This window comes from Arthrobacter sp. 10T416, from assembly GCF_056394165.1.
On sequence record NZ_JBFTHI010000006.1, the window covers coordinates 1 to 57,671 of the forward strand.

46 protein-coding genes (1 of these 46 running past the window's edge) are annotated in these 57,671 nt (G+C 63.9%); 17 read left to right on the top strand and 29 right to left on the bottom strand.

What is annotated here, in order from left to right; all coding sequences use genetic code 11:
• The 5 genes from AC1DBE_RS08415 to pdhA all read right to left on the bottom strand — a co-directional run.
• On the bottom strand, nt 1–710 hold a 710-nt coding region (locus tag AC1DBE_RS08415; RefSeq protein WP_476970224.1), incomplete at its 3' end, for an MBL fold metallo-hydrolase.
• Between the two features lie 197 nt (nt 711–907).
• Nucleotides 908–3,094 (bottom strand): acyltransferase family protein, encoded by a 2,187-nt coding sequence (locus AC1DBE_RS08420; RefSeq protein ID WP_476970225.1) that lies wholly within the window; start codon nt 3,092–3,094, stop codon nt 908–910.
• A gap of 224 nt (nt 3,095–3,318) precedes the next feature.
• The gene (locus AC1DBE_RS08425) at nt 3,319–4,707 is read right to left on the bottom strand and encodes a dihydrolipoamide acetyltransferase family protein (RefSeq protein WP_476970226.1); all 1,389 of its coding nucleotides are present in this window, start codon (nt 4,705–4,707) and stop codon (nt 3,319–3,321) included.
• 2 nt (nt 4,708–4,709) lie between these two features.
• Nucleotides 4,710–5,822, bottom strand: a complete 1,113-nt coding sequence (locus AC1DBE_RS08430) for an alpha-ketoacid dehydrogenase subunit beta (RefSeq protein WP_476903147.1) — start codon at nt 5,820–5,822, stop codon at nt 4,710–4,712.
• Nucleotides 5,819–7,084, bottom strand: coding sequence for a pyruvate dehydrogenase (acetyl-transferring) E1 component subunit alpha (pdhA, locus tag AC1DBE_RS08435; protein WP_476970227.1), 1,266 nt, complete (start codon nt 7,082–7,084; stop codon nt 5,819–5,821). Before pdhA ends, AC1DBE_RS08430 begins: the two co-directional genes overlap by 4 nt.
• A gap of 159 nt (nt 7,085–7,243) precedes the next feature.
• On the opposite strand from pdhA, the gene AC1DBE_RS08440 reads away from it, so the two are divergent.
• Nucleotides 7,244–7,705: an Lrp/AsnC family transcriptional regulator gene (locus AC1DBE_RS08440; RefSeq protein WP_441416883.1), complete on the top strand. Its 462-nt coding sequence runs from the start codon at nt 7,244–7,246 to the stop codon at nt 7,703–7,705.
• A 52-nt stretch (nt 7,706–7,757) separates the two neighbouring features.
• Here AC1DBE_RS08440 and AC1DBE_RS08445 read toward each other — a convergent pair whose 3' ends face one another.
• The 10 genes from AC1DBE_RS08445 to rfbA all read right to left on the bottom strand — a co-directional run bounded on the left by AC1DBE_RS08445 (nt 7,758) and on the right by rfbA (nt 21,468).
• Nucleotides 7,758–8,882 carry a DUF1972 domain-containing protein gene (locus tag AC1DBE_RS08445; protein ID WP_476970228.1) on the bottom strand — a complete coding sequence of 375 codons (1,125 nt, stop codon included), beginning with the start codon at nt 8,880–8,882 and terminating at the stop codon, nt 7,758–7,760.
• A 95-nt stretch (nt 8,883–8,977) separates the two neighbouring features.
• Nucleotides 8,978–12,121: a CBM96 family carbohydrate-binding protein gene (locus AC1DBE_RS08450; RefSeq protein WP_476970229.1), complete on the bottom strand. Its 3,144-nt coding sequence runs from the start codon at nt 12,119–12,121 to the stop codon at nt 8,978–8,980.
• Between the two features lie 389 nt (nt 12,122–12,510).
• The gene (locus tag AC1DBE_RS08455; RefSeq protein ID WP_476970230.1) at nt 12,511–13,716 is read right to left on the bottom strand and encodes a hypothetical protein; all 1,206 of its coding nucleotides are present in this window, start codon (nt 13,714–13,716) and stop codon (nt 12,511–12,513) included.
• An 11-nt stretch (nt 13,717–13,727) separates the two neighbouring features.
• Nucleotides 13,728–15,047, bottom strand: a complete 1,320-nt coding sequence (locus AC1DBE_RS08460) for a rhamnosyltransferase WsaF family glycosyltransferase (protein ID WP_476970231.1) — start codon at nt 15,045–15,047, stop codon at nt 13,728–13,730.
• Complete coding sequence (locus AC1DBE_RS08465; protein WP_476970232.1) at nt 15,019–16,110, bottom strand: glycosyltransferase family protein; 1,092 nt, start codon at nt 16,108–16,110, stop codon at nt 15,019–15,021. The genes AC1DBE_RS08460 and AC1DBE_RS08465 overlap by 29 nt, the downstream gene beginning before the upstream one ends.
• Nucleotides 16,111–16,114: 4 nt before the next feature.
• The gene (locus AC1DBE_RS08470; RefSeq protein WP_476970233.1) at nt 16,115–16,978 is read right to left on the bottom strand and encodes a glycosyltransferase family 2 protein; all 864 of its coding nucleotides are present in this window, start codon (nt 16,976–16,978) and stop codon (nt 16,115–16,117) included.
• A 7-nt stretch (nt 16,979–16,985) separates the two neighbouring features.
• Complete coding sequence (locus AC1DBE_RS08475) at nt 16,986–17,948, bottom strand: WcbI family polysaccharide biosynthesis putative acetyltransferase (RefSeq protein ID WP_476970337.1); 963 nt, start codon at nt 17,946–17,948, stop codon at nt 16,986–16,988.
• Between the two features lies 1 nt (nt 17,949).
• On the bottom strand, nt 17,950–19,068 hold the full coding sequence (locus tag AC1DBE_RS08480; RefSeq protein ID WP_476970234.1) for a glycosyltransferase family 4 protein: 1,119 nt from the start codon (nt 19,066–19,068) through the stop codon (nt 17,950–17,952).
• Nucleotides 19,052–20,428: an O-antigen ligase family protein gene (locus AC1DBE_RS08485; protein WP_476970235.1), complete on the bottom strand. Its 1,377-nt coding sequence runs from the start codon at nt 20,426–20,428 to the stop codon at nt 19,052–19,054. Before AC1DBE_RS08485 ends, AC1DBE_RS08480 begins: the two co-directional genes overlap by 17 nt.
• A gap of 179 nt (nt 20,429–20,607) precedes the next feature.
• Nucleotides 20,608–21,468, bottom strand: a complete 861-nt coding sequence (gene rfbA / locus AC1DBE_RS08490; RefSeq protein ID WP_476970236.1) for a glucose-1-phosphate thymidylyltransferase RfbA — start codon at nt 21,466–21,468, stop codon at nt 20,608–20,610.
• 68 nt (nt 21,469–21,536) lie between these two features.
• Between rfbA and rfbB the strand changes: the two genes are divergently transcribed.
• From rfbB to AC1DBE_RS08505, 3 genes are all read left to right on the top strand, one after another.
• Entirely contained in the window at nt 21,537–22,535 is a 999-nt protein-coding gene (gene rfbB, locus AC1DBE_RS08495; protein WP_476970237.1) for a dTDP-glucose 4,6-dehydratase, read from the top strand.
• A gap of 3 nt (nt 22,536–22,538) precedes the next feature.
• On the top strand, nt 22,539–23,966 hold the full coding sequence (locus tag AC1DBE_RS08500) for a sugar nucleotide-binding protein (protein WP_476970238.1): 1,428 nt from the start codon (nt 22,539–22,541) through the stop codon (nt 23,964–23,966).
• Between the two features lie 129 nt (nt 23,967–24,095).
• Complete coding sequence (locus AC1DBE_RS08505) at nt 24,096–25,409, top strand: UDP-glucose dehydrogenase family protein (protein ID WP_476970239.1); 1,314 nt, start codon at nt 24,096–24,098, stop codon at nt 25,407–25,409.
• Nucleotides 25,410–25,512: 103 nt separating this feature from the next.
• Here AC1DBE_RS08505 and galU read toward each other — a convergent pair whose 3' ends face one another.
• Genes galU through paaA form a run of 7 tightly spaced genes read right to left on the bottom strand, consistent with a single transcriptional unit; the run spans nt 25,513 to nt 31,337 of the window.
• Entirely contained in the window at nt 25,513–26,403 is an 891-nt protein-coding gene (galU, locus tag AC1DBE_RS08510; protein WP_476970240.1) for a UTP--glucose-1-phosphate uridylyltransferase GalU, read from the bottom strand.
• 9 nt (nt 26,404–26,412) lie between these two features.
• Nucleotides 26,413–27,198 (bottom strand): enoyl-CoA hydratase/isomerase family protein, encoded by a 786-nt coding sequence (locus AC1DBE_RS08515; protein WP_476970241.1) that lies wholly within the window; start codon nt 27,196–27,198, stop codon nt 26,413–26,415.
• A 35-nt stretch (nt 27,199–27,233) separates the two neighbouring features.
• Nucleotides 27,234–28,460: a 1,2-phenylacetyl-CoA epoxidase subunit PaaE gene (gene paaE, locus AC1DBE_RS08520; RefSeq protein WP_476878609.1), complete on the bottom strand. Its 1,227-nt coding sequence runs from the start codon at nt 28,458–28,460 to the stop codon at nt 27,234–27,236.
• A 15-nt stretch (nt 28,461–28,475) separates the two neighbouring features.
• A complete protein-coding gene (gene paaD / locus AC1DBE_RS08525; RefSeq protein ID WP_476970242.1) occupies nt 28,476–29,051 on the bottom strand; it encodes a 1,2-phenylacetyl-CoA epoxidase subunit PaaD in 576 nt (191 codons plus the stop codon).
• Nucleotides 29,052–29,053: 2 nt separating this feature from the next.
• Entirely contained in the window at nt 29,054–29,980 is a 927-nt protein-coding gene (gene paaC, locus AC1DBE_RS08530) for a 1,2-phenylacetyl-CoA epoxidase subunit PaaC (RefSeq protein ID WP_476970243.1), read from the bottom strand.
• Entirely contained in the window at nt 29,977–30,297 is a 321-nt protein-coding gene (paaB, locus tag AC1DBE_RS08535) for a 1,2-phenylacetyl-CoA epoxidase subunit PaaB (RefSeq protein WP_476878612.1), read from the bottom strand. Before paaB ends, paaC begins: the two co-directional genes overlap by 4 nt.
• Nucleotides 30,294–31,337: a 1,2-phenylacetyl-CoA epoxidase subunit PaaA gene (paaA, locus tag AC1DBE_RS08540; protein WP_476970244.1), complete on the bottom strand. Its 1,044-nt coding sequence runs from the start codon at nt 31,335–31,337 to the stop codon at nt 30,294–30,296. Before paaA ends, paaB begins: the two co-directional genes overlap by 4 nt.
• 301 nt (nt 31,338–31,638) lie before the next feature.
• Here paaA and AC1DBE_RS08545 point away from each other — a divergent pair, with 301 nt between their 5' ends.
• The gene (locus AC1DBE_RS08545) at nt 31,639–33,030 is read left to right on the top strand and encodes a sugar transferase (protein WP_476970245.1); all 1,392 of its coding nucleotides are present in this window, start codon (nt 31,639–31,641) and stop codon (nt 33,028–33,030) included.
• Between the two features lie 13 nt (nt 33,031–33,043).
• Here AC1DBE_RS08545 and AC1DBE_RS08550 read toward each other — a convergent pair whose 3' ends face one another.
• Together AC1DBE_RS08550 and AC1DBE_RS08555 are read right to left on the bottom strand one after the other, a co-directional pair.
• Nucleotides 33,044–34,474, bottom strand: a complete 1,431-nt coding sequence (locus AC1DBE_RS08550; protein ID WP_476970246.1) for a BNR repeat-containing protein — start codon at nt 34,472–34,474, stop codon at nt 33,044–33,046.
• A 372-nt stretch (nt 34,475–34,846) separates the two neighbouring features.
• Nucleotides 34,847–36,475, bottom strand: coding sequence for a tyrosine-protein kinase domain-containing protein (locus AC1DBE_RS08555; protein ID WP_476970247.1), 1,629 nt, complete (start codon nt 36,473–36,475; stop codon nt 34,847–34,849).
• 299 nt (nt 36,476–36,774) lie between these two features.
• Here AC1DBE_RS08555 and AC1DBE_RS08560 point away from each other — a divergent pair, with 299 nt between their 5' ends.
• The 7 genes from AC1DBE_RS08560 (at nt 36,775) to AC1DBE_RS08590 (ending at nt 46,644) form a co-directional block, all read left to right on the top strand.
• Nucleotides 36,775–37,848, top strand: a complete 1,074-nt coding sequence (locus tag AC1DBE_RS08560) for an LCP family protein (RefSeq protein ID WP_476970248.1) — start codon at nt 36,775–36,777, stop codon at nt 37,846–37,848.
• Between the two features lie 77 nt (nt 37,849–37,925).
• Nucleotides 37,926–38,516, top strand: a complete 591-nt coding sequence (locus tag AC1DBE_RS08565) for an arsenate reductase/protein-tyrosine-phosphatase family protein (RefSeq protein ID WP_476970249.1) — start codon at nt 37,926–37,928, stop codon at nt 38,514–38,516.
• A 141-nt stretch (nt 38,517–38,657) separates the two neighbouring features.
• Nucleotides 38,658–39,725, top strand: a complete 1,068-nt coding sequence (locus AC1DBE_RS08570; protein WP_476970250.1) for an LCP family protein — start codon at nt 38,658–38,660, stop codon at nt 39,723–39,725.
• 52 nt (nt 39,726–39,777) lie between these two features.
• Entirely contained in the window at nt 39,778–40,848 is a 1,071-nt protein-coding gene (locus AC1DBE_RS08575; protein WP_476970251.1) for an LCP family protein, read from the top strand.
• Nucleotides 40,849–40,872: 24 nt separating this feature from the next.
• Nucleotides 40,873–43,089, top strand: a complete 2,217-nt coding sequence (locus AC1DBE_RS08580) for a S9 family peptidase (RefSeq protein WP_476970252.1) — start codon at nt 40,873–40,875, stop codon at nt 43,087–43,089.
• A gap of 215 nt (nt 43,090–43,304) precedes the next feature.
• Nucleotides 43,305–44,063, top strand: coding sequence for a peptidoglycan-binding protein (locus AC1DBE_RS08585; protein WP_476970253.1), 759 nt, complete (start codon nt 43,305–43,307; stop codon nt 44,061–44,063).
• A gap of 226 nt (nt 44,064–44,289) precedes the next feature.
• On the top strand, nt 44,290–46,644 hold the full coding sequence (locus AC1DBE_RS08590; RefSeq protein ID WP_476970254.1) for a hypothetical protein: 2,355 nt from the start codon (nt 44,290–44,292) through the stop codon (nt 46,642–46,644).
• Nucleotides 46,645–47,063: 419 nt separating this feature from the next.
• On the opposite strand, the gene AC1DBE_RS08595 is transcribed toward AC1DBE_RS08590, so the two are convergent.
• The 3 genes from AC1DBE_RS08595 to pta are packed head-to-tail and all read right to left on the bottom strand — an operon-like array spanning nt 47,064 to nt 51,015.
• Nucleotides 47,064–47,663: a GNAT family N-acetyltransferase gene (locus tag AC1DBE_RS08595; RefSeq protein ID WP_476970255.1), complete on the bottom strand. Its 600-nt coding sequence runs from the start codon at nt 47,661–47,663 to the stop codon at nt 47,064–47,066.
• Nucleotides 47,664–47,722: 59 nt separating this feature from the next.
• Nucleotides 47,723–48,892 (bottom strand): acetate kinase, encoded by a 1,170-nt coding sequence (locus AC1DBE_RS08600; RefSeq protein WP_476970256.1) that lies wholly within the window; start codon nt 48,890–48,892, stop codon nt 47,723–47,725.
• Between the two features lie 8 nt (nt 48,893–48,900).
• On the bottom strand, nt 48,901–51,015 hold the full coding sequence (gene pta, locus AC1DBE_RS08605) for a phosphate acetyltransferase (RefSeq protein ID WP_476970257.1): 2,115 nt from the start codon (nt 51,013–51,015) through the stop codon (nt 48,901–48,903).
• A 91-nt stretch (nt 51,016–51,106) separates the two neighbouring features.
• Between pta and AC1DBE_RS08610 the strand changes: the two genes are divergently transcribed.
• From AC1DBE_RS08610 to AC1DBE_RS08625, 4 genes are all read left to right on the top strand, one after another.
• Nucleotides 51,107–51,625: a hotdog fold thioesterase gene (locus tag AC1DBE_RS08610; protein WP_476970258.1), complete on the top strand. Its 519-nt coding sequence runs from the start codon at nt 51,107–51,109 to the stop codon at nt 51,623–51,625.
• A gap of 15 nt (nt 51,626–51,640) precedes the next feature.
• Entirely contained in the window at nt 51,641–52,978 is a 1,338-nt protein-coding gene (paaK, locus tag AC1DBE_RS08615) for a phenylacetate--CoA ligase PaaK (protein ID WP_476970259.1), read from the top strand.
• A 99-nt stretch (nt 52,979–53,077) separates the two neighbouring features.
• Nucleotides 53,078–53,689 (top strand): TetR/AcrR family transcriptional regulator, encoded by a 612-nt coding sequence (locus AC1DBE_RS08620; RefSeq protein WP_476878187.1) that lies wholly within the window; start codon nt 53,078–53,080, stop codon nt 53,687–53,689.
• Between the two features lie 73 nt (nt 53,690–53,762).
• Nucleotides 53,763–54,665 (top strand): DUF427 domain-containing protein, encoded by a 903-nt coding sequence (locus AC1DBE_RS08625; RefSeq protein WP_476970260.1) that lies wholly within the window; start codon nt 53,763–53,765, stop codon nt 54,663–54,665.
• A gap of 140 nt (nt 54,666–54,805) precedes the next feature.
• Here AC1DBE_RS08625 and AC1DBE_RS08630 read toward each other — a convergent pair whose 3' ends face one another.
• Both AC1DBE_RS08630 and paaZ read right to left on the bottom strand, forming a co-directional pair.
• Nucleotides 54,806–55,213, bottom strand: coding sequence for a VOC family protein (locus AC1DBE_RS08630; protein WP_476878189.1), 408 nt, complete (start codon nt 55,211–55,213; stop codon nt 54,806–54,808).
• Nucleotides 55,214–55,357: 144 nt separating this feature from the next.
• Entirely contained in the window at nt 55,358–57,469 is a 2,112-nt protein-coding gene (paaZ, locus tag AC1DBE_RS08635) for a phenylacetic acid degradation bifunctional protein PaaZ (protein WP_476970261.1), read from the bottom strand.
• Between the two features lie 173 nt (nt 57,470–57,642).
• Here paaZ and AC1DBE_RS08640 point away from each other — a divergent pair, with 173 nt between their 5' ends.
• A protein-coding gene (locus tag AC1DBE_RS08640) for a PaaI family thioesterase (RefSeq protein ID WP_476970262.1) crosses the window boundary here: on the top strand, nt 57,643–57,671 show its 5' end (the start). Its footprint extends 388 nt past the window's final position; 29 of the gene's 417 nt are visible here — the first part of the coding sequence; its start codon is at nt 57,643–57,645; its stop codon lies off the right edge, out of view.

The window sequence follows — 57,671 nt, forward strand, 5'->3', positions numbered from 1 at the left end:
CGGGTGGCCTGGGTGGCCTGCCGCACGGCGGTGCTCATGGTGTTGGCCATGGTTTTGACGAACTGGTCGCTGCAGGGTTCGCCGTGGCCTGGGATCAGGAATTCGTAGCGGTGGCGCAGGGCGGACAGGTGCCGCAGGGCGTCGGCCCATTCCTCCGGGAAGGAGTCCTCGAAGGACGGGTGCGCCCCCTGCTCCACGAGGTCACCGGCGTACAGCGTGGTGCCGGTGCCCACCAGGAGGTCACCGTCGGTGTGTCCGCGGCCCAGGTAGAAGAGGGTGGCGGTCTGGCCGCCCAGGTCCACCAGCACGGGCTGGTCCCGGACAATCGCGTTCGGGACCACCAGTTCCACCTGGCCGCCGTCGCCCGCGGCCATCTCCGGTTCGGCCGCGGCCACCAGGGGACGCTGGGCGTCGCCGTTGTCCTCGATGTCCGCGGCGCAGTTCTCGTGCCCCCAGAACTCGGTCACGCCGTCGTCGGCGAACACGGCGTTGCCGAAGAAGTGGTCGTAGTGGGCGTGGGTGTTGACCACCACCAGTGGCAGCTGCGTCTTTTCCCGCACGGCGTCGAGGATCTCGCGGCCCTGCCGGGGACCCCCGCCGGTATCGATCACCATGGCGCGTTCGGTGCCGACAACCAGGCCGGTATTGAGCAGGGATCCTTCGGTGGTCAGCACGTAGTTATCCTGGCCGACCTCGAGCCATCGTGACATGAAATCTCCGTATCCCGGCGCCGCGCCGGCATGGTTGGTGCGAAGTTCTGGCCTCGATTCTACCCACCGGGCCTTAGAGATCGGCCAGCACCGACCCCGGGTTCTCGATCGCGTCGGCCACGTAGCGCAGGAGTAAGCGGGCGTTGACCAGCTCGGATCTTGCGGAAATCGGCAGTAACAGGGCCGAGGCGGCCGCCCTAGACGGCGACTCCAGCCTTTTTCAGTAGCTCCCTAAGGCCCGGAGCGATCTTAATGGCGTAGTCCGGAATCATGTGCGTGACATCTCGTTTGATAGGAAGCGACCCGGAGAATGCAGGGCAGAAGGTCTGGGCGCAAAACAAATTGCTACTGTCTACAAAAGTCCCGCCGAGTTCTTTGATGACTTCCCGGTCTGCTTTGCCCATCGACTTCCAGTCATCGGTTTGCCTCCCCACGCAATCACGAGGCGCGCTCTGCTTCGTGGCACACAGCGACGGGTTCTTATCAGCGGGGGGCGGAGTGATGATGACGAACTTCGCCCCGCTGCCGGTCATTCGCGACAGGTAAGTCTTCATCGCAGGTTTCCAGTCCGCTGCGGTTGCCCGCCGATCGGTGCCAACAATGTGTGGGGCCATGTAGTAGGAGTTGATGACTATGACCAGGTCCGGACGGGTGGAATTTACGGCGTTCACCACGTCGATTTTCCGCTGTTCGCAAGCGGCGTCCTGTTCTTGCGATTGAGATTCAAAGGCCAGGCTGATCGCTCGGCACCCATACATCGACATACCCCGGAGGTTCCAAGTGCCGACACCGTAGATTTTCTGCAGCGCAGGAATGTACGTCTGGGCAACAGAGTCACCGATGATCACAGCGTTGTTGGGGGCCAAGGGATCGCCCCAGGTGCATTCGGCAGCGGAGGGCGGCGCAACTCCGCCACATGGCCCGATGTCAGCGGGAACTGGATCCTTTGCAATTACCTCATCAAGTGTGGGGCTGAGGTTAGGCCAAATAGGTGACTGCAGCGCAGCAGTTAGGTCCGCCTGGAGCTTGGTGACTTCCGGCCCAAAGCTTGGTGCTTGAGCAGTCGCGCCAGTCTTAGGTGCTGGCGCGGAACTCAAAGGAAGGTCGACTGCTTCTGGCGCCTTGACCGGCTGGAGACCCACAACCACTGCGCCGGCGGTTAGTAAAGCCAGCAAGCTGAGCGCCTGTAGCCGATATACCTCGCTAAAAACCGTCCCGGCCCTAAATGAGCTCCGCCGCGGCTTGCCCGTCAGCCAACTCGAATCGAGAATGCGCTTCTCCCACAGCACATATGCGTAGTAGGACCACACAAATATGCCACTGAGAAGTGCCAGTTGGACGGGCAGTGAATCAACGTCCAGCCAGGTCCCGGCGATGATGATGATGGGAAAATGCCACAGGTACAACGAATAGGACATGTCGCCGATGTAGCCGCTCACCCGGTTAGTGAATGGGAGCAGATGTCGCTGTTCGGCGGGGCCGGTCCCAGCGAGAATAAAGAGCGCTGCTGACAAAACCGGCAGCAGCCCCGCCGGCGCGGGGAAGGGCGTCTCCGTGCTGATGACGAACAGCGATGCGACCATTCCGGCTACGCCGATCCAGGCCAGGATTGGGCGGATGCTATTGGCTATGCGCGCGCACGCGGGAGCCGATATAGCCAGCAGAGCCCCGACACCAAGCTCCCATGCTCGGGAGAGCGTGCTGAAGTATGCCACAGCAGGGGACGAGGTTGTCTCGTGCAGGGCCCATGCAAGGGACGCCGCCACTAGACCGGCAATGAGGGTACCGACGACAAATCGCGCGCCCCGCGCGGGGCGCCTGAGGCTTGCGAATATCGCGAAGACCCCTGCCATGAGAAACGGCCAAACGAAGTAGAACTGTTCTTCTACGGCCAGCGACCAGAAGTGCTGCAGCGGGGAAATGGGTCCAGCAGACTGGAAGTAGTCTGTTCCAATAGACGCAAACCGCCAGTTTGCGGAGAAAAGAATCGCCCATAAGGCGTCCCACGTCGTGGTCATGAATCGCGACTGGCCGAAGGCTATGTACGCTGCGGCCAGCGTGAACCCGAGGGTAAGCACCGATGCTGGCATGATGCGCCGGACCCGCCGGCGGTAAAAGTCTGGAATCGAAACAAGACCAGTCCGCGCATGCTCACGCAGCAAGCTTTGGGTAATGACGAAGCCGGAAATGACGAAGAAGATATCGACGCCCACGAAGCCGCCGCCCGGCCAGTGCATAAGGTGGTCGAGAATCACCACGATCACGGCGAAGGCTCGCAGGCCCTGGATGTCCCTGCGGACGCCTTTTTTGGTAGGTGCGCGGTAGGTCGCCAGCGGCACCTTAACCCAATTTCCTGCGCGTTTCAGTTGTGCGATCCCGGTCATGCTCTCCCCTAAAACTGGCGGGACCGTTTATCCCCCACAGACATATTGCCACAACGGGCGCGTCCGGCCCGGCGCCCAAGATGGCTGCGCTGGGTCGGGCATGCCTTCTCAGAAGTCAAAATCTCCCAGAGCGCAGTCAAGCACGGGCCCCGAAGGCACCTCTGCCAGCGTCATCGCCGTATGCGCCACGAATATGCCGCTCACCTTTGGTGACAGTGACCAATCTAGAGATCGGCCAGCACCGAGCCCGGGTTCTCGATCGCGTCGGCCACGTAGCGCAGAAATCCGCCGGCAGTGCCGCCGTCGCAGACCCGGTGGTCGAAGGTGAGCGTCAGCTCGGTGACCTTGCGGACGGCGAGCTCGCCGTTGACCACCCACGGCTTGTCGATGATGCGGCCGACGCCGAGGATCCCCACCTCGGGGTGGTTGATGATCGCCGCGGAGCCGTCCACACCGAAGACGCCGTAGTTGTTCAGCGTGAAGGTGCCGCTGCCCAGTTCGGCGGGTGTCGCCTTGCCGTCGCGGACGACGGCGGTGAGCCGCCGGATCTCGGCGTCCAGTTCGCGGGCGCTGAGTTTGTCCGCGTTGCGTACCGAGGGCACCATAAGGCCCCGGTCGGTCTGGGCGGCGAAGCCCAGGTTCACGCCGTCGAAGGCGACGATTTCCTGGCTGGTCCCGCCGTCGGCGTCCTCGGTGGTGACGATCCGGGTGTTCAGTTCCGGGTACTTCTTCAGCCCGGCGGTGACGTAGCGGGCAATGAAGGCCAGCAGCCCGGGAGTGTGGTGCGGGTCGGCCTTCTTCAAGGCCGCCCGCAGCTCTACGAGCGCGGTCGCATCCACGTCCACCCACACGGTGGCCTCGGGGATCTCGGATCGGCTCCGGCTCATATTCGCGGCGACGGCCTTGCGGACGCCCCGCACCGGGGTGCGCCCGGTGATGCCCAGGCCGGTCCGCGAGTCGGTGTCCCCGGCAATCCGGCGCTCCGGCCCGGGCGTTTCAGCGGCCCGGGCGCCCGGCTGTTCGGCGGCGGGTTTGATGGCGGCCTCGACGTCGCGGCGCATGATCAGCCCGCTGGTCCCCGAGCCCTGCAGCTCGCCCAAATCCACGCCGTGGTCCCGCGCCATCCGCCGGACCAGCGGCGAAATCACGGCCCCCAGCTTGCCGGGAACCCGGGTCCGCAGCAACAGCAGGTCATCGGCTGCCTTCTCCTCCCCGGACACCTGCGCCACGGAGCTCTTGGACGCCCGGGTCCGCCGGGCAACCCCGTGCCCGCCCGGGGTGCCGTAGCCGATCAGGACATTCCCGGAGCCGGCCTTTTCTTCCTCGCGGTAGACCTCGGCGGCAACATCCTCAACCGCGGGGGCTACCCCCAGCGGCGTCACGGAGATCAGCGGTTTTCCGACGTCGAGGCTCTGGCCGGGCTCGCCGTGCAGGACGGCGACGGTGCCGGCGTACGGGGACGGGACCTCCACCATGGACTTGGCGGTCTCCACCTCGGCGATCGGCTGGTCGACGCGGATCTCATCGCCCACGGCCACGAGCCAGTTGACCAGCTCCGCTTCGGTCAGGCCCTCGCCGAGGTCCGGGAGGAGGAATACTTTGGGTTCGCTCATGGTCAGTCTTCCCACTGGAGGTCGTCGACGGCGTCGAGGATGCGGTCCACGCCGGGCAGGTAATAGTGCTCGAGTTTCGGGGCCGGGTACGGCACGTCGAAGCCGGTGACGCGGCGGATCGGGGCGGCCAGGTGGTGGAAGCAGCGTTCCTGGACGCGGGCCACAATTTCCGAGGCCACGGACGCGAAGCCGTGCGCTTCGGCGATCACCACGGCGCGGCCGGTCTTCCGGACGGATGCGCAGACCGTTTCGTCGTCGAACGGGACGATCGAGCGGACGTCGATCACCTCCAGCGAGCGGCCTTCCTCGGCGGCAGCGGCCGCGGCGGCGAGCGCCGTCGGGACGGACGGTCCGTAGGCGATCAGCGTGGCGTCCGTGCCCGGACGGGCGACGGCGGCACGGCCTTCGGAGGAGGTGCCGGACTCGGTGTTCGCCGTGTGCTCGGCGCGGAGCGCGTCCAGGTCCACCTGGTCCTTGGACCAGTACAGCTTCTTGGGTTCCATGAACATCACGGGATCGTCCGAGTCGATGGCTTCACGGAGCATCCGGTAGCCGTCGGCCACGGTGGCCGGGGTGAAGACCTTGAGGCCCGCGGTGTGCGCGTAGTAGGCCTCGGAAGAATCGCAGTGGTGCTCCACTCCGCCGATCCCGCCGGCGTAGGGGACGCGGATGACGATGGGCAGCTTGACGGTGCCTTTGGTCCGGTTGTGCATTTTGGCGACGTGGCTGACGATCTGCTCGAACGCCGGGTACGCGAAGGCATCAAACTGCATCTCGATGACCGGGCGCATGCCGTTCATGGCCATCCCCACGGCCATGCCCACAATGCCGGATTCGGCCAGCGGCGTGTCGAAACAGCGGCTCTTTCCGAACGTTTTGGTGAGGCCGTCGGTGATCCGGAAGACGCCGCCGAGCATGCCGACGTCCTCGCCGAAGACCAGGACCGATTCGTCCGCGTGCATGGCGTCGGCCATGGCGGTGTTCAGTGCCTTGGCCAGGGTGATGGACTGCGGGCCGGTCTTCTCGGCGTCGCCGGCGGCCTTGGCGGCGGCGCGGGCGGTGGCGGCGCTGACGTTGCCGTTCGCTTCGGAGGACGTGGTGATGGTGGGGCTCATTTGCCGGCCGCCTTTGCTGCGGATGCGGTGGATGCGGCGTCGCGGGCCAGTTCGTCGGCGAGCATGGCGGACTGTTCCTTGAGCTGCGGGGTGGGCGTGGAGAAGACGTAGCTGAACAGGTCCTGGGGGTCCACGGGGACGTCCTCACCCAGGCCCTCGCGCAGCTGGGTGGCAACGGCTTCCGCTTGGTCGGCGATCCGGGCGGCGTTGTGGTCATCGAGCAGGCCGCGGCCTGTCAGGTAGGTCTTCATCCGGCTGACCGGGTCCTTGGACACCCATTCGGCCACTTCGCTGTCCTGGCGGTAGCGGGTGGCGTCGTCGGCGTTGGTGTGCGCCTGCATCCGGTAGGTGTGCGCTTCCACCAGCAGCGGGCCGGAGCCCTCGCGGGCGAGCTTCACGGCCCGGCCCAACACGGCCAGGAGCGCCACCATGTCGTTGCCGTCCACGCGTTCGCCGGCCATGCCGTAGCCGACAGCCTTGTGCGCCAGCGACGGGGCGACCGACTGGTGGGCCAGCGGCACGGAGATGGCGTACTGGTTGTTCTGGACGAAGAAGACCACCGGGAGGTGGAACACGGCGGCAAAGTTCAGCGCTTCGTGGAAGTCACCCTCACTGGTTGCCCCGTCGCCGCACATGGCCAGGACCACCGTGTCCTCGCCGCGGAGTTTGGCCGCGTGGGCGACGCCGACGGCGTGGAGCAGCTGCGTGGTCAGCGGGGTGCACTGGATGCCGACCTTGTGCTTGGCGGGGTCGTACCCGCCGTGCCAGTCGCCGCGGAACAGGGTCATGGTCTGCACGGGATCCACGCCGCGGGCCATCACGGCCACGGAGTCACGGTAGGTGGGGAACATCCAGTCCCCGTCGGACAGACACAGTGCCGCCGCGACCTGGCAGGCTTCCTGGCCGTGGCTGGACGGGTAGACGGCCATGCGGCCCTGCCGGACCAGCGCGGAGTTCTGGTCGTTGACGCGGCGCCCGACGACCAACTGCTCGTACGCGGCCAGCAGTTCGACGTCGTCGGGGAGGCCGTACTCGTGGCCGGGCTGCGCGCCCTGTTCCGCTTCGGCGTTCAAGGCGCCGTCCGGGCCGACGATCTGGATGGGGTGGCGGGCCGGCAGCATATAGTCCTCGACCGTGATGCCGAACTTCAGGACGGCGTCGTGGGCGGCGTTCGGCGCCGAGCCGGGTTCGGGCTGCGCCGTACGTTCGGGCTGCGCCGTGCGTTCGGGCTGCTGCGCAGAATGGTCCGCGGAGATCGTCATTGGTCCGTCTTTCTGTAGCCACTATTCCGTCCCAGTATGGTCGGCGATGCCGTTTCGTATCCACCCCCGGCCGAAATCGTGGAGAAGTCCCGAATATTGCCCTAATCTGAAAGACGGAATGTAAGTGTGAGCTGGATTACCGGCGGGGGTTGTAGACAAATGGCAGAGGCCGAGGCGGACCAGGCGGTGCCGCTGGACGACGTGGACCGGAACATCATCGCGGAACTGACCCGCGACGGGCGGATGTCCGTGACCCAGGTGGCGGAAAACGTCCACATTTCGCGCGCCCATGCTTACACCCGGATTGCCCGGCTGACGGGCGAGGGTGTCCTGACCAAGTTCACCGCGCTGGTGGACCCCATCAAGGCCGGGCTGAAGTCGTCGGCATATGTGACCCTGAAGGTCCGCCAGCACTCCTGGCGCGAACTGCGGGAGCTCCTCCGGGCAATCCCCGAGGTGCACCACATCGCCCTGGTGGGCGGCGACTTCGACGTCATCCTGCTGGTCCGCGCCGTTGACAACGTGGACCTGCGGCGGGTCATCTTCGACCAGCTGCAGTCCATGCCGGGGGTGCTGGACACCCAGACCTTCCTCGTGTTCGAAGACCTGGACACCCGCTAGCCGGGCCGTACCGCGTCAGTTCAGGAAGCCCGGGCGCGCCTTGGACGCGGTCTTAGCTTTTGGAGGCTTCCGCCAATGCGGGGGTTTCCTTCAATTGGCTGAGCAATGCATTTTCGTAGGCCGCGCACACACCGCCCCAGGAGTAGTGCTCCTCGGCACGTTGCACTATCTCCGAGGCATCGTAGTCATTTGCCGTTCTCATGGCGTCGCCGAGGGCGCTGACAATCGATGCCGTATCGGGACTGACAAACGTGGCCGTCTCTGCAAGCACCTCACGGTTGTACACGGTGTCCCGTGCGACCACCGGCGCACCGCAGGCCATGGCCTGCACCAGAGCTGGATTGGTCCCGCCAACGCTGTGGCCGTGGAAGTAGGCCCCGGCGTGCTGCCATAGGGCGTGCAGCCGCATGTCGTCACTGACGTGTCCGAGCCAAAGTACGTTTTCGTTATTAGCCGCGAGGGCGGCGGCGCGCTCGTCCAGCTCACCGCCGTAGCCGGAGGATCCAACAATTACTACTTTGTAGCTGGTAGCGAGTTCCTCCGCAGCGTTGAAGAATTCCACGACGGTGTTCTCCGGTACAAACCGCGCAACCATCAGAATGAATCCTCGGTGCTCAAGGCCTTCCTCTAGCTCGAGCTGTCCGGGAACGTCACCGCCATAGGGTATGAAGCGAGAAGTGCGCCCAAAGTCCGTCTGCCACCGATCCGCAATCGCATGCGAGTCCGCAATCAAGTCGTCGGCCCATTTTGACGTCATCCACGCCCCAAACTTAAATACGGCCTTGGCCAGCCGGCCCCATTTCGCGCGTTCCCACTCGATGCCGTCGACGTTGACAACTGTTGGTATGCCACGGAACTTCAGTAAAGGCAACCAGAATCCGTTGGCCACATTCATGACCAGGGCCACGTCGGGTTTGTGGATCATGGCATGAAGTACTGATGTCAGGCCATATGAAAGCGTGCTCAGCGACGTAGTCTCCGCGCCCTTCGTCATGACCGAACGGACGCGGTCATCGAGAGTTGGGTCCTGGTCATGCGTGGCCCCTGGGCGGCCGTAGACAGTGACTCCCCAACCCCTATCGGCCAGAAATGGCGCCAGCCTCCGGACAGCCGTTTCGAATCCCCCGTAGTAGCTGGGATATCCCCTAGTACCAATGATCGCCACGGTCCGTTGCACAGCATCCCCCTATTTCGTGATTCACTCCCCAGCAATGCTAGTCGCTGCGGCCCGACCCACCTTGCCCCCGCAGGAGCGGGCAGCCAGGTAACCGATCAGGCCGGGGGCGCCACGTACGCAGTTTTGATGTCCAGGTGCGGTTTCTTGGGTGATTCTTTGCCGTAGATAAAAACGAGAAGTCCGGAACCCCCCGGTGGGTTATCCTGCGTAAACCCGATGTTGCCGTTGAGCCCGCCCGCAGCCATGTGGCCGACGTATTCCGTAACATCCGCGGTGCGGGCAGCAAGAGTGCCATCAATCGATACGGAACGAATGAGCTTGCCCAACTGGGGCTTCGTTTTATAAGTGACAAGCATCTCGGCCCAAGGTGTTGTTATCTCATGGAGAGCCGTGTGAGACAACGTGCCCCCGGAATCCGATGTGTTGGCGTAGAACGTGAGTGATGCCGAAACAATTTTCTTGCCCCTGTACGCAGACAGATCGAATGCCATATAGGTCTCCCGATTGATGTCCGCCCAGGGGGTTTGCTTGACCAGGAGACCGGCCGATGACCCGTAATTGACCCCCGCATTTGCGATGGACCCATGGACGTAGGTGTCCCCGGATGGTGCGATAGAGGTGGACCACGGATCGCTGACCACGACAGCGGCCGAATCGTAAATGACGCGCCGGTTAGGTGCCGTGACCATTACGCCGACTCTCGCAGTTCCTCGGCTCAAGGCGGAGAAAGCCCCGCTGGCAGATATGGACAGAACCTTCGGGTCGGAAGAAACGTATTGGACCGGGAATTTAGTCCCGTCCAGAAGGGCGCCACTCCCATTCTTGATCGTGAAGGCGGCCGTACCGCTGTCGCCCACGTTCCTCGTAGGAGGAACCTTTGTCAGTGCCACCGACTCCGGATCCGCTGCTGTGAGGGTCGGCCCTTTGACCTCCGCGTCCGACAGAATCTTGAGCTCATAAATTCCTGTGTACCGGGTTGCAATATTTTGTGAATCGACGTCCACCGAGACATACCGCGCGTTTGTCGGTGCAAAGTCCGTTGTAGCCCACGCCGTGCTTTGAGGCAGCGGAGCCGATCGCTGCGTCACCCAGGCCACGCCGTCGCTGGACGTACGCACACTATAAAGGGAGGGCGTCGGCCCCGTGGATGCCCACGAAATACTGACTGCCGCGACCCTCCGGACTGCTCCGAGGTCATATTTCAAGCTCTGGTTTCCGCCCACCACCCACTTTGTTGAAAGGTCGCCATCGTAGGTTGATTTCGCTGTAGCCACGGACGCGGTGGCTGTGACCCCCGAGATTTCGTAGGAACCTTTGCCAATGAAGACGGAGTACGTGCTTGGCGCCTTGCCTGCCTGGCTGACGCTGACGGTGGCCCGGCCTGGCACCGATACTGCCTGAGAAATCGACACCTGGGAGCCTGCAGGGGCTGTCGCCCCAATCTGCGGAACTGCTGAATCTGGAGCCGCGGTTGAGTCATACGTCAGCGTGCCGGGGGAAAACGCTGTGATCGGCGTGCCCCCAAGTGTCAGTCCGCTGAGCTCGGAAGATGTGCCCCCAGTGGTCCAGCTACTGAGGGGTGTGGACGACTCCACGGGTGGTACCGTCTGCCCGGTTCTAAGAGGCGTGAACTGCACCGAAATGGTGGCAGCCGGCACGCCAGTCACGTGGATAGCCAGCCTCTGGAATCCAGCATTCGTGGCCTGCCCGGCACCCTGTGGCGATGAAGGAAGCGGTTGTGCTGGAAGCAAGGAGAAGGCCGTGGGCGCCGCACCAAGTATGCGCACGAGCATTTGTTTGCCTTGTTTCGTCAGTACGGCACTCCGACCGTCCGCGGACACCTGCACCGAAGCGTCCGTATGCATGAACCACCAGGCGTCCAGGTTGGAGGTGGCCTTGATCTCGTCCTGGAGAACTACCTGCTGCCGGTTGTCGATAAGCGATACGCCGCGTTTCCACGTGGTTCCTGCGGGATTCACGCTGTCCAAATTGGCAACGGCAAGGGCCTTGGAAGCACTGCTCTGCGTCCTCTCGATCACAGAGTTGGACGTGGGGTTCTGGTCGGGGCCCATTCCGGGATTCAGAACTACCGTATTGCTTCCTTCGGCGCGGGTCCGGTAGTAGTTCCATCGGCCACCGGTAGCGAGACCGTCAGTGTAGCCCGGGAGACCATAGTTATCCGGGCCCAGTTCACTCGCCCAATTCACCCCCAGGGCGTCCAGGACGAACGACCCGGCGTCGAGGTGCGGGTGACCGTTGTCGGCCGTAGTAGCAGCCTTAAGGGCAACAAACGTCGCGTCGCTCTGCTCCCATGCCGATCGCATTGTTGCCACTTCGGCCCCGCGGAAGTAGCGGTCCAAGCCAAGGTTGCCCTGGACCGCGGTCTTCTGGGCTGCACCCGGGCGGTACCACAAGAGGGCGAACTGATTGATATTGCCCTTGAGTGCTGTGTCGTATGCCATTTTTGTGTACACGGGATTGTCATAGAGACCTCCCATTGCCCCGAGAGCGGGCGGGAGTTCACTGTTCTTCGAGTCTGAGTAATTAAAGCCCTGACCGGACGGGCCGGTGAGGTACAGCGGGAACTGCCCGCTGGACTTCACCGCATCGCTGCCCAGAATTCCTTGGTCGTTGCCGGTTGCGGAACGAAGGGCCATCCCGTATTGCACGAGGTTCTGAGTTGCGTATCCCCAGTACTGAAGTCCTTCCCGATAGCCGCCGTCAGGGACATATCCCTTAAGTCCGTTTTGTATTGATGCGACAGAATAATCAAGGACCGAATCGGCGAGAACAGGCTCGATGTCCCGGACAGCGAGGGCCGCCAGTCCCAAGCCGCTGTTGCTGACGACGTTCCAGTTACCTACTTGTTTAGTCCAGGCCGCATTCTGTTTGTACTGCGATAGAGCGGGGTTCAGCCCTTTGCTGACTACTGCCCCACTCAGCACCTGTCGGCGTTCCGGAGTCCAATACTCGTACAACCAGTCGTAACCGAGACCCACAGCCTGGCTGAGTGTCGCCGTGTCCAGGAAATGGGAGGGGTTCCAGTTAGGGAAGTTAGCTGCGTTGGAGAGCTCAATCCAGAGCCTCTCGGCATAGGAGTTGTTCTTCGACAGCTGCCAGGACAAAGCAAGGGTGGTTACCCTGTCCCAAATCGCCTGGCTAGCGTCGTAAAGACGCTCCGGGTGTTGCGGGTCGTAAGCAATCACCGGCTGAGCGACAATGGCGTTGGCTTTTGACAAGACTCTTTCGTAGAGTCCCTTTCCCGTTGCATCGGCCGCTACCGAACTTCTCAACCGAGTGAAATCCGCTGCTGTCGCCATGACTCGGGGGTGTTGCCCGGTGACTGTACCGACATACGAGGGGACGTTAGAGGGTTGTACTGCCGCATGGGCCGGACTGATAAGTAATGGGCTCGCGAGTGCGACTGCGAGGAGGGAGGCAGAGATGCGCAGCCTCGATCTGGGAAAGCGGTGACCAAACATGGCTGAGACCCATTCCTGTAGGCGACGCTGCACGATCTGCCCCCACTACGTGCCTCACGGTCCTCCAGAAACCGAGCGACTGCAGTAAATGCTGAGGCCCCCATACCATATACCGAATGCCGTGAAGGCGGAATGGGTGTGCCAGGTTAGGTGGCCAACCGACGGCGATAGAACAGGTACTGGACGACGAGTCCGACTGTCTCAGCGCAGATTCCTGCCGCGACTACGCCGACAGCGCCGGCGCCAGCCGCGAGGGGGAATAGTGTCACTACCCCGGTGACCGCGGAGGGAATGATGGCAGTAGTGATGCTGTTTGCCCCGCCCGCGGAAACAAGCACCAACCCCATGCCACGGGATGCACAGATGATCGCTAGGAGGGCCCCCGCAGACCAGGCCAGTCCCGGAGTAATGCCGATTTCTCCGGCGAACACGAAACTGGCAACCCAGCTCGCGAGCAATGCGAAGCCCGCACCGCAGACGACGCCCAGGATGATGTTTAGCTGGATGGTCTGGGTCCGGCGCCTGCCTGCTCCCCCGTCCGGCGCCGATCCTAGCCAACTCTGGAGCCGGCTGGGGATTCCGGAAAGGACAGCCAACGACATTCGCATGAGCCTGTCGACTGCTGCAAACGCCGGGACGGCCGAGGGCGCGACGATGGCCGCGATGGAGGTCGGCAGGTAGGTGTAGACTACGCTGATCGACCGTCCCACGCTAATCACGAACTGACGACGCATTGCAGCGGGTGCTTCGCGGAATTCCGCCCATTTGGGCCAGGTCGGCCCGTCAATTCTCCGTGCAGCCAGACACAGCGTCAGTCCTACCTGACAAATCGTCAGGAGCCCAAAAATGACCGTACCGAATCCCGCCAATATCAACATCCCAGAAACCAGCGCGGTAGCGATCTTGGGCAGCGACTCGGTACCGAGGATCACGTACGGACGGTTCGTTCCGATGAAGAACCAGGTCGGGCTCAGCGCGGCCAAAGCCGTGCCGGCGGCCAGACTGGCAGCTTCAAGCCGACCGTTTGGAGCCAGCAAGGCAGCTAATACCGCCGCGAGGACTGTCAGGGGGACGGCGCTGAGGAGCCGAGACGCCAGCGAAATCCGATACAGCCGGAGCCGCCGTCGTTGCCCGAGTCGCGGCAGTTGCTGCGGCCCTACGACCCCCCAGCCCAACTCCCCCACAACTGCGGCTGCGCCGCCGATTGATTGCCCGATTGCCATGACCGCCCAGCCGCTCGCGCCAAACGTGGTGGAGACGGCTGGAATTACCAACAGCGGAGACAGCGCACCCGCTGCGGGGATGAGGAAGTAGGGAAGAATTCCCCACACCCTTTTCAGGTATCGAGACACGTTGCCGCGGCCTAATCGACGCGAACGAGAGATGCTGCCGCGGCTGCGGCTTCGACCATGGGGACGCCGAGTTTGGACACGAATGTCGCATCGAATTCACCGGCGGATCCGCCCGCTTCGACAGACCGCATCTGCGTGGCCAGCTTGCTAGCTAGCTCGTCGGGATCCGCGTCGGCGACGGCCAATCGCCGGTGAAGCGAAGCCCTGGTGCCATCTACTTCGTTAGTCACAGCCCGGCCGCCGGAGACGACCATATCTAGCGGCGGGTGCGAGGGATGCGGACTGGCCTGAAGCGAAAGCATTACCTGCGCGGAGGCAATCCGTTCAAAATACCCAGACCACGTGAGGCCACCAAGCGGATTCAACATCACGCCTCCACCGAGCGGCAGCGCTTTGTGCCGCTCGCCTACGCTTGAGAATTTCCAACCCGCTGCATCGCCGTTCTGGACGACGAGGCGCATTGTGGCTACGCCAAGACTGAACATATTGCGTGGCTTGCTTGGTCTGCCGTAGAAGATGACCTCACGTACAGACTTTCCGGAAGACTGGTCACGGCGGATTTCTCGGAGGCGTGCGAGATCCAGTTGCGGGGCGAAAACCAGGTTCCGCTCCACCGAAACGTTCGCATTACGGGATAACGCGGAGGCAAGTGGCGCAGAGTTCACCAAGTTCACGAATCCAGCCTTATAGGTGCTCGCCGCGGTGAAGGCATCCGTGGAGGCGGGGAGAAAGGACGGCTCGAAATCTTGGATCAGGTATATAACGCGGGCGGGGTCGAGCAACCCAAGCCGTGCCCTCACATCAAGGGCGTGCGCCGTGGTCCAGTACGTTGCGATCCATACGTCTGATGGATTCACTTCCAAACTGGAGATCTTGACGGAGCTGACTATTTCCCATTGCGCATCCTGCAGCTTGAAGTCTTCTGCCAATAGACGGCGGATCGCTTCGTGGTCGAGTCGAGAATAAGGTCCAGAAAATGCAACCAGTCTCAGTTTTCGGTTCAAAGCACGCGCAATCTCGACTCCGACGTCTATGGCTGTCCGCACCCCTGCGAACAGGCCGGCCGCCGAAAGAGCTGGCAGCAAAAGGTTCACGGCCGGGGCCGGATGCTGTGCGACCTTCAGATTGGCGAGCGCTAGGCTGTGGCGGGTCAGGCCGGAATAAGCCCCCAAGGTTGGGTTCTCCCGGATGGCTGACGTCACTGTCCGCTCGAGGCTCATACGCTCAAGGCGGGCCGCCACGCGCACCTTTCCCGCCGATGCTCTCTGGCTAAGGTTCATGAAAATGTCTCCTGTAGGTGCTTCAAGACAGCCCTTGGCGTTGAAGATCAAGTTTGAGAAGCTCGTACCTGTCTTTGACGTAGGCCTCTAGTTGGACGTTGATGTCCGGTACAGTCGCGGACCGTACGTCGTGAGGGTTCGACAGCCAATTTTCGATCAGGCCGGTAACCGCCGAGACGTTTTCCACTTCGACCAGGAGAGGACCTGCGATGCTCCTGAGTTCGCCCAGCGCGGGGTTGGCCCGTGTTAGGACCACGCGGTTGCAGGCCAGTCCCTGCCACACCTTGTTAGCGATGACGCTGGAAGCCTTCTTGGAGTCCCCGAAAATTCCGAGAACGACATCCGACGCCGCGATGTAGGACGCCAGTTCGGGTTCTGCGACAGAATCAACGAAGACGCAAGCCGGAAGCAAACCAAGTCGAGCGAGAGCTCGCTCCACGTCGGGCCGGGTGTTTCCGGTACCAATTAGGGTGAGGGAAATTCCCGACCTATCCGGAATTTCGGATAAAGCTTCTACGAAGGCTGCAAGGCCATGGAGTGGCTGGTAGCTGCCGTAATAGAGAAGTCGGAGCGGGCCCGACCTCGTAGTCAGCCGCGGGCTTGCCCATTCGGGCGCGCCGACGGGCAGCCCGATGACCACGTCCTTTGCACCGTATTCTTGCTCAAGCATCCGTGCCCGGACCTGCGTGTCCGTGACCAGCACTGATGCTAAACGGGCAGCCATTTTGTCCAGGAACAGGCCCGCGCTTGCTCTAAGATTTGGTTTCTGTCCCCAGTCACCAACGCGCGTTTCGTAGAGGCCCACAAACCAATCGACCAGAAGGGGAGCCCGGTGATACCTCGCAACGAGCCAGGCGAGGGGTGCGTACTTTAGGGCGAACTCCGGAATGACGATGAGTCCGTGAGTTCCTCGACGAGTGCCCAGCGCACCCTGCAGCAGGGACCGGCTCTTCCGCAAGTAGCCCGGATTGTCATCGATCTGCAAGACCACAGATTCCATAGCGAACTCTCGGTCCAGGAACTCCCGGAGCCGCCGGTTCCGCGGGTAGTCTTCGACAATCACCCCGACGAAGAGTGCGGATCTGCTCGACTCGCCACTGGCGCGTTGACTCATGCTCCTACCGCTTTTGCTCAAGGCTTTGGGAGGCGAATTCGACGACAGTATTTGGATGAGTCATAGCAGCCCGAACCAAGTAAATATAGCGGCGAAGGCTTCCCCTCCGTTCCCCGCTCGCGTTACGTATGAGCGCCAGGGCTTCTTGGGACCGCTGTCCCCGGATGGCTACAGGCAGTCCGGCAATATCGGCGTAGTGCTCACGTATCGCCTCAGCGTCCCGTACGCTGCGGATTGCCGCGTCGGCCGATTTTCCTCCAGTCATCCGATACCTGGAGGTTGGTTCGGCCGATGTTGCAATCGGGCCGAGAAGGCTGCCGCGAATAATGAGTTCGTAGTCCTCCGCGTATCGGGGCCACACGGCAGCAACCTCCTCAGACATTGCTCTCCGGAGTTGGGGGGCAGACCACACAACGGAAGCGGGGGGACACGGGCCGTAGCCCCGCTCCAGGAGGCTGGCGGTAGTAATAGGAACCGACCACGTCTTTAACATGGTTTCACGCCCGTCTGCATGCAGGCCGACAGTCCGGCCGCAGACGGCCACTACCCCTTCCTCCGCGATCGTTGCCACGGCCGACTGAACTCCGGCCGCGATAAGTGAATCGTCGGAGTCCAGAAAGACTATCGCCGTGGACTCAGTGTTGGCCCGCCTCAACCCGTTCCGGCGGGCCGCGGCCGCACCGGCGTTCGACTGGGATAGGACAGTTGCGCCAGACTCTCGGGCCATGTCGGCTGTGGCATCTGTGGAGCCATCGTCCACTACCAATACTTCCGCGGCATCTGCAGCGAAGGCACTTTCAACGCATTCCGATATTGTCGCTTCAGAGTTGTATGCAGGAATTACAACGCTCAGTTGTGTTACACCCATGGACGCGTTATACCAACCCTAACAATTCGATCTTCTTCTGATGGACTTCCAAACCTCGTGCAACAACATCTGGCCGCTCTTGGTACCAGGCAATGGCCAGTTTCCAGAGCTCACTTCGCGTGTACGTGCGCCCGTTGAAGCGCGCCGGCACACCTCCCGAGGACGATCCATTCGCGGCCGCGACAAAATCGTCGATGAGTGAATTGTCGGGTCCCAGCATCGGTCGTGCTCCCGGCGAGACCTCCGCCGCTACGCCCAGTTTGAGAAGAATTTCGTTGGCCTGGGCCGCAAGTAAATGGTTGCCCGGATGGTTAACCGATAGAAATCCATCAACATCTGAAGTATCAATATGAGGCGATACTCGAATATCGAGACTGCATTCACGCTGAACCAACTGTTCGATGGATTCTTGCGTGATGCGTTTCAGCACGGATTCAGACGTCTTGTACGCATCGAGCCAACCGGCCCCCTCGGCGGCACTCATGCCCCGGCCAGCTGCAGAGAGAAACCGCAGATCGTGATATCCAGTAACGGGCATCGCAACGTTCATGCCGCTGTCGTCACGGATGTAAACCTGAAAGGGGTGCAAACCATTGTGAAACGCCACGGGTATCGAAAGTCGCGTCGCGGATGCCGGCAGCAGTCCCGCCAGTTCGTCGGTCCCCTGTCCCAGGTCTCTGTAGGTGGCTTTCACGTGTTGATGGATGAACAAGTGTGCCTGCGATGCAATCTTGGCTACTAGGCGGAGCTCAGATCTGGAGATTAGGTGGACCGGTGGAATTTTAACTAAGTCGTAGCCCAGCTTTTTCGTGCCAGTCAGAAGCTGACGCAATGGCTCTGCCTGACAATTGCCGTAAACGAGTCCGAGGCGAGTGGTCCCACGCATTCCTGCAGCCGAATACAACCGGGGATACTTGGCCACAGATTTCGCTCGCTCGAGCGCAGACTTACTGCTGGCCGACAAGGACATCTCAGGCACCCCCCGAATTTGAACGGTTTTTTAGCAGTGGCTTTTTCTGCATGGATTCCCGTATGGACTCGACGGTGTTCCGCCATGCGTACTGTCTGCTCACGGAGGTCCTGGACTCGTGGTCCTTAGCGGAAGAGACCCTCAGCTGCGCTGCCGCAAGGGATGCAGCAGCAAGCTCCGTGTCTCCGAGGCTGAAGAAGCTGGCCGGCGCATCTCCAGCAACCTCCCTCATTACGGGTATGTCACTCAGTGCTAGAGGGGCCCCAAAGTACCTTGCCTCTATCACTGGGAGCCCAAAGCCCTCATCCAGCGTCGGGAAAACGACGAGTTTCGCGTTCGCATAGAGCCAAGCCAATTCCTCCGTGTCCATGAACCCGAGGAACCGTATCGCGCCGACCCCGACGAGGGTACGTAGGTCGTGCGGAAGTTCGAAGGCCCTGCCGTGCTTCTCACCCACGACCACGACGGGCACTTCGGGCGAAATCAGACCAGCTGAGGAAAGCGCCCGCAGTCCGTACGCCAAGTTCTTCCGTTCGTTGAGGCGCCCGACGATGAGGGTGAAGGCATATTCGCCTAAATCCTGGGCTGGCATCCTCGGCACGGCTGCTGCAAGATCGGAGCTGATGGCCAGCCCCACAGGATGGACGCCTTCGGCCCGTCCCAAGACCCTTTCGATCCGCGATACTTCCGTTCGTGTCGAAGAAAAAATTTGCCAGGCATTCGAGAGCGACAATTTCAGCAGCTTGAAATAGGCGCGTTCCGTCCAAGTGAACCATTGCGGGCTGGTCACAAAAATCAGGTCATGAACGAATGCTGAAGCTCTGCGCGTGAACGGCGGAACAAAGTTGTGTGTTAGGACGTGATCGGCTCCGATCCGCCGTAGCAGGAAGGGATATTCCATGAGGACCGCAAGCCCGTGCTGCCTGACCTTAAGCGCGTGTACCTGCTCCGCAGGCAGCAGCAGCTCCAACGCGATGCTGTCTTTTGCACGCGGGTCGGTGACCACATGAATTTCATCCGAGGGAAAGCATGAACGCCACTCCCTGATAACTTCCTGCATCACGTTGCGGTTGGAGATCGGGCCCTCGAACCACCAAAAGGCGTCAAATACGATTTTCAAGGTTTTTCCTCCCCCCGTTCGTCGTCGCCCGAGTCAGATGGTGCGTTCTGACCGCGCGGAAAGAGCCGCCTCCGCTTCTTCCGGGTGTAGGCATGGCATCGCTTCGGCTCGCCCTAGGGTGTGCACGCTTTTCCGAAGTCATCGAAAATGACATTCCAATAATGGCGAAGAGCAAGACGACCATCACGTGCCACCGCAGATAATCGAACGAGAACAGCATGGCCGTCATGAAGATCAACAAGGTTCGGACGTAGGTTCCGGCCTTTGAAAATGTGTAAAGGTAGATTGCGCTGAGTCCTAGCAGACCCACGACCCCCGCGGTCGCCAGCGTTGTTACGAGCTGGTTGTCGACTATATTGAATCCGTTTTGCTGAAAGTATCCCTCACTAAACAGCAGGGGCTCGGAGCCGAACCCGGATCCCCATATGACCTCCGAAGGGTCCCGGGTGAACAGCATTGGCACGGACTCAAGGGCCCCCGCGCGGTTTGTGTAGGAGCCGGAGTCCATCAACTGGTCGACAAGCGTGGAGACTCCCAGATCGACCGCAATGAACGCGGCAATAATGACGGCCACGGTGAGATAGCGAACGGCTTTGTTCCTGGACTCACTGGACATGAAGTAAAAGAATGCCAAGGCCAATCCAATGGCCACAACGACGCTGCGGGTTCCAGTGAGCAGAATCCCAACCACAAGAACAGAAAGTAAGAGCACAAAGCTCGCCGGGCGGTAGCTCTTCCGGCGCAACAGCAACATCAGCAGACCGACGGCCACCAGGGTGGCTGCCGCAATGGGGTGGCCCATGGTGCTTTGTGCGCGAGGAACTGTACCTCCGAGGAACGGATTGGCCAGAATGACGTCCGTCCCGTCAGTTGTCTTTCCGTATCCCCACAGAAAAGGCTCCTGTCCCAAAAGCTCCGAGACGGACAGCAGGGAATGCGCGCCAGCCAAGAGAACGAGCCCAGCCATGAAGACCTGCCTGTCCTGAGGTCCCATCTTGGAACCGACGACAACCGTCATGACTCCAATCAGGCCGAATTGGAGTAGCACGGAGAGACCTTCGGGGTTTACCAGGCTGGTGCTGACCAAAAACACGGCGAACCACGCAAAAACGATGACCCGTATCTTGTGTCGCCTGAAATCCTGACGCGGGGCGACGAATCCGATCAGTAGGAACACGCCCATGATCAGGAGGCCTGTCGAAGATGCTTCGCGGGGAACGTTGGTGTTGACCGCCAGACTTGCAACAGCTGTCGTGGACAACAGCGCGATTCCTCGAACATTGCCGGACCGCCGTACAAGGCTGACTGCCATCCAACCCAGGAACGCGAGTGCGGCACCCCACACAACGTAAATTTCCATCCCGCAGATCCCCCAATAATGATGTCGCCCGACCTGAGTCAAGCCGTTCCGAACTGCCTGCCGAGTGGGCGAGCGAAGTTCGCGCCAACCAGAGCGCCCCGATGCGCGACAAGACTATGAATCCGGCATCGTCAATCTTAGATCCGGTATGAAAGATGCTCCGGTCCGGCCGGTTAGGTCTAGTTGGCCAAGCTGAGCAGGTACGTGCCGTATCCGCTTTTGACCAGCGGCTCCGCCAGCGTGCGCAGTTCGGCGTCGCTGATGAAGCCCTTCCGCCAGGCCACCTCCTCAGGTGCCCCAATCTTAAGACCCTGACGTGATTCTACGGTGCGGATGTAGTTAGAGGCGTCATTGAGGGAATCGAACGTCCCGGTGTCCAGCCACGCTGTTCCCCGCGGCAGGATAGAGACGGACAGCTTGCCAGCCTCCAAGTAGATGCGGTTCACGTCCGTGATTTCGAGTTCGCCTCGGGCGGAGGGCACGAGGTTCCTAGCGATATCCACGACGTCGTTGTCGTAAAAGTAGAGTCCTGGAACGGCATAATTGCTTTTCGGCGAACTCGGCTTCTCCTCGAGCGAAATCACCTTACCGGACTCGTCGAATTCGACCACGCCGTACGCCGAGGCATCAGCCACCTGGTAACCAAACACGGCGGCGCCATCGATGTCAGCGAGGGCCGACAATTGGGTTCCCAGTCCGGAACCATAGAAAATATTGTCCCCCAACACCAAGGCCACCTTCTCGTTAGCGATGTGCTGCTCGCCCAAGACAAAGGCTTGCGCCAAACCCCCAGGTTCTGGCTGCACTTCGTACGTCAGGTTGACGCCGAAGCGCGCTCCGTCGCCGAGAAGACGCTGAAACTGTCCGACATCTTGCGGAGTGGTGATCACCAATATGTCTTGGACTCCGGCGAGCATCAGAGTGGACAGCGGATAATAGATCATCGGCTTGTCGTACACCGGGACCAGTTGTTTGCTGATTCCGTGGGTGATCGGATGAAGTCGTGAGCCGGTACCCCCGGCAAGAATGATTCCCCGCATGGCACTTGTATACAGGTGGAATGCGAGGAGATGCAAAGTTCCAAGACTCAAAACGGTATCGTACGACTGTGAAAAACTTCCTTGTCACCGGCGGCGCCGGGTTCATCGGCTCGAATTTCGTTCATTATGTGCTGGAAAACACAAATGACAACATCACGGTTCTGGACAAACTCACGTACGCCGCGAACATGGAATCATTCCGCGGCCTCCCCGAGGACCGGTTTCGCTTCGTCAAGGGCGACATCTGCGACGCCGCCGTCGTCGACGGCCTGGTGGCCGGGGCCGACGTCGTGGTCCACTACGCCGCTGAATCGCACAACGATAACTCGCTGCACGATCCGCGTCCGTTCCTGGACACCAACATCATCGGCACCTACACGCTGATCGAAGCGGCCCGGAAGCACCAGAAGCGCTTCCACCACATCTCCACGGACGAGGTCTACGGCGACCTGGAACTGGATGACCCGGAGCGCTTCACCGAGGACACCCCGTACAACCCCTCAAGCCCCTACTCCTCGACCAAGGCGGGTTCGGACCTGCTGGTCCGGGCCTGGGTGCGGTCCTTCGGGCTGCAGGCCACCATCAGCAACTGCTCGAACAACTACGGCCCGTACCAGCACGTGGAGAAGTTCATCCCGCGGCAGATCACCAACGTCATCGACGGCATCCGGCCCAAGCTGTACGGCAAGGGGGAAAACGTCCGCGACTGGATCCACGCCAATGACCACTCTTCGGCCGTGCTGGCCATCATTGCCAAGGGCCGGATCGGGGAGACGTACCTGATCGGTGCCGACGGCGAGAAGAACAACAAAGAGGTAGTGGAGCTGATCCTCAAGCACTTCGGGCAGGCCACGGACGCCTATGACCATGTGGTGGACCGGCCCGGCCACGACCTGCGGTACGCGATCGACTCCTCGAAGCTGCGGACCGAGCTCGGCTGGGAGCCGCAGTTCTCCGACTTCGGGTCGGGCATCGAGGACACCATTGCCTGGTACCGGGACAACCAGGACTGGTGGCGGCCGCAGAAGGCCGCAACGGAGGCCCGGTACCAGGAACAGGGCCAGTAGGACATGACGATCGAGTTCTCGAAGAAGCTCACCGCCCACCCGACCCCCATCCCCGGCGTCGTCCTCTACGACCTCCCCGTCCACGGCGACAACCGTGGCTGGTTCAAGGAGAACTGGCAGAGGGAAAAGATGGTGGCCCTGGGCCTGCCGGACTTCCGGCCGGTGCAAAACAACATCTCCTTCAACGAGAAAGCCGGCACCACCCGCGGCATCCACGCTGAGCCGTGGGACAAGTTCATCTCCGTGGCCACCGGCAAGATCTTCGGCGCCTGGGTGGACCTGCGCGAAGGTGCGACGTTCGGCGCCGTGTTCACCGCCGAACTGGACCCCAGCCAGGCCGTCTTCATCCCCCGCGGAGTAGGCAACGCCTTCCAGACCCTGGAGGACAACACCGCCTACACCTACCTGGTCAACGACCACTGGTCCGCCGACGCCCAGGGCCAGTACACGTTCCTGAACCTCGCCGACGAGGCAGCCGCCGTCGGCTGGCCGGTGCCCCTGGCGGAGGCCGAGCTCTCGGACAAGGACAAGGCCCACCCGCGGCTCGCGGACGTGGTTCCGATGCCGCCGAAGAAGATCCTGGTCCTGGGCGCCGATGGCCAGCTCGGCAAGGCGCTGCGTGCGGCGTACGACGGCGAGACGTACGTCGAGTTCGCCGGCCGGGCAGGGTTCGACCTCGGCAGCGAGGACGCCTTTGCCGCCCGGAACTGGAAAAACTACTCCACGATCATTAATGCCGCCGCGTACACAGCCGTCGACAACGCCGAGACCGCCGAAGGTCGCAAGGCCGCGTGGGCGGTCAACGCCACCGCCGTCGCACGGCTGGCCCGGACCGCCGTCGAACACGACCTCACTCTGGTGAACGTGTCCTCGGACTACGTCTTCGACGGCACCCGCGAGTCCCACGTTGAAGCCGAGCCCGCCAGCCCGCTGGGCGTCTACGGCCAGACGAAGGCTGCCGGGGACGCGGCCGTCAGTACCGTGCCGAGGCACTACACGGTGCGCACCAGTTGGGTCATCGGCGAGGGCAACAACTTTGTCCGCACCATGGCCTCCCTGGCCGCCCGCGGCATCGAACCGTCCGTGGTCGACGACCAGATCGGGCGCCTCAGCTTCGCGCAGGACATCGCCGCGGGCATCCGTCACCTGCTGGAGTCGGCGGCGGAGTACGGGACGTACAACCTCAGTAACAGCGGGGAACCGCAGTCCTGGGCGGACATCGCCGCCGACGTGTACGAACTGGCGGGCAAGCCGCGGAACGCCGTGACCGGCATCAGCACCGAGCAGTACTTTGAAGGCAAGGAAGCGGCCCCGCGCCCGCTCAACAGCGTCCTTGATCTATCCAAGATCAACAACACCGGATTTCACCCAACCACTGTTAGATCCGCTCTGGACGTCTATGTCCGCGGGCTGATGCCCCGTAGCGGATAGCGTCACACTCGATCTACGGGCCTGCACCGTAACGTATGGTTATTCAGATTCGGGTCGAAGAAAAACGTCGTGGTTGGCGGCTTAACCGCAGAAAATGACGACGACCCATTGGGGGAACAGGAGCAGATAGTGCGCATTTCCGTGATTGGCTGCGGTTACTTAGGTGCCGTTCATGCTGCCTGCATGGCGAAGCTCGGCCACGAGGTTGTCGGGATCGACATGGACGAAGCTAAGGTCAAAGATCTCGCCTCCGCGAGGGCACCATTTTATGAGCCGGGCTTAGAGGCCCTTCTGACCGAGGTCCAGCAAACGGGACGGTTGTCCTTCGCGACAGACATTTCAGCGGCGGCCGGAAGCCAGGTTCATTTCATCTGCGTCGGAACTCCGCAGAAGATCGGCGAGAACGGCGCCGACCTGAAGTACGTGGATGCCGCTGTTCAGGACCTGCTCCCCTATTTGGGCCCGGACGACGTCGTAGTGGGTAAATCCACGGTTCCGGTCGGAACGGCGGCCCGGCTTGCCGAACTGGTTACCGGCACGCATCACACCGCGCAACTCGTCTGGAATCCTGAATTTCTCCGGGAAGGGCACGCCGTGTCCGACACGCTGAGCCCGGACCGGCTCGTCTACGGAGTAGCCGATGGATCAGAGGACAACCCCTCTGTAGCCCTCCTCGACGAGGTTTACGCCGCGCCCTTGGCCGCAGGCACGCCAAGGCTAGTGACCGACCACCCGACGGCTGAACTCGTCAAGACCGCAGCGAATTCATTCTTGGCCACGAAAATCTCCTTCATCAATGCCATGGCGGATCTGTGCGAAGCCGCCGGCGCTGACGTGACTCGGCTGGCCGATGCCATCGGACTTGACGACAGGATCGGGCGTAAGTTCCTCAACGCCGGGATAGGGTTCGGCGGCGGTTGCTTGCCCAAAGACATTAGGGCTTTTATGGCCCGGGCAGGCGAACTTGGAGCAGACCAGGCACTGACCTTTTTGCGGGAGGTGGACGCCATCAACATGCGTCGCCGCACGCGAGTTGTTGAATTGACCCGCGAACTTTGTGGCGACAGTCTCCTCGGGCAGAGGATTACAGTCCTCGGAGCTGCTTTTAAGCCTGAGAGCGATGATGTGCGCGATTCGCCGGCGCTGAGCATAGCGGCGCAACTCCAACTTCAGGGTGCCGTTGTGACCGTCACAGACCCCAAGGCTTTGCCAAACGCGGCTCGGAGGTTCCCCGAACTTCACTATCAGCCGGATTTCGATAAGGCTGTGAGCAAGGCCGATACCCTTTTGCTGCTGACTGAATGGCCGCAGTATCGCGATCTCGATCCCTACGAGGTCAGTTCAAAGGTCTCGTCGGCAAAAATCCTCGACGGTCGGAATGTTTTGGACCCGGAAAAGTGGCGCGCCGCCGGCTGGCACTACAGAGGTCTCGGGCGCCCGTAAGATCTTGCTTTCTTCGCCACGTCGCCGCCCGGACCGTGTCCAGGCGGCGACGTGGACCAGTGTTTTGGCCCCTCCGCCACGTGAAGCCACCGGTCCTCTGCACTTAGTTCACGAGTGCTTTCAACCAAATTTTGAGCTCTTCGCCGAACTCCAACCGCTCGGATGCGATGGTGATGACTGCCTTGAGGTAGCTGAGCTTGTCGCCGGTGTCATAACGCCGGCCCCGGAAGATCACGCCGTATACGCCGGAGCCCGCGCCGTTACCAGCCGCTAGAGTCTGGAGCGCATCCGTCAGCTGGATCTCGCCGCCGCGGCCCGGCGGAGTGGACTCCAAAACCCCGAAGACGGAAGGGTGCAGAACATACCGGCCGATGACTGCCAGGTTGGACGGCGCCTCGCTGACAGCGGGCTTCTCCACAAGGGTGTTGACGCGGACGAAGTCCTCGCCGTCGATGGCGGTGACATCCGCGCAGCCGTAGGCGCTGATCTGTGAGGGATCCACCTCGATCAACGCGACGACGGAACCTCCGGTCTTCTGTTGCACCGCCATCATGGTGGTGAGCAGGTCTTCTGCTTCATCGATCAGATCATCGCCCAGGAGGACGGCAAACGGATCATCGCCTACATGCTGCCTTGCGCACAGCACGGCGTGCCCAAGGCCCTTAGCCTCGCCCTGCCGGACGTAATGGATGGGCCCGAGGTCGGAGGCCTCATGAACCGCTGCCAAGCGCTCCGTGTCACCCTTGAGCTCCAGCGTCCGCTCGAGTCCGGGCTCTCGATCAAAGTGGTCCTCCAGGGCGCGCTTGGTGCGCCCCGTAATCATCAGAATGTCCTCAAGGCCTGCCCGGACGGCTTCCTCGACGACGTACTGGATGGCGGGCCGGTCCACCACCGGCAGCATTTCTTTGGGCATTGCCTTCGTTGCCGGCAGGAAACGTGTCCCCATTCCGGCAGCAGGAATGACGGCTTTTCTCACGGATTTCCCCCAGGTCATAGCGGCAGTCTAGCGGTTCCCCTTAAAGACCGGGCTGCGCTTCTCCTGGAACGCCAGGAATCCCTCGGCGTAGTCCTCACTCTTGCAGAGCCGCGCCTGCTCCGCGTTCTCCTCCTCCATGGACGCCCAGAGGCCCAGCCGCTGGTCGCGGATGTGCGCCACCAGTTCCTTGCTGGCGTTGAACGCGCCGGTGGCGCCGCTGGCCACGTTGGCGACGATGCCGCGGGTGGTCGCCAGCAGCTGGTCCGCCGGCATGGCCCGGCTGAACAGCCCCTGCGCCACGGCCTCGGTGCCGCTCATGAGCTCGGCGGTGTAGATCAGGTCCAGGGTCCGGTGCATCCCGAGCCTTTCCGTGAAGTACCAGTGTCCGCCGGAATCCAGGGTGGCCCCGAGCTTGGCGAACGGGGACCCGAACTTGGCGTTGTCCGCGACGTACACCACGTCCGTGGCGAGCAGGAGCCCGAGCCCCACGCCCAGGCAGGCACCGTGGGCCGCGGCGAACGTCGGTGCGGGGAAGGAGCTCATCTTCTGCAGCAACGGCTGCACCAGGCCGCCCAGGTAGCCCTGGACGTCGTCGTTCGCCGGGGTGACCCCGGCGATGTCCCTGCCCGCGCAGAACGCTCGGCCCTCACCGCGGAGCAACAGCGCCCGGACCTCGCCGCGAGCGGCGGCCGCGGCGGCGTCGTCGTACGCCTGTGCCAAATCCTTCAACGCCTGCTCGTCCAGCGAGTTCAGCTTCTGCGGGGCGTCCAGGACAACTTCGGCGATGCCGTCGGCGACGGTCAGGGAAATCATGCGGCTCCTAGGGTTCGAAAAAAGGCGGCGGAAGGCTAGACGTCGAAGTCGACGGTGACTTCGGGGGTGGTCGGGTGGGACTGGCAGGTCAGGACGTAGCCCTTGTCCAGCTCATCCTGCTCCAGCGCGTAGTTCTCGTCCATCGTGACAGTTCCGGTGACCACCTTGGCGCGGCAGGTGCCGCACACCCCGCCGGCACAGGCGAAGGGGACGTCCGGCCTGACCCGCAGGGCCGCGTTCAGGATCGATTCACGGGCGTGCGTGGGGCTGGCCACCTCCCCCTGTAGGCCGTCGAGTTTGAACGTGATCTTGTACGTTTCTTTGGACTCGTCGGCGATCACGGGACGGCCGATGTTGCCTTCGGGACGGTCCGGTTTGCCGGAGGTGAACAGCTCGAAACGGACATGCTCAGGCTTGACGCCGCGGGCCGCGAGGGTGTCGCGGCACAGTTGCACCAGCTCGAAGGGCCCGCAGAGGAACCATTCGTCGACGTCGTCCGCGTGGATGGCGGTGCCGAGCAGTGTCTGCAGCTTCTCGGAGTCGATCCGGCCGCTCAGCAGCGGGGCGATCCGCTGTTCGCGGGACAGTACGTGGTGCAGCGCAAGCCTGGCGGGGTACTTGTCCTTGAGGTCGGCCAGTTCCTCGAGGAACATCACGTCCATCGCGGCCTTGTTGGCGTAGACCAGGTCGAAGCGCGTGTCCGGGTGCGCCGCGAGCAGCGTCCTGGCAATGGCGATGACGGGGGTGATGCCGGATCCAGCCGCGATGGCCACGAAGTTCCCGGGCTCGCCGGCCAGCTCCTCCGGATGGTTCATCGAGTTCATCACGTTTTGTTCGACCGGCTTGCCGTCACGGCCGTGCTTGGACACAAAGGCACCCATCGGGCTCATCACGTCCAGGACGTCGCCGGCTTTGAGCTCGGCGTTGGCCCAGGTCGAGAACATCCCGCCGAGGTCCTTTTTGATGGCCACGCGGATCTCGCTGCTGCCGTCCGCGAAGCTGCGCGGCTCGGCGCAAATGGAGTAGCTGCGGCGCACCTCGTGCGGTTCGCCCTGCTCGTCCGGCAGCGTGGTGCGCAGCGCGACGTACTGTCCCGGGAGGTAGTCGAACTGTCCCGCCAGTTCGGGCGGGACGCCGAAGGTGACCTCGATGGCGTCGTCGGTGAGGCGGCGGACCTCGTCCACGGCGAGGGCGTGGAAGGACGCACGACGGCGGCCGGTTGCCGTGGCCTGCTCGGCGGCGGTCTGGCGGACAACAGTCATGGGAGCACCTGTTCCTTACAAAACTTTGAAGTAGTCGAACGGTTCCTTGCAGTCCTGGCAGACGTAAAGCGCCTTGCAGGAGGTGGATCCGAAGCGGGTGAGTTCCTTGGTGTGCAGCGACGAGCACTGCGGGCACTTCACGGCGAGGGAGAGCCGGACCGGCCCGGAGTGTCCGCCGGCGGCCGAGCGGCCGGAGGGCGGCGCAATTCCGTACTCCTGCAGCTTGGCCTTGCCTTCCGCGCTCATCCAGTCCGTGGTCCAGGCCGGGGAAAGCACCAGGTCGACGTCGACGCGCGGATAGCCGGCCCGGTTGAAGGCACGGGTGAGGTCGTCGCGGATGGCATCCATGGCCGGGCAACCCGAGTAGGTGGGCGTGATGGTGATCCGCACACCGGGGACCATACCGCCGTCGTCCGCGGTGGGCTCCTTCGTCACAGTGACGCCGCGGAGGATCCCGAGATCCGCGATGGTGAGGACCGGGATCTCCGGGTCGCACACCGTGGCGGCGAGCTCCCAGGCCTTCTGCTCAGCAGTCTGTTCCCGGCGGACCGTGGAATCGGCCGTGGGGTGGCTGACGTACATGTCCGGCATGGTTACCAGCTCGCTCCGGGGAATTCACGGGCCAGGACCTGCATCTCGGCGAGGAGGTAGCCGAGGTGCTCGGAGTGGAGGCCGCGGCGTCCACCGCCGGGGGCGGGCTGGACCTGCGGAACCTCGAGTTCGGCCTCGGCCAGGACCTCCGCGGTGAGCCGGTCGAAGTCGGCGCGCAGGCTGGAGGGCTGGACGGAGACGCCGGAGTCGCTGAGGCGGGCGGTGAGCTCGTCGTCGCGGAAGAGCTCCTCCACATACGGCCAGATGACCTTGAAGCCGTGGATCATCCGCTCGCGGGATTCCTCCGTCCCGAGCGCGAGGCGCAGCACCCACTGGGCGCTGTGGTCGCGGTGGTAATCCACTTCCTTGACGGCCTTGGCCGCGATCCCGGCGAGGGTGGCGTCGGTGGATTCGGCCAGACGGCGGTAGAGCTCGAACTGGTAGTAGCTGACGACGAACTGGCGGGCGATGGTGACCGCGAAGTCACCGTTGGGCTGTTCGAAGAGTTCCACCGAACGGAACTCGTGTTCGCGGCGGAAGTAGGCGAGATCGTCCTCGCTCCGGCCGTCCAGTCCCCCGGCGTAGCTCAGGAACGACCGGGCGTGGCCCAGCTGGTCCAGTGCGATGTTGCCCAGGGCGATGTCTTCTTCAAGCTCAGGGGCACGGGAAATCCAGTGGGCCAGCCGCTGGGCCAGGATCAGGGCGTCATCGCCCAGGCGCAGGGCGAGTTCGGCGGCATCCTCGCTGGGCTTTGCGGTCCCGCGGCTGACGGCCAGGGCGATGTCCTCGGGCCGGAGGGCGTTGCCCGGGGTGATGCGGGTGGCGCTGGCTGTGCCGTCGCCCCCGGCGCCCGCCCCGGCGACGCCGACGGAAATGTTGCCGTGGCCGCCGTCGTGGTCCGTCTCGGTGGTGGTCTCTGGGGTGCTCACAGGTGCTTCACGCCCTCGCTCTTGGTGTAGTACGTCGCGTGCCGGTAGTCCTTGCCCTGCGGCGACTCGAAGAAGGCGCCCTTGGCGTCCGGGTCGCTGGAGGCGATGGCATCCGCGGGGACAACCCAGATGGAGACACCCTCGTTGCGGCGGGTGTAGAGATCGCGGGCGTTGCGCAGGGCCATGGCGGCATCCGGGGCGTGCAGCGATCCGGCGTGGACGTGGGAGAGCCCGCGGCTGGAGCGGACAAAAACTTCCCAGATGGGCCAGACGTTGCCTGCGTGCGGTTCGGGGGTGGGGGCCACGTTGGGGCTCATGCTGCGGTTTCCTTTTCTGCGAGCTTCTTTGCCTGCTTTTCCGCGTAGGCGGCAGCGGCTTCGCGCACCCAGGCGCCGTTCTGGTGTGCGTCGCGGCGCCGTTCCAGGCGCTGGGCGTTGCACGGGCCGCGGCCGGCCAGGACTTCATGGAACTCGTCCCAGTCCAGGGGCCCGTGCTCCCACTTCCGGGTTTCATCGTTGAAGCGGATGTCCTTGTCCGGCAGGGTGAGGTCCAGGACCTTGACCTGCTCCATCATCATGCCGACAAAGCGGTTGCGGAGCTCGTCGTTGCTGAAGCGCTTGATGTTCCAGGCCATGGACTGCTTGGAGTTGGGGGAGTCGTCGTCCGGCGGACCGAACATCATCAGGGCGGGGGCGTACCAGCGGTTCACGGCGTCCTGGGCCATCTGCTTCTGCTCGGGGGTACCGTGCGAGAGTTCAAGCAGGATCTCGAAGCCCTGCCGCTGATGGAAGGACTCTTCCTTGCACACGCGGACCATGGCGCGGCCGTAGGGACCGAACGAGGCGCGGCAGAGCGGCACCTGGTTGGCGATAGCGGCGCCGTCGACCATCCAGCCGATGGCACCCATGTCGGCCCAGGTCCGGGCCGGGTAGTTGAAGATGGACGAGTACTTGGCCTTGCCGGCCATCAGGTCCTGCATCATCTGGTCGCGCGGCTGGCCCAGGGTCTCGGCGGCGGAGTACAGGTAGAGGCCGTGGCCGGCCTCGTCCTGGACCTTCGCCATCAGGATGGCCTTGCGCTTCAGGCTCGGCGCACGCGAGATCCAGTTGGCTTCCGGCTGCATGCCGATGATCTCCGAGTGGGCGTGCTGGGAGATCTGGCGGAGCAGGGTTTTGCGGTACGCCGGGGGCATCCAGTCGCGGGGCTCGATCCGGGAATCGTCCGCCATGACCTTGTCGAAGTAGGCCTGGCCCTCGGCGTCGTAGCGGGCCGCGTCCTCGGGGCTCATTTCGTGCCTGGCCTCGTGCCGTGCCGGCGATGGCTCGGCGGGCACTGACTGCAGGGTCTGCGATGCCATGGTTGCTCCTATGCATTTCCGATAAATAATTACCGACCGTTCGTTCAGGATATGCGGAAGGCGGGAAACGAGTCAAGCACACGACGACGGCGCCGCCCTCCCGGCGGCGACGTCGGGAGACGCATGTTGTTACTCCCCTCGGGAGAGCCATAGAATAAAGCAGATTTGCATACACTTTGGGGGAAAAGTGAGCTTTACGGCCGAAAGCGAAGACATTCGGAGACCTAGCAAGGGTGAGCTCGCGCAGAAGGATCCGTCGCGTCGTAACGGGTGGGCGGCGAAAATCCGGCGAAAGCTCTTCGTGGCGGACGCACTGCTTATTGCTTCGACGGTAGCCGCTGCCCAAATCGCGAGATTTGGATTCGATGAGGACATGTCCCTCACATCCCAGGCTGGCTACACTCTTGTTTCCCTTATTTTGGCGGCCGGGTGGCTTCTCGCCCTAGGCGTGAACCAAAGCCGAGCAGCAGCGATCCTGGGCATCGGAAGTGAAGAATACCGGCGGGTCATGACGGCAACTTTCAGCGTGTTTGGGCTACTGGCCATCATTTCGATGCTGCTGAAACTTGACATCGCTCGAGGCTACCTCGCTTTTGCATTCCCCGTTGGGCTAGTTGCGTTGCTGGCAGTGCGTAAAGTCTGCCGGTTATGGCTTGTGAAACAGCGGCGTGCCGGACGCTATTCAGATACGGCGGTCCTTGTCGGTCATCGCAACGACGTCGCGTTCGTGGCCAGCCAGATTGAACGCCTTCCGGCCGCCGGGTACCGGGTAGTAGGCGCCATTCTCGAGGAGAGCTCCGTCAACGACAACACCCGTCCTGTGCTGACCTTGCAGGGATCGGAGGTACCTGCCGTCGGTACTTTGACATCAGTTGTTGCCACCGTCAATGACATGCGCGCCCAGTCGGTCATAGTGGCGGGCTCAGTTGGTGCCGGCCGGCATTTCCTCAAATCGCTTGGCTGGGAACTTGAAAAGACGGGCGCCTCCCTGGTCCTGGCCAGTCGGCTCACCGACATTGCAGGACCACGCATCCATTGGAGACCCATCGATGGTCTCCCCCTGATGAGTGTGGAGCTTCCTCAATATTCCGGCGCTAAGCACACACTCAAGCGCGCCATGGATGTTGTCCTGTCTGGACTGGGACTGATCGTACTGTCGCCCCTATTGGCGGCAGTCGCGGTGTCCATCAAGAAAGCAGACAACGGTCCCGTACTTTACCGGCAACCGCGGGTGGGCATTCAGGGCCAGGAGTTCATGATGCACAAGTTCCGGACCATGGTAATCGATGCTGATGAGCTGGTGATTGACTTGTCCGCCCAGAACCAAGGCAACGGAGTGCTGTTCAAGATCCGCAAGGACCCCCGTATTACCAGACCTGGCAAGTTCCTGCGTCGCTATTCGATCGACGAGCTGCCGCAACTTTGGGACGTCTTCCGAGGAAAAATGAGCCTCATCGGACCGCGACCGCCCCTTCCCCGGGAAGTTGCGACCTATGAGGACCACATCCACCGCCGGCTGAATGTCCTGCCGGGGATAACGGGGCTATGGCAGGTGAGTGGTCGATCTGACCTGTCCTGGGATGAGAGCGTCAGACTGGATCTCTACTACGTCGAGAACTGGTCGCCCGCCGGGGATCTTGTCATCCTGTTCAAAACTGTTCGTGCGGTCCTCTCCAAGCGGGGCGCCTACTAAGACGACCTCTTGGCTAACCGGCCTTGTACTCCAGGATGACGAGCGGCTCAGCCGGAGGGATCACTGCCCCTGGCTTGTCACCGTTGATTGGCATGGATCGCCATTGCAGGAAGAAGATGCTGCTACCGCTGCGAGTCGCTATCCGGTTTGTCACCAGTTGAGCATTCTGTTGAAGCATCGGCATCATCGGCGATCCTGAAAATGGGGATGTCGACGGATGGTCCGATATCACCGCGAGAGTCTTTTCCTCCAACACAACATTGCGCCCCTTGCCATTGCAGGAATAACTGAACTGCAACGTCCCGGCTCCTGCTGCGGTAACCGATCCCGTGGAGATGGGGAAACTCAAACTGCCAGTCCCCCGGACAGAAAATACACCGTTCCAGCGAGTTACCTGCGACCGCTGCCACCCGCCCGGGGCTACTCCCCGCGCAACAAAAAGCTGGTTACCCCTGGCAGCATCCAGCTTGGTGTAGCTGATAATCGGATGCTTCGCGCTGTCAAAACCAAGCCCAATGATTCCGTTAACAAGTCCGGAGCCAACCGTCGCAGGATCAACAATAGTCTTGCTGAGTCTCGTCATTGGCATGGTCAATCCAGCTCCCTGGAGATTCTGCCAGTGGATGAAATCTTTAGTTTTTGCATATGAGGCCGAATGATTCGTGGACACATCCGGGGTATCCCGCCACATCCAAACCATGTGAAAGTAGCCATCCGGACCAAGAACTGGCGGGCTCGAATAAGCGCTGCTAGTCCCTTGCCCGTTCAAGATTCCCCTTGGGGTTACGAGCTGCCACTTTTTTGTAGCTGCAACAAAACGATATATGTACTCGACTCCGCTGCCGCTTCCGCCGTATCTAAACTTGAAAAACAACCCACCAGCAGAATTCTTAAGAAACTGCGGGTAAGTTACGGCGGACTCAAGTTTTGAATTCGCAAGTGTGCCGACCCGCTGAAGCGTAGCGACCTTGCCGGGAATGGTCGTCACGTAGTAGTTAAGTTTTGTGGCATGCATATTTCCCGCCACGTGCAGGTTGCCTTTGGAGTCCAGCGCCATCGTCACATAATTGTGGCTGTCCCAACCCACCTGGGTATCCAAAGTCTTCGCAGTCCACGCGCCCAGGCCCACACGCGTCTTGACCATGAGCCGGCGACTCGCGCCGTAGTAGGCAACGTATTGCCTGCTACCGGCGACAAGGAGGGATTGCCCAACGGGTTGACCCGCCCAGGTCGACCCCACGCGTGTGGTCGACGCGTACTTGTACGACGGGGATGTCACTGAACTGGAGGGACCGGCGTCCTTATCGCAGATCAGCGGCCCTCCCGCCAGCACAGTCGGTGTGGGTGCAACTGGGAGTTGGCTCCGAATTTCAACGGGACCAAGCATGTTGCTGGTTGCTATGAGTAATACCGCGAAGGCTGCGGTCAAGCCACCCGTGATCATGCGCGAACGGTAACAGGGGGCTTTTTTTCGGAATAGATGCTTTCGCTTCACAATTTCCCCATCGTCTGAAATTTAGGCCCAAGAGGAAACTTCAGTAACAGGGTTCACTTTGGTAACAAGAAACGTTGAATTCCACCTACCCGTTTTCTGCGCCATCAATACTTGGATGAAACACAAAAAACACTTATTGTCGATTTATGCTCGGAAGTAGTTTCCGAACAATAGCGCCCGGCCAAACAAAACTGACTTGCGACTATCAGATCCGGGACTCCATGGGATGAAATCCCTGGACCTTGATTTAGTCTGGCCAGTGGCCCCGAAGGACAGTTACCCCAGTTGCATATCGACCTAGTCGTGCTGGAGCGGGGCGACTCAGTTTCCCAGCCGGCGACCCGACCGCACAGGAGCAAACACGTGCGGGCCAGTCGTAGCGTCAGGCTCAAACAGCAACTTCTCGAAATCGGTCTCTTCCTGATAAGTCTCGCGAGCGCGTTCCAGAATGCGCTCCCCGAAGCCCTCACCGACGCGCTTGGCGTCAGGTACTACCGCTTCAATCTGATTCTTGGACCCGTAAGTTCCGTAATAGGCGTATGCGTCAGCACCGGTAGTCGGGACGTAGTTCAATATTGTCCCGAGTACGTGACCGCGGACCCTGTTCAGGTTCCCGAGCGACTTCCCTAGCTGTTCCTGGGTGGTCCTCCCGGCCCTGACTACGACGATTGCCCCGTCGGAAATCCGCGACAACACCGCAGCATCCGTGACTGGCAAAAGAGGCGGCGCGTCAATCAGTACCACGGCGGAATGAGAGAGCTCGGCCAGCAGATTCTTCATGGCCCGGGAACCAAGCAATTCGCTAGGGTTCGGAGGAATTCGACCCGACCCAAGGACTGCCAGGTTCGGAAGTGCTCCCCACGGCTGCAAAACGTCTTCCACGCTCGCCTGACCGCTGAGCACGTCGGTAACTCCAACACCGGGAACCAACCCAAATACATCCACTACGGTCGGACGCCGGAGATCTCCGTCAACGACCACGACGTTTTCGCCGGCCGCGGCCATCGTGACAGCCAAATTGGCGGTCACGGTCGACTTACCTTCAGACGGAACGGAGCTTGTTACGACAATAATCCGAGGTGGGTTGTCCACGTCCAGGAAGCTCAAGTTCGTTCGGAGTTCCCTCAGCGCCTCGGAGATGGCGTGATTACCCCGGTCTCCGCTATGAACGGTCAGCGGCCCGGCGTCAAGTACCTTGCTCTTCTCATCGAGTCGATGATCCACTGGAATAGTTCCGATGACCGGCACCCCGAAGACCCGTTCAATTTCGGCTGCAGTCCTGATGCGGCGATCGAGATGATTGCGAAGAAGGGCATAGCCAATGCCGGCTAGAAGGCCAACGAGTGCCCCAAGAGCTAGGGCAATCTTCACATTGGGCGTAACCGGGCTCGTTGGTGCGACGGCCTTTCCAAGCGGAACTACACGAACCGACGGCATTACCGGCTGCGCTGCGCTCTCGGTTGCTGTCGTTGTCTCGATGTCCTTAACCTGGTCAGCCAGGGCGACGACCCAAGCATCAGCTACACGCTGCGCGGTCGCCGGGTCCGGAGAGGACGCGGAAATTCTTATGTCGGCGGTGTCCACCGGCACGGACACATTAACGGTGCGAAGCAATTCATCCGCGGTGGTCTTCAGCCGCAAGGCAGCGATGACCCTGTCTGCTACGAGGCGAGAGCTCGCCACAGACTTGTAGTTTTTGGCCTTGGACTTGGACAGGTTGTCACCTGCAAGAGAGAGACTGAGGTTGTCCGCCCCTCCCGTGACAACTATGCCGCTCGATTCTGCTGCATAAATTCGTGGCTGGAACAGGGTCCAAGCGAACGCAAGCAAAGTGGTCAGCAGCGTAAACGCCACGACACCCTTCCAATGGATCCGCGCCACCCTGACGTAGTCAGCCAACGTGAGCCCGGCCGATCGCTGATCGACCATCCCGGTATCCACACCGCTCATGCTTTGTTACCCTCCCCCGCGAGGCCACAGCGGCCTGCACAAGTAACCATTTTACGTCATACGTAATGAGATTCTGCCACCGATGCGTGCGGCCATTCGTGAATCCCCGGCGTGAGCCGTATGACGCCGCAGCAAGGCCTGGCTCCGTCTTTTTTTGCACCACGCTGAATGGCAAAGAGATCCCATCCCCCCGGCCCTAGAGGTGTGCGGCACCTCCAGGGGAACCTCACTTCATGTGAAAGAATTGGGGTTCCGAAGCAGATCTTCTCTGTGACGATTCAACCGACCATTGGGGACTCATGACGGCGCCTTTTGATTCCGAAGCAAATCCTTCCGACAACGAACCGCAGCCGAGGACCAAGCCTGGGCCTCGGAAGGGCCGGAAGCTCCTGCTCGGAATTCTGGCCTTCCTCGTTCTGGCCGCTGTTGTGGCTGGAGGATTTCTCTTCAATTTGGCGCGAACCTTCGACTCCAACAGCACCAAAATCGAAACCGCTTTTCCCGCCGAATCGAACCGCCCACAGAAGTCAGCACCCGTCGACGGCAAAGCTGCTATGAACATCCTGATTCTGGGCTCTGACAGCCGCGGCGCAAGCGAAACCGAAGCAGCGAATGGAGTCGCATCAGACCAACGCGCCGACACCCTCATGCTCATGCACATACCCGCGGATCGCCAGAAGATCTACACGATATCGGTCATGCGTGACCTTTGGGTTGATATCCCGGGACACGGCAACGCAAAGATCAATGCTGCACTGGCCTTGGGCGGGGTACCGCTAATGGTGCAGACAATGGAATCAATTTTCAAACAGCGAATTGACCACGTAGCGATGGTGGACTTCGAAGGTTTCAAGGGTTTGACCGACGCCCTTGGCGGCGTGGAAATAGACGTCAAGATACCCTTTGAACCAACGCATCTAAAGGGACACTACTTTGATGCCGGCAAGCAGATCATGTCAGGAGAAGAAGCCCTGGCTTTCGTCCGCGAACGCTACGCCTTCGCGGACGGCGACTATCAGCGGGTTCGCGATCAACAAGAGTTCCTCAAAGCCATCCTTCGGAAGACAATGGACGCCAACACCTTGGCTAACCCCTTGACTGTTAACTCGCTTGTGAGTTCAGTTTCTCCTTTCATCGGTGTCGATAAGGGCCTCGATGCTGCGAGCCTCGCCGGCCTGGCGGTCGAACTCAGGAACATACGTCAGGACGGCGTGACAATGTTTACGCTCCCAACTAAGGGCATCGGGACCTCCGCCGACGGACAGTCAATTGTCCTGACGGACCCTGCCGCCATCGAAAGCATTGCCGCCGCTCTGAAGCAGGACCGAATGGACAGCTATGTTCGGGCGAATAATCTGCAAAAGGGGAACTAGTTCTCGGCGCCTCAGCTGGCCCTCCCCTCTCCATGACTCATTAACCACTGCCGTCGCCAAGGAAAAGACACATACCCGTGGAACCGATTTCACCAATCCGCATACTGACAGTTTGCACAGGAAACATCTGCAGGTCCCCCGTTGCGGAAAGGCTCCTGCAGGCCGGCCTGGATCAGATACACCCAGGGCGCTTCGAAGTCAGAAGCGCGGGAACTCGAGCGATGGTCGGTGATCCTGCCCAGCCGCGATCGGCGGAGATCATCCGTCTCTACGGCGGATCCGCGGCGAGCTTCAGCGCTCGCCAAATTACTGCACCCATTCTGCGCGAGCAGGATCTTGTGCTCACCATGGACTCTGGCCACCGCACGGAAGTTCTGCACGTGAGTCCAGCGCTTCTCAGAAGGACTTTTACGATTCGCGAATTCGCACGGATGCTCGACGTCTTGGAGGAGCGCGACGCAGACAACCTGGGCGACGGGAGCACGAACTGGCGCAATCTAGCTTCACGTGCCGCTGCAGTTAGGCATCTTGCGCTGGCTCGAATGTCTGGCGAAGACGATGTCGTGGACCCCTACCGGCGCGGGCCGGAGGTCTACGAGCAAATGGAAAATGAGCTGGCACCCGCGGTCGAGGGCATCCTGCGTTTTTCCAGATTCATCAGCCCGTAGCCCTGGTTGCTGCTGATCTGCCGAAATCACACAGTATCGCCTCTCATTCCGCCGGCCGATCCACCGGTGGTGCGGCTGCGGTGTTAAGTTGGTAGCGGGGGCCACTACCCGGACAACTGGCCGGCCGACCTTGAGGACGACATGATACACCCGTTCGACCCCGACGCCCACACTCCCGAGCCGGCACCCCGTGCGCCGCACCTCGTCAGGAAGCGACGCGGACGCAAGGTGTTGATCGCCGTGGCCGTGGTGGTGGCACTGGTCGCTGTGGCGGCCGGCGGCTACCTCTTCAACCTGGCGCACACCTGGGACTCCGGCACCCACAAGCTTGAACAGGCCTTCCCGGCCGATTCGACCCGCCCGGCAAAGAACGGTGCCGCGCAGGGCGCGATGAACATCCTGGTGATGGGCAGCGACAGCCGCGGAGCCGCCGGGGCGGACAATGCCGGCGCGGCCGCCTCGGATCAGCGCGCCGACACGCTGATCCTCCTGCACATCCCGGCGGACCGCCAGCACATCTACTCCATTTCCGTTATGCGCGACCTCTGGGTAACCATTCCCGGCCACGGCGAGGCGAAGATCAACGCAGCGCTGGCCCTCGGCGGCACCCCACTGATGGTGCAGACCATCGAATCCCTCTTCAAGCAGCGCATCGACCACGTCGCCACGGTCGATTTCGAAGGGTTCAAGGGCCTCACGGACGCCCTGGGCGGGGTCACCGTGAACATCAAGCTGCCCTTCACCTCGGATGCCCTGCCCGGCAAGACCTACGCTCCCGGCGAGCACACCTTCAACGGCACTGAAGCACTGGCCTTCGTCCGCGAGCGCCACGCCTACGCCGACGGCGACTACCAGCGGGTCCGCAACCAGCAGGAGTTCCTGCGGGAAATCATCAAGAAGTCAATCTCCGGCTCAACACTGACCAACACGGTGACCGTCAACAACATGGTGGGTGCTGTCGCGCCGTTCCTGCCTGTGGATAAGGGGATGGACTCCGCCACGGTGGGCGGTCTGGCCTTCGAACTGCGGAACATCCGGTCGCAGAACACCGTGATGTTCACCCTGCCGACCGGGGGCGTCGGGACGTCCGCGGACGGCCAGTCAATTGTGGTGGCGGACCCGAAAGCCATCCAGGACCTTGCCGGGGCAATGGCCTCGGACAAGCTGGGCGAGTACGTCACGGCGAACAAGTTGGAAAACGGCAACTGATCACCGCCGTGTGCGGCGGCCCGGGCGCGGGCGGCGGTGATACTGTCCCGTCATGGCCACGCCTGAACCCGCAGACCCACCGGCAGCACCACCTCCGCCACCGGCCCCGCCGGCGGACAGAAGGCGGCGCCGGATCCTGATTGTCGCCCTCGCGCTGTTGCTGACCGCCGGCGTCGCAACCGCGGCGTTCCTGCTGGCACCCCGCTCCGAGACCGCCGCGCCGGTCCCGAGCCCCACCCCGAGCGCGACGCCCAAGGCCACGCCGAAGCCCAGTACCAAGCCGACGCCGGAGCCGGCGCCCACCGCGCTGAACATCCTGCTGATCGGCAGCGACAGCCGCGTGGACCAGAGGGGCGCGGCCGCAGCGGGCAAGGCGGCTGACCAACGGGCCGACACCATGGTGTTCATCCACGTCCCTGCGAACCGCCAGCGGGTCTACGGCATCTCCCTGATGCGGGACCTCTGGGTCACCATCCCCGGCCACGGCGAAGCGAAAATTAACGCGAGCCTGCAAATGGGCGGCATCCCGCTGGCCACACGGACTGTCGAGTCCCTGCTGGGCCAGCACATCAACCAGACGGTCATGGTCGACTTCCAGACTTTCACCGCCCTCAACGATGCCGTTGGCGGCGTTGACGTCAACGTGAAGCAGGCCTTCACGTCCTCGATCGACCCGGCGGTCCATTTCCCCGCTGGCGTTAACCGGCTGAAGGGCGCCCGGGCACTGGACTTCGTCCGCGAACGCAAGGCATTTGTCGACGGGGACTACCAGCGGGTCCGGAACCAGCAGAGCTTCCTCAAGGCGGTGCTGGCCAAGGTGGTCAAGCAAAGCGTCAAGGACCGCGCCACCGCCCGCAAAGTGGCGGCGATCGCGCTGCCCCGGATCACGGTGAGCCCTGCCCTGACGCTCGAAACCCTGACGCGCCTCACATACAGCTTCCGCACCACCCCCGCGGGCGGCGGGGTGTTCTTCACGCTGCCGACGGCCGGCGTCGGCACCAGCGCCGACGGCCAGTCAATCGTGCTTCAGGATCCTGCGGCTACGGCCGGCGTTGCCGCGGCCCTGCGCGCCAACAAACTGGACACCTACGTGGCCGTACATAAGCTCCAGAACGGCAACTGAGCCGGGGTTCGGTAGATTGAGTCCATGACGCAGACTCCCGTTCGGCCCTCACCGCAGCCCCCCGTCGCCAAGAAGGTTCCTTTCCAGCGGACCCACCACGGGGACGTCTTCGAGGACAACTACGAGTGGCTCCGGGACAAGGAATCCGCGGAGGTGGTGGAACTCCTGCAGGCCGAGAACGCCTACCAGGAGGCCGTGACCGCCCATCAGGAACCGCTGCGCGAGGCAATCTTCCAGGAGATCAAGGGTCGCACCCAGGAAACCGACCTCTCCGTGCCGAACCGCAAGGACGGCTGGTGGTACTATACCCTTTCCGTGGAGGGCAAGGAGTACGGCATCCAGTGCCGCGTCCGCGCGCAGGACAGCGGTGATCGGGTAGCGGACTGGACGCCGCCCGCCGTCGAGGTCGGCGTCGGGATTCCGGGCGAGGAAGTGCTGCTGGACGGGAACGTGGAGGCCGAGGGCAAGCCGTTCTTCGCCGTCGGCGGCTCCGCGGTGACCATCGACGGGAACCTGTATGCCTACGCCGTGGACAACGCCGGCGACGAGCGCTTTACGCTGCGGATCAAGGACCTCCGGACCGGGGAACTGCTGCCCGACGTGATTGAGAACGTCTTCTACGGCGTCTCCTTCTCCCCTGACGGCACCCGGATCTTCTACACCGTGGTGGACGCGTCCTGGCGCCCGTACCAGGTGAAGTCCCACGTGCTGGGCACGCCCGTCACCGATGACGAAGTGATCTACCAGGAGGACAACGTCGCGATGTGGCTCGGCTTCGAGCTCTCCGCGGACCGGCGCCACCTGGTGCTGGGCATCGGCTGCTCGGAGTTCAGCGAGACCCGGCTGCTGCGCTTTGATGCGCCGGACGCCGGGCTGACCACCGTGATCTCACGCGACGAGCGCATCCTGTACGAAGCGGAACCGTTCCTGCTGACCGGCCCGGACGGCGAGGCCTCCGAAGCCATCCTGCTGACCCACAACAAGGGCGCCATCAACTCCATGGTCTCGCTTGTCGATCCGGCCGAACTGGCCAAACCGGCAGCCGAGCAGCACTGGCGGACCGTCGTCGCGCACTCGGACGAGGTCCGCGTCAACGGCGCCGGCGTCACGTCCACCCACCTGGTGCTGTCCATCCGCAAGGACACCATCGAGCGGGTGCAGGTCCTGCCGCTGGCCGGGCTCGGCACCCCGGAACAGGGCGACCCGGTGGAACCGGCCTTCGACGAGGAGCTCTACACCGCCGGTGTGGCCGGCTCCGACTACGAGGCCCCCGTGATCCGGATGGGCTACACCTCCTACTTCACGCCGTCGCGGGTCTACGACTTTGTGCTCCCCACCCCGGACCAGCCCGCCGGGGAACTGCTGCTGCGGAAGGAAAGCCCGGTACTGGGCGGCTACTCGGCGGCGGACTACGTGGCCACCCGGGAGTGGGCAGAGGCCGCGGACGGGACCCGGATCCCGCTCTCGGTGCTCCGGCACGCCTCGGTGGCTCCGGATTCGACGGCGGCCGGCCTGGTCTACGGGTACGGCTCGTACGAGCTGAGCATGGATCCGGGCTTCGGCATCCCGCGGCTTTCGCTGCTGGACCGCGGCATTGTGTTTGTGATCGCGCACATCCGTGGCGGCGGAGAGCTGGGCCGGCACTGGTACGACGACGGTAAGAAGCTGCACAAGAAGAACACCTTCACCGACTTCATCGCCGCGACCGACTGGCTCGCCGGATCCGGCTGGGTGGACCCGGCCCGGATCGCGGCCATGGGCGGCTCGGCCGGCGGCCTGCTGATGGGCGCCGTGGCCAACCTGGCGCCGGAGAAGTACGCGGCGATTGTCGCCGCGGTCCCGTTCGTGGATGCCCTGACCACCATCCTGGACCCGGAGCTCCCGCTCTCCGCCCTGGAGTGGGAGGAATGGGGCAATCCCATCACGGACCCCGAGGTGTACGCCTACATGAAGTCCTACACCCCGTACGAAAACGTCCGGGCGGCGGCGTATCCGAAGATTGCCGCCGTCACCAGCTTCAATGACACCCGGGTGCTCTATGTGGAGCCCGCCAAATGGGTGCAGCGGCTGCGCGAGGAGAACACCGGCAGCGAGCCGATCGTGATGAAGATCGAGATGGACGGCGGCCACGGCGGCGCCTCCGGCCGGTACGTCCAGTGGCGGGAACGGGCCTGGGACTACGCGTTCGTCGCGGACTCCCTCGGTGCGGCCGCGCTGCTCCCGGGAGCCGGTCTGAGGTAGCCCCTCCCCGATCGATTGCCCCGTAACCGCCGTTTTGAGGGTCCAAAAGGGCCCCTACGGAGCAATCGATCGGGATTTCAGATCCCGCGTGTACCAAAATTTGATCATCATGCTTACTATTGACCTGCACTAGGCACGTCGGTGGAGACACTGCTCACTGGGGGCAGCACAAAACCGTGCCGGAACTGGAGTCATTCGTGAGTACTGAACGAGCTATGAGCGGCCTGTCTGACGAGGAACTGCTGGCCGAAGGCGCCACCGCGCTCCCGGACAAGGAAGTCGCGTCCGTCCTGGATCTGAATGCCGACCTGAATCTCGGCATCAGCGCCGCCGCTCCGATCGACCTCGGCGTCGCGGCGAACGCTAACGTCGCGGCCCCGATCGATGCCGGAGCCTCAGCCAACGTTCTCTCCGTGGGGTCGGACTCGCAGGCCCTGGCGGACCAGGGAACCCTCATCAACCAGGGCATCACCGGCGACGCCACGGCCCACTCCGTGCAGGACAGCGCCATCGACCAGGGCGCCGCTGCCGACGGCGGCGCTACTGCTGCGCCGGCAACGGCAGATCCCGCGGCTGCTCCGGCTGCGGTGGATCCGGCCGCCGTCCCTGCTGTCGATCCGACGGCGGTTCCCACCGGGACTACCGACGGCGGCATTGTCCCCGGCGGTGTGCTGCCCGGCGGAACCACTCCGGACCTTGGCGGTGTTGGTGCCGGTGCCGCGGGTGCCCTGAACGGCAACCTGCTCGACGTCAACGTCAACCTGGACGCCAACGCCGGCATCGCCGCCCCGATCAACGGTGCCGTGGCCGCCAACGCCAACGTTGCGGCGCCGATCGACGCCGCGGTTGGCGCCAACATCGGCTCCATCGACAGCCAGGCCTACGCCGTAGCCCACCAGGATGCCATCATCAACCAGGACATCCACGGCAATGCCACGGCTTCAGCCGACCAGCAGTCCGACCTGAAGCAGTAGCACGCAGATGAGCATCGTTTACGGGGGGCCGTCCGACCAGGGCGGCCCTCCGGCCCTGTCCGGCGATGGGACGTCGGCCACCGGATCCGCAGCGTCGGGCGTGGCTGGGGCGACGGCTCCCGGCGCGGCTGGCACGGCCGGGGCGACGGCTCCCGGCGCGGCTGGCACGGCCGGCCCCCCTGGCGCGCCGGGAGCGGAACCCGGCCTTCCGGCGTCGTCCTCTACAGTGGGCACCCTGCCGCCGCCGGCCTTGGCCGACGGCGTCCAGCTGCTCGGCGAGACCAAGGGCTCCGGCTACAAGCAGGCGCCCTCACTGGTCCGGCGCGCCGACGGGCAGACCATCCAGCTGACGCGGCTGCTCTATTTGGTGCTCGAGGCCGTCGACGGGCAGCGCGGACTGGAGGAGATCGCGGAGCACGCGGGCGAGGCGACCGGCAAACCCATCAGTGCCGAGAACGTGCGGACGCTGATCGACTCCCAGTTGCTCCCCCTGGGTCTCCTGCGCCTGGCGGACGGCTCGCAACCGGAGGTCAAGAAGTCCAATCCGCTGCTGGGCATGCGGTTCCGCTACTCGGTGACGGATCCGGAGCGCACCCGGAAAATCACGTCGCCGTTCGCCGCGCTCTTCAACCCGCTGATTGTGGTGGCGGTGACGGCTGCCTTCCTCGCGACGTGCTGGTGGGTGCTGATGGTCAAGGGGCTCGCCTCCGCCACCCATGAAGCCTTCGCCAACCCCGGCCTGGTGCTGCTGATCCTGCTCGTCACGGTGCTCTCAGCCGGGTTCCACGAATTCGGCCACGCTGCTGCGGCCCGCCGCGGCGGTGCCACGCCGGGCGCCATGGGAACCGGTTTGTACCTGATGTGGCCGGCGTTCTACACGGACGTCACCGATTCGTACCGGCTGGGCCGGGGCGGCCGGATCCGCACGGACCTCGGCGGGCTGTACTTCAACGCGATTGTCGCCGTCGCCATTATGGGTGTCTGGTGGGCCACCGGCTTTGACGCGCTGCTGCTGGTGGTGGTCACCCAGATCCTGCAGATGGTCCGGCAGCTGATGCCGATGATCCGTTTCGACGGCTACCACATCCTGGCCGACGCCACCGGCGTCCCGGACCTGTTCCAGCGGATCAAGCCGACCCTGCTGGCCCTCATTCCCTGGCGGAAGACTGACCCCGAGGCCCAGCTACTCAAGCCGTGGGCCAGGGCAGTCGTTACGGTCTGGGTCCTCGTCACGGTGCCGCTCCTGGTGTTCAGCCTGCTCAGCATGGTGCTGACCCTCCCGCGCGTCCTCGGCACCGCGTGGGACAACGCTGCCAAGCAGGAGGCCATGTTCGCACACAGCCTCTCCGCCGGGGACTTTGCCGACGCCGCGGTGCGTGTGCTGGCGATCATCTGCATCGGCCTGCCGGTTCTGGGCATCTTCTACATCCTGCTGCGCCTGGGGCGGCAGTTCGTCACCGGACTCTGGGCCAAGACCCGGGGCAAGACCCTCCAGCGCGGCGTCGCGATGGCGGCCATCCTGGCCGTCACCGCAGGCCTGGCCTGGGCATGGTGGCCCGGCGCGGAGACGTACCGGCCCGTCCAGCCGTACGAGCGCGGGACCCTCAGCGACATCACCACGACCGCTTTCCCGGCGCAGTCCCTCACCGGCATGAAGGAGGGCCAGTCGGGCAAGACCGTGGCTCTCTGGCCCCAGGGCGCCCGTAAGCCCACCCGCGAGAACCCGCAGTTGAGCATGGTGCTGGTGCCCCGCGACCCGGCCGCGCAGGCTGCCGGTTCGGGTGGGTCCGGCTCGTCGGCTCCGGCTCCGTCCTGGGTGTTCCCGTTCGACAAGCCTGCTCCACCCCAGGACGGCGGCAACCAGGCACTCGCCGTGAACACCAAGGACGGCTCCGTGGTGTACGACGTCGCCTTCGCCCTTGTCTGGGCCGACGACGGCGCCGACGTCCGCAACCGCAACGACGCCAACGCCTTCGCCAGCTGCAAGGACTGCGCCGCGGTAGCTGTGGGCTTCCAGGTGGTGCTGATTGTGGGGCAGGCCAACGTGATTGTCCCGGAGAACCTCTCCACCGCGGCCAACTACAACTGCCTCCGCTGCCTGACCTACGCCCTCGCCAGCCAGCTGGTCCTCACGCTGGACGGCCCGTTGAGCGCGGACGGGATGACCAAGCTCAACGATTTGTGGCGGCAGATCGCGGAGTACGCCGGAAATATCCAGAACGTCCCGCTCTCGGAGATCCAAGGCAAACTGAACGGCTTCAAGGAACAAATCATGGAGATCGTCCGGACGGATCCGAGTGCCACACCGGCCGGAGCCGCTTCTCCGTCGGGGACGTCCTCACCGGGTTCGACGCCGGCGCCAAGCACCGGCTCGACGGGCGGCTCCACGGAGCAGCCTGTCCCCGGCCAGACGGCTGCTCCAGCGCCGGGTGAAACCGTCGCTCCGGGTGCCCCTGCTCCGGGAGGGCCAGCGCCTGCACCCACCTTGGCGCCTGCTCCCGGGCAGCCGTCCGGCGGCGTCGTCGACCCCGCCCCGGCGACGACGGCTGCCCCCACGGACACGGTCCCGCCGGCGCCGTAGGGCTTGCTGGGTGGTGGGGGTTGGTCCTCCGCTGGTGTTGCTCGCTGATTTGTTGCTCGCCGATTCGCCACAGATGGCCGCTAAGGGACTCCCCTTAGCGGCCATTTCTGGCAAACGGGTGGCGCGGACGTGGTCTTGGTGGTGCGGGCTCGCGTCGGATGTCGTACTCGCGCCGTGGATGCGAACCAGGACAAGCCCACTCCTGGACTCACTCCTGGACCGCCGGCATGGCCGACGAATGGACATGCTCATTCTTGCCCACGCGCGGCTGGCGTAACCTCGGCTGCGTCTTTCGGGATCCGGATGCAGGGAGCGCCAGCCAGCCGAAACCACCCGTTTGCCAAAAATGGCCGCTATGAGGCCACGCTTAGCGGCCACTTTCGTCAGTTCGAGGCGTCAATTGGTCGGGTCAGCCCGCGTCACGCACCCGCACCCGCACCCGCACCCGCACCACCCTGCCGGGCCCGCCACTCGTCGGCGAGCAGTGCGTAGACCACTTCGGTCGCCCACTCCCCCTTGTAATGCCACTTGTCCACCTGGGTGGATTCCAGGCGCATGCCAAGGCGGGTGCAGAGAGCTGCGGAGGAGGTGTTGAGGGCGTCGAGCTTGGCATCGATCCGGTGGAAGCCCAGCACGCCGAAGCCCAATTCCAGGATCGCGGCCGCCGCCTCCGCCGCGTACCCCTTCCCGCGGGCCGCCGGGGCCAGGCTCCAGCCAACCTCGGCCTGGCCGCGGCCGGGCAGCCATTTGAGGACCACTTCGCCGATCAGCCCGGGCGCCTCCGCGGCCTCGATGGCGAGGGCCACCAAGTCGCCCTCTCTCTCGAATTCGAAGTTGGCGTACTTGCCCACCTGCTCCATGGACTGGGTGTAGCTCTTGGCCTCCCGCGGCAGGAAGCGGGCCGTCTCGGGCAGCGAGTGGTAGGCGTGGAAGGCATCGAGGTCCGCGGCCTCGAACCGGCGCAGCACCAGCCGCTCAGTGCGGATGGGCAGGCTGAAGGGAAGGCTGGGTCCGGTCATGCCCCCACGCTACCCATCGATTGCTCCGCAGGTGCCGTTATGGGCCGTCAAAAGGGCGGTTACGGAGCAGTCGATGACTGAGTGACGACGGCGGCCGTGGCCTCGGCGATCGCGCGCTCCTCGTCGGTCGGCACCACCAGCACCGGCAGAGCCGATTCCGCGGTCGAAATCACCCGGGGTTCCTTGGACCGCTGGCGGTTCAGCCCGGCGTCGAGCTCCACGCCCAGCGCGCCCAGCCGGTCGGCGACCAGGCTGCGGAACTGGTGCGAGTTCTCGCCAATGCCGGCCGTGAAGACCAAGGCTTTCGCTCCGCCGACGGCAACGTGATACCCGCCGATGTACTTCGAGAGCCGGTAGGAGGCCACCGCGAGGGCCATGGCGGCCTTGGCGTCGCCGGCGTCGGCGGCCTCCACCACGGAGCGCATGTCGTTGTTGCCGGCCAGGCCTTTCAGCCCGGAGCGCCGGTTGATCATGGAGTCGAGGTCCTCGGCGGACCAGCCGGCCCGGGCCAGGAACACCAGGATCGAGGGGTCGAGGTCGCCGGAGCGGGTGCCCATCACGAGGCCCTCGAGCGGGGTGAACCCCATGGACGTGTCGACGGATTTACCGCCGCGGATGGCGGTAACGGACGCGCCGTTGCCCAGGTGGGCGATCACGCCGTCGAACTCCTCCACCGGCAGGTCCAGCAGCGCGGCCGCCTGGTGCGCGACGTATTCGTGCGAGGTGCCGTGGAAGCCGTAGCGCCGGATGCCGTGGTTTGTATAGAGCTCGTCCGGCACGGCGTAGCGCCAGGCGTGCTCGGGCAGGGTGCGGTGGAAAGCAGTGTCGAACACGGCCACCTGCGGCAGTTCCGGCCATTTCTTGGCGATGGCGCGGATTCCGAGCACGTTGGCCGGGTTATGCAGCGGGGCGAGCGGGTTCAGCCGTTCGATGGCGCGGGTGATCTCGTTGTTGACCAGCACCGGCTCGGCGAAGCGTTCCCCGCCGTGGACCACCCGGTGCCCGACGGCGTCGAGCGGCCGGTCGCCCAGAGCCTCGTGGATTGCGCCGTCCACCTGCTCGAGTGCCTCGGCGTGGTCGCGGGGGCCCTCGATCTCCCCGTCGCCGTCGCCGCCGTTGCCCATCCCGATTTTCTCCACCAGCCCCTCGGCGAGGACGCTGCCCGCCTCAACATCGCGGACCTGGTACTTGAGCGAGGACGAACCGGAGTTGATGACGAGCACGAGCATGGGGCCTCCTAAGCCTTGGCTTCGACGGACAGGGTTGCGGACGCGGCGTCCTGGCCACCGGCCTGCGCCTGGATGGCGGTGATGGCCACGGTGTTGAGGATGTCGTCCACCGTGCAGCCGCGGGAGAGGTCGTTGACCGGTTTGCGGAGGCCCTGCAGGACGGGCCCGACGGCGACGGCCCCGGAGGACTGCTGGACCGCCTTGTAGGTGTTGTTGCCGGTGTTCAGGTCCGGGAAAATGAACACCGTCGCCTGCCCGGCCACGGTCGAGCCCGGCATCTTGGACTCGGCGATCGCGGCGTCGACGGCGGCGTCGTACTGGATGGGACCCTCGACGGCGAGGTCCGGGCGCCGCTGCCGCACGAGTTCGGTGGCCTGCCGGACGGCGTCCACCGCTTCGCCGGCGCCGGAGCCTCCGGTGGAGTAGGAGAGCATCGCGACCCGCGGTTCGACGCCGAACTGGGCGGCGGTTTCGGCCGAGGCGAGGGCGATGTCCGCGAGCTGCTCCACGTTGGGTTCCGGATTGACGGCGCAGTCGCCGTAGACCAGCACCCGGTCCGGCATCAGCATCAGGAACACCGAGGAGACGATCTTGACGCCCTCGCGGGTCTTCACGAATTCCAGGGCCGGGCGGATGGTGTGTGCCGTGGTGTGGGCGGCGCCGGAGACCATCCCGTCCACCACCCCGAGCTGGACCATCATGGTGCCGAAGTAGCTCTCGTCCTGCATCACTTCGAGCGCCTTGGCCAGGTCCACGCCCTTGTGCGCGCGCAGTTCCGCGTACTTCTGCGCGAAACCCTGGCGCAGTTCCGAGGTGGCCGGGTCCACAATGTTGATTCCGCTGAGGTCGATACCCTGGGTGGCGGCGAGCTCGCGGACGTCGGCCTCGCGGCCCAGCACCGTCAGCTCACAGACGTCCCGGCGGTGCAGGATCTCCGCGGCACGCAGGATCCGGACATCCGAGCCCTCCGGCAGGACAATGTGGCGGCGCTGGGAACGCGCCCGTTCAATGAGGTCGTGCAGGAACCGCAGCGGCGTCATCCGCTCCGGCCGCGGCAGGTGCAGCCGCTCCAGGAGTTCGGCCTCGTCCACCTGCTTGGCCCAGAGACCCAGCGCGGATGCGACTTTCCGGCGGTGCCCCGACCAGATTTCGCTGCGCACCTCGGAGACGCGCTTGGCTGTCATGTAGGTGTCATCCGGGGCCGCGAAGATCGGGAACGGAGCCTGCGCCAGCAGGGAGTAAATGGTGGGGTCCGGGGCCAGGCCACCGGTCAGGATCAGGGCCGACGGGACCGGGAACTCGGCCGAAAGGGAGGAGGCCAGGCAGGCCACCAGCACATCCGCGCGGTCGCCCGGCACGATCACCAGGGCGCCATCGTCGAGCACGTGCAGGAAATTGGCCACATTCATGGCGGCCACCTTGACCGAACGGACATCCCGTTCGCGGTCCGGCAGCCCGGCTACCTGGCCCAAGCCCAGGGCGGTGGCGACCTCGCCGGTGGTGGGCCGGGCGATGTCCTCAAGCTCCGGGAAGACGTACACCGGCCGGCCGGAAGCGCCCGGCCGGACCGCCGCGGCGATCGCCTCCAGGTCCCGGGGCTCGGCGCGGTTGACCATAATCGCCAGCAACGTGCACCGTTCGGCGAGCAGTTCCTTGCGGGCCACCTCGACGGCGTCCGCGGTTTCGGCCACGGTGCGGCCCCTGGCTCCGACGACGGCGACCATGGGCGCCGCGAGGTTGTTGGCGAGCCGGGCGTTCAGGTCGAATTCGACGGCGGCGTCCTGGCCGGTCAGGTCTGTCCCCTCGATGATCACCACATCGCAGTGGCGCGACATCTCCGCGAAGATCTCCACGCACCGCGAATCGATTTCCTCGCGTTTGCCCTCGGCCAGCAGGCCCCGCACTTCGGCGAAGGTCAGGCCGCCCCGGCAGCGGTCGTCGTCGAGGTCAAAGCGGGATTTCATCAGCGCGACCATCGGGTCCGCGTCCGCCCGGCCGTGGACCACAGGCTTGAAGAACCCGATGCGGTCAGCGTGGCGGTGCAGCGTGTCCGCCAGGCCCAGGGCTACCAGCGACTTCCCGGATCCCGGCGTCGTCGCACTGACATATATTCCTTTGGCCATGTGTCCCAGCATACTTACACCCCTTGACAGCGGGCACCCGAATGGGATTACCTAATGAACATTCGGTAAATAAAGCTGGAGGCAATGACGCATGGCTGAACTGACGATTTCCGGTGACACCCACCCCATCCTGAAGGACGACTACGCCTCCGAATGGATGGGCGTTGAGGTCCTGGCCCTCGCCGACGGCCACGCCACCATCCGGATGCCCCTCCGGCAGGAAATGCTCAACGGCTTCGGCATGGCCCACGGCGGCATGATCTTCGCTTTCGGCGACACCGCCTTCGCCCTCGCCTGCAACCCGGCGGCCCCAGCAGCGTCCGACGCCGGGTCCATCACCGTCGCGTCCGGTGTGGACATCAACTTCATCAAGCCGGCGTTCCGCGGGCAGATCCTCACCGCCGTCGCGAATCACCGTGCCAGCACCGGCCGGAGCGGCCTGTACGACGTCCAGATCTACGCCGCCGACCCCGGAGCCGTGCAGGCTCCGGCCGATTCCCCCGCCGGCGCCGCATCCCCCACGCTCCCGGGCGAGCTTCCTTCCGACACCGCCCCGGGCGAACTCATCGCCGAGTTCCGCGGCCGCAGCCGCACCATCTCCAAGAAATAGAAACGTAGGACACAGATGACCACCCCCACCGCTGAATCTGCCCTCGCCGCCAGCGACGCCGTCCTGGACCGCGAAGAAACCATCTCCCGCGACGAGCTCGAGGCGCTGCAGCTCAGCCGCCTGCAGCACACCGTCGCGTACGCCTACGACCGTGTGCCCCTCTACAAGCGGAAGTTCGACGAGGCCGGCGTGCACCCCTCCGACCTCCGCGAGCTCGAGGACCTGGGGAAGTTTCCGTTCACCACGAAGGAAGACCTGCGGCTCGAGTACCCGTTCGGGATGTTCGCCGTGCCGCAGCAGGAAGTGGCCCGAATCCACGCCAGCTCCGGCACCACCGGACGCGCCACCGTGGTGGGCTACACCAAGAAAGACCTCGCCGACTGGGCCAAGCTGGTGGCCCGCTCCCTGCGCGCCTCCGGTGTGCGTCCTGGCATGAAGGTCCACAACGCTTACGGCTACGGCCTGTTCACCGGCGGCATGGGCGCCCACGCCGGGGCCGAGGCCCTCGGCTGCACGGTCATCCCGATCTCCGGCGGCCAGACCGAACGCCAGATCACGCTGATCCAGGACTTCAAGCCGGACGCCATCCTGGCCACTCCGACCTACCTGTTGACCATCGCGGACGCCATGATGAAGCAGGGCATCGACCCGGCCTCCACCTCGCTGAAGTTCGCCGTGCTCGGCGCCGAGCCCTGGACCGAGGAAATGCGGCACGAGCTCGAAGTCACCATGAACATCAAGGCCTGCGACATTTACGGCCTGTCCGAGGTCATGGGACCCGGCGTCGCCGGCGAAGCCGTGGAGACCCAGGACGGCAGCCACATCTGGGAGGACCACTTCCGCCCCGAAATCATCGACGCCTTCGACCCCTCCGTGGTCCTGGGCGACGGCGAACCTGGCGAGCTGGTCTTCACCTCGCTGACCAAGGAGGCGCTGCCGATCATCCGGTACCGCACCAAGGACCTCACCCGGCTGCTGCCCGGCACGGCCCGCCCGGCCCACCGCCGTATGGGACGCATCACCGGCCGCAGCGACGACATGATCATCCTGCGCGGCGTGAACCTGTTCCCCTCGCAGATCGAGGAAATCGCCCTGCGCATTCCCGAGCTCAGCCCGCACTTCCAGCTGGAACTCACCCGCCCCGAAGGCCAGCGGATGGACCAGCTCACGGTCAAGATCGAGCGCCGCGAAGCGGTCAGCGCCGAGGGCAGCGCCTCGGCGGCGAAGGTTCTGCAGCAGCAGATTAAGATCCACGTCGGCTCCTCCTGCACCGTCGACGTCGTCGATCCCGGTTCGCTGGAGCGCTCCAACGGCAAGCTGCGCCGGATCTACGACATGCGTCCGAAGGGCTAATTCCGCCCCGCGGGTCCGGCCACCCGGCCGGAACGGCAGCCGCGACTCCCGGCGTCGCGGCTGCCGGACTGACCGACCGTTCATGAGAAACTAGCGAGTATGCCCAGCACAGCTACCACCGCCAAGCGCGGCCGCCCCGGCTATGACCAGCAATCAGTGCTGCTGATCGCCGTCGACGTCTTCAACCGGCACGGCTACGACGCCACGTCAATGGGCATCCTTGCCGAGAACCTGGGCATCTCGAAGTCGGCCATCTACCACCACGTGCCGTCCAAGGGCGATCTCCTCAAGCTGGCCCTGGACCACGCCCTCGGCGGCCTGGAAGCCATCCTGGACCAGCCCGGGGCGCAGACCGGATCGGCCGACGCCCGGCTGGAATTCGTGCTCCGCGAAACCATCTCCGTCCTGGTGGAGCGGCTGCCCTTCGTGACCCTGCTGCTCCGGCTGCGCGGCAACACCGAGATCGAACGCGACGCCCTGGAACGCCGCCGCACCTTCGACCACAAGGTGGCGGCCCTGATTTCCGCGGCCCGCGACGAAGGTTCCTTGCGCCAGGACATCGACCCCCGCACCGTCACGCGGCTCCTGTTCGGCACCATCAACTCGATCGTCGAGTGGTACAAGCCCGGCGGTTCGCTCTCGCCCGGGAAGCTGGCCGACGACGTCATCACCATGGCGTTCCACGGCCTGCACGTCCCCGGCCGGGACTAACCCACCCTTCCGCCCGGGGCCGTCCCGGGCTGCTGCCATTGACGGGCCGCTTGCCGCGGGCCACGCTGGGAGGATGGCCATCAGGTTATCCGAAGTGCTGATGGGCACCTTCCCCCAGTTCCGCTACGAGCCCACGGCCAAGAGGATCCGCGCCAGCCACGACGGCGTGCCGGTGGTGGACACTTCGCGCGCGTACTTGGTCTGGGAGCCGCGGCGGATCACCCCGATCTTTGCCGTCCCGGAGCAGGATCTGCTCGTCGGGCTCGCCGCCCCGGCACTGCCGGCGGCCGACGTCGAAGAGCACCCCTTCGCGATTCGGGCGGGTACTGCTGCCACGTCACTGGACCCCGTCACCGGCTTTGGCCGGCATACCGCGCCGGGCGAGGAGCTCGACGTCGTGACGCCGTCGGCCACCGTCGCCCGAGCCGCCTTCCGGCCCGCGGATCCGGACCTTTCCGGGCACGTCGTCCTGGACTTCGCGGCCTTCGACTGGCTCGAGGACGACGAGGAGATCATCGGCCACCCCCGGGATCCGTTTCACCGGGTGGACATCCGCGCGTCGTCAGCGGAGGTGGAGGTGGCGCTCGACGGCGTCACGCTGGCCCGCACCACCGGCGCGCAGCTGTTGTACGAGACCATGCTGCCGGTCCGCTACTACTTCCAGCCCGCGGACGTGCGGCTGGACCGGCTGGAGGCCAGTCCCAAGCGGACCGTCTGTCCGTACAAGGGCCAGGCCAGCTACTGGAGCTACCCGGCGTCGGACCAGGGCGGCAACATCGCCTGGAGCTACGACCGGCGGTTCCGCGATGCCGCCCAGATCCATGGCCTCATCTGTTTCTTCAATGAGCGCGTGGACCTGAAGGTCAATGGGGTGCTGCAGCCCCGGCCGGTGTCGCCGTGGTCCCGCCCGGACCGGCCAGGCGGCCCGGGCGGCCCGGGCGGCCCGGGGGGCGCAGGCGGCCCGGGGGCGCATTGACCCCCTGCCCGGCCTCTCGGGGAGGAAATCCCGGCGTGTCCGTGTCGATCTGCCCCGGCCGGGCGGCGGCGGGCAGCAGGGAGGTGGCCGCCCCGTGCGCAGAACAGCACCCCGGAGGACCGGGGTGCTGTTGACCGTTCTCAGAGCTGGTAGTCGGCAGCCGTCATGATGTTCTCGTGTACGCAGAGGACATTGTGCTCGGAGTCCATAAACCAGGCGCACTTTTCAGAATCCGTGGTGCAAATGTGGTTCTCGGTCTTGAGGTCGGGCAGGTTGTAGTCCTGGAACATTACGCCCCGGGCTTCCATCTCCCTGACGGTGCGCTCGATCTCGCTGACTTCGAAACTCAGGGTGGTGTGCTCGGAATGCTTTCCATCCCTGACTGGCATCAGCTGCAGCATCGGGCCGCCTTCTGAGCCGAACATTTCGCTTCCGTCCTCTGCCACGCCACGGTGCGGGAGCCCCAGGGTGTCCGCGTAAAAATGCCGGGCACGCGCTGCATCATCAACTGGCAGGACTGTTGTGGCTTTGCTGAGTACTAGGGACATTTCGCCACCTCCTACGAGCACGATTTTACGCCGCAGCAGGGTGGAAAGAGCCCGCCCCTCCCCGGTTGCCCTATCACTTATGGTTGCCATTCCGGGGTTTTAGCAGCCACAAGTGATCGCGCAACGGGGCGGAGGAGGGAGCGGCTACTTCTCGACGAGCGTCAGGACGTCGTACGTGGCCACGATCTCGTCGTTCTGGTTGGTCAGGACGGCGTCCCAGGCCACCTCGCCGTACTCGTCGGTCTCACGCGGGGTGATTTTCTTGGCCGTCAGGGTGACGCGGATGGAGTCGCCGGCCGCGACGGGGGTGATGAAGCGCAGGTTCTCCAGGCCGTAGTTGGCCAGGACGGGGCCTGGCGCGGGTTCGACGAACAGCCCGGCGCCCCAGGCCAGCAGCAGGTACCCGTGCGCCACGATGCCCGGGAAGAACGGGTTGGCTTCCGCGGCTTCCTGGTTGGTGTGGGCGTAGAAGGTGTCGCCGGTGGAGTTGGCGAACTTCGTGATCTCGTCCAGGGAGACCTCGCGCAGCTCCGAGCGGATGGCGTCGCCGATGTGCAGGGTCGCCAACGGCTTCCGGAACGGGTGCTGGCCCTCGGTGTCCAAGGTGAAGTTGCGGTCGGCGCCGGTGTGCCAGACGCCGGTGACAGCGGTCAGCATGTTGGGCGAACCCTGGATGGCGGTGCGCTGCATGTGGTGCATCACCGAGCGGATGCCGCCCAGTTCCTCGCCGCCGCCGGCACGGCCCGGGCCGCCGTGGACCAGGTGCGGAACCGGGGAGCCGTGGCCGGTGGAGCTGCGCGCGTCCTCGCGGTTGAGCATCAGCACCCGGCCGTGGTGGGCAGCGATGCCGGTGACCAGTTCACGCGCCACGTCGGGGTCGTTGGTGCAGACGGAGGCCACCAGTGAGCCGCCGCCCCGGGCCGCGAGGCGGACGGCGTCGGCGAGGTCGGTGTAGCCGATCACGGAGGAGACGGGGCCGAAGGCTTCCAGCGAGTGGACCTCTTCGGCTTCCGGGTTGGCCCAGCTCAGCAGCACCGGGGACATAAATGCGCCGCCGTCGACGACGCCGATGCTGCCGTCGGCGCTAGTGACCTTCGGTGAGTCGAGCGTGCCGTAGGCAAGTTCCCCGCCGGCGTCGAGCATGGACTGGACCGCGGCACGCACGTCGGCGAGCTGGTCGAGCGAAGCGAGGGCACCCATGGTGACGCCCTCGGCGCGGGGGTCGCCCACGACGACGCGCTCGCTGATCCGCTCCCCCACGGCGGCGACGACGTCGGACACCAGGTCCTGCGGCACGATGGCGCGGCGGATGGAGGTGCACTTCTGGCCGGCCTTGACGGTCATTTCGGTGACGAGCGACTTGATGAACGCGTCGAATTCCGGGGTGCCCTTGACGGCGTCCGTACCGAGGATCGCGGCGTTGAGGGAGTCTGTCTCGGAGGTGAAGCGCACGCCCCCGGTGACCACGTTGGGGTGGGACTTGAGCGTGTTGGCGGTGGCCGCGGATCCGGTGAAGGCGACGAGGTCACGGTAGTCGAGGTGGTCCAGCAGGGTGCGGACGGAGCCGGAGACCAGCTGCAGGGACCCTTCGGGCAGGATGCCGGACTCGTCGATGGCCTTCACCACGGCCGCGGCGACGTAGCCCGTGGGGGTGGCCGGCTTGACGATGGTGGGGACTCCGGCGATGAAGGCCGGGGCCAGCTTCTCGAGCATGCCCCAGACCGGGAAGTTGAAGGCGTTGATCTGTACAGCGACGCCGGGAATCCGGGTGTAGATGTGCTCGCCGGCGAAGGAGCCGTCCCGCGAAAGCACCTCCATGGGGCCATCCACCACCACCTGGGCGTTGGGCAGTTCGCGCCGGCCCTTGGAGCCGAAGGTGAAGAGCACGCCGATGCCGCCGTCGATGTCGACCATCGAGTCGATCTTGGTGGCACCGGTCTGCGCGGAGAGCGCGTAGAACTCGTCGCGGCGGCCGTTGAGGTACTGCGCCAGTTCCTTGAGCTTGAGGGCGCGCTGGTGGAAGGTCAGCTTGCCCAGTTCCGTCTGGCCGGTGGTGCGGCCGTAGTCGACGACGCCGGCAAGGTCGAGGCCCTCGGTGCTCACCTTGGCCAGAAGTTCGCCCGTGCTGGCGTCCAGGACGTCGGCCGCACCGGCGGCCGAGGCGGCGTCCGGGGTCCACCAGGAGTTGCGGATGAAGCTGGGAACGATCTCGACGGTGCCCACTGAGGGTTCCGGAGCAGTTGCAGTGGTGGTCATCGTTGACGGGTCCTTCCAACGCGGGGCAAGATCACGCGGCCAGCGCATTACTGACCGTCCGTTCGGTAATATGTCTACAGTACATGACTGAGCCGTGCGGCACACTAGTACCGGCACGACTACCGGCACCACTGCCGGTCTGTGACCGGGCAGAGCCCCCCGAAGGAGACGCAATGACCACCGATCCCCGCGGTACCGAACT

What these genes read in the sequence shown, in the direction of transcription:
- AC1DBE_RS08600 (WP_476970256.1), bottom strand. Translation starts at nt 48,892, where the DNA reads ATGCTCGTGCTCGTCATCAACTCCGGTTCGTCCTCGCTCAAGTACCAG.
- AC1DBE_RS08475 (WP_476970337.1), bottom strand. Translation starts at nt 17,948, where the DNA reads ATGTCCTTGTCGGCCAGCAGTAAGTCTGCGCTCGAGCGAGCGAAATCT.
- AC1DBE_RS08630 (WP_476878189.1), bottom strand. Translation starts at nt 55,213, where the DNA reads ATGTCCCTAGTACTCAGCAAAGCCACAACAGTCCTGCCAGTTGATGAT.
- paaB (WP_476878612.1), bottom strand. Translation starts at nt 30,297, where the DNA reads ATGAGCCCCAACGTGGCCCCCACCCCCGAACCGCACGCAGGCAACGTC.
- AC1DBE_RS08620 (WP_476878187.1), top strand. Translation starts at nt 53,078, where the DNA reads ATGCCCAGCACAGCTACCACCGCCAAGCGCGGCCGCCCCGGCTATGAC.
- AC1DBE_RS08555 (WP_476970247.1), bottom strand. Translation starts at nt 36,475, where the DNA reads ATGAGCGGTGTGGATACCGGGATGGTCGATCAGCGATCGGCCGGGCTC.
- pdhA (WP_476970227.1), bottom strand. Translation starts at nt 7,084, where the DNA reads ATGACGATCTCCGCGGACCATTCTGCGCAGCAGCCCGAACGCACGGCG.
- rfbA (WP_476970236.1), bottom strand. Translation starts at nt 21,468, where the DNA reads ATGCGGGGAATCATTCTTGCCGGGGGTACCGGCTCACGACTTCATCCG.
- AC1DBE_RS08560 (WP_476970248.1), top strand. Translation starts at nt 36,775, where the DNA reads ATGACGGCGCCTTTTGATTCCGAAGCAAATCCTTCCGACAACGAACCG.
- paaA (WP_476970244.1), bottom strand. Translation starts at nt 31,337, where the DNA reads ATGGCATCGCAGACCCTGCAGTCAGTGCCCGCCGAGCCATCGCCGGCA.
- AC1DBE_RS08500 (WP_476970238.1), top strand. Translation starts at nt 22,539, where the DNA reads ATGACGATCGAGTTCTCGAAGAAGCTCACCGCCCACCCGACCCCCATC.
- AC1DBE_RS08430 (WP_476903147.1), bottom strand. Translation starts at nt 5,822, where the DNA reads ATGAGCCCCACCATCACCACGTCCTCCGAAGCGAACGGCAACGTCAGC.
- AC1DBE_RS08425 (WP_476970226.1), bottom strand. Translation starts at nt 4,707, where the DNA reads ATGAGCGAACCCAAAGTATTCCTCCTCCCGGACCTCGGCGAGGGCCTG.
- AC1DBE_RS08485 (WP_476970235.1), bottom strand. Translation starts at nt 20,428, where the DNA reads ATGGAAATTTACGTTGTGTGGGGTGCCGCACTCGCGTTCCTGGGTTGG.
- AC1DBE_RS08580 (WP_476970252.1), top strand. Translation starts at nt 40,873, where the DNA reads ATGACGCAGACTCCCGTTCGGCCCTCACCGCAGCCCCCCGTCGCCAAG.
- pta (WP_476970257.1), bottom strand. Translation starts at nt 51,015, where the DNA reads ATGGCCAAAGGAATATATGTCAGTGCGACGACGCCGGGATCCGGGAAG.
- AC1DBE_RS08610 (WP_476970258.1), top strand. Translation starts at nt 51,107, where the DNA reads ATGGCTGAACTGACGATTTCCGGTGACACCCACCCCATCCTGAAGGAC.
- AC1DBE_RS08465 (WP_476970232.1), bottom strand. Translation starts at nt 16,110, where the DNA reads ATGAGTCAACGCGCCAGTGGCGAGTCGAGCAGATCCGCACTCTTCGTC.
- galU (WP_476970240.1), bottom strand. Translation starts at nt 26,403, where the DNA reads ATGACCTGGGGGAAATCCGTGAGAAAAGCCGTCATTCCTGCTGCCGGA.
- AC1DBE_RS08515 (WP_476970241.1), bottom strand. Translation starts at nt 27,198, where the DNA reads ATGATTTCCCTGACCGTCGCCGACGGCATCGCCGAAGTTGTCCTGGAC.
- AC1DBE_RS08575 (WP_476970251.1), top strand. Translation starts at nt 39,778, where the DNA reads ATGGCCACGCCTGAACCCGCAGACCCACCGGCAGCACCACCTCCGCCA.
- AC1DBE_RS08420 (WP_476970225.1), bottom strand. Translation starts at nt 3,094, where the DNA reads ATGACCGGGATCGCACAACTGAAACGCGCAGGAAATTGGGTTAAGGTG.
- AC1DBE_RS08585 (WP_476970253.1), top strand. Translation starts at nt 43,305, where the DNA reads ATGAGCGGCCTGTCTGACGAGGAACTGCTGGCCGAAGGCGCCACCGCG.
- AC1DBE_RS08570 (WP_476970250.1), top strand. Translation starts at nt 38,658, where the DNA reads ATGATACACCCGTTCGACCCCGACGCCCACACTCCCGAGCCGGCACCC.
- AC1DBE_RS08625 (WP_476970260.1), top strand. Translation starts at nt 53,763, where the DNA reads ATGGCCATCAGGTTATCCGAAGTGCTGATGGGCACCTTCCCCCAGTTC.
- AC1DBE_RS08440 (WP_441416883.1), top strand. Translation starts at nt 7,244, where the DNA reads ATGGCAGAGGCCGAGGCGGACCAGGCGGTGCCGCTGGACGACGTGGAC.
- AC1DBE_RS08550 (WP_476970246.1), bottom strand. Translation starts at nt 34,474, where the DNA reads ATGATCACGGGTGGCTTGACCGCAGCCTTCGCGGTATTACTCATAGCA.
- AC1DBE_RS08470 (WP_476970233.1), bottom strand. Translation starts at nt 16,978, where the DNA reads ATGGGTGTAACACAACTGAGCGTTGTAATTCCTGCATACAACTCTGAA.
- paaE (WP_476878609.1), bottom strand. Translation starts at nt 28,460, where the DNA reads ATGACTGTTGTCCGCCAGACCGCCGCCGAGCAGGCCACGGCAACCGGC.
- paaD (WP_476970242.1), bottom strand. Translation starts at nt 29,051, where the DNA reads ATGCCGGACATGTACGTCAGCCACCCCACGGCCGATTCCACGGTCCGC.
- AC1DBE_RS08595 (WP_476970255.1), bottom strand. Translation starts at nt 47,663, where the DNA reads ATGACCGGACCCAGCCTTCCCTTCAGCCTGCCCATCCGCACTGAGCGG.
- paaK (WP_476970259.1), top strand. Translation starts at nt 51,641, where the DNA reads ATGACCACCCCCACCGCTGAATCTGCCCTCGCCGCCAGCGACGCCGTC.
- paaZ (WP_476970261.1), bottom strand. Translation starts at nt 57,469, where the DNA reads ATGACCACCACTGCAACTGCTCCGGAACCCTCAGTGGGCACCGTCGAG.